Source organism: Gordonia sp. NPDC003422, from assembly GCF_053588675.1.
This window is the reverse complement of record NZ_JBSFQL010000008.1, coordinates 1-56,452: the sequence shown is the minus strand read 5'-3', so window position 1 is coordinate 56,452 and position 56,452 is coordinate 1. Positions and strand designations below refer to the sequence as shown.

The 56,452-nt window shown below is 65.6% G+C and carries 51 protein-coding genes, 1 tRNA gene and 1 pseudogene; 29 read left to right on the top strand and 24 right to left on the bottom strand.

Annotation, left to right across the window (positions count from 1 at the left end):
- Positions 1-28 precede the first annotated feature (28 nt).
- Positions 29-1,096 (bottom strand): Rieske 2Fe-2S domain-containing protein, encoded by a 1,068-nt coding sequence (locus ACWDTF_RS08935; RefSeq protein ID WP_449754299.1) that lies wholly within the window; start codon positions 1,094-1,096, stop codon positions 29-31.
- A 128-nt stretch (positions 1,097-1,224) separates the two neighbouring features.
- Here ACWDTF_RS08935 and ACWDTF_RS08930 point away from each other — a divergent pair, with 128 nt between their 5' ends.
- The 3 genes from ACWDTF_RS08930 to ACWDTF_RS08920 all read left to right on the top strand — a co-directional run bounded on the left by ACWDTF_RS08930 (position 1,225) and on the right by ACWDTF_RS08920 (position 4,054).
- Positions 1,225-1,842: a TetR/AcrR family transcriptional regulator gene (locus ACWDTF_RS08930; protein ID WP_449754298.1), complete on the top strand. Its 618-nt coding sequence runs from the start codon at positions 1,225-1,227 to the stop codon at positions 1,840-1,842.
- A 24-nt stretch (positions 1,843-1,866) separates the two neighbouring features.
- Complete coding sequence (locus ACWDTF_RS08925; protein ID WP_240856233.1) at positions 1,867-3,294, top strand: hypothetical protein; 1,428 nt, start codon at positions 1,867-1,869, stop codon at positions 3,292-3,294.
- 97 nt (positions 3,295-3,391) lie between these two features.
- Complete coding sequence (locus ACWDTF_RS08920) at positions 3,392-4,054, top strand: hypothetical protein (protein ID WP_449754297.1); 663 nt, start codon at positions 3,392-3,394, stop codon at positions 4,052-4,054.
- Between the two features lie 142 nt (positions 4,055-4,196).
- On the opposite strand, the gene ACWDTF_RS08915 is transcribed toward ACWDTF_RS08920, so the two are convergent.
- Positions 4,197-5,492, bottom strand: coding sequence for an amidohydrolase family protein (locus ACWDTF_RS08915; RefSeq protein ID WP_449754296.1), 1,296 nt, complete (start codon positions 5,490-5,492; stop codon positions 4,197-4,199).
- A 1-nt stretch (position 5,493) separates the two neighbouring features.
- Complete coding sequence (locus tag ACWDTF_RS08910; protein ID WP_449754295.1) at positions 5,494-6,501, bottom strand: isopenicillin N synthase family dioxygenase; 1,008 nt, start codon at positions 6,499-6,501, stop codon at positions 5,494-5,496.
- Positions 6,502-6,741: 240 nt separating this feature from the next.
- Here ACWDTF_RS08910 and ACWDTF_RS08905 point away from each other — a divergent pair, with 240 nt between their 5' ends.
- From ACWDTF_RS08905 to ACWDTF_RS08890, 4 genes are all read left to right on the top strand, one after another.
- A complete protein-coding gene (locus ACWDTF_RS08905; protein ID WP_355278250.1) occupies positions 6,742-7,161 on the top strand; it encodes a Fur family transcriptional regulator in 420 nt (139 codons plus the stop codon).
- 86 nt (positions 7,162-7,247) lie between these two features.
- Entirely contained in the window at positions 7,248-8,699 is a 1,452-nt protein-coding gene (locus ACWDTF_RS08900) for a catalase (RefSeq protein ID WP_240856230.1), read from the top strand.
- 114 nt (positions 8,700-8,813) lie between these two features.
- Entirely contained in the window at positions 8,814-9,245 is a 432-nt protein-coding gene (locus ACWDTF_RS08895) for an organic hydroperoxide resistance protein (protein WP_240856229.1), read from the top strand.
- 46 nt (positions 9,246-9,291) lie between these two features.
- Positions 9,292-9,771 carry a Dps family protein gene (locus ACWDTF_RS08890; RefSeq protein WP_240856228.1) on the top strand — a complete coding sequence of 160 codons (480 nt, stop codon included), beginning with the start codon at positions 9,292-9,294 and terminating at the stop codon, positions 9,769-9,771.
- Positions 9,772-9,972: 201 nt separating this feature from the next.
- Here ACWDTF_RS08890 and ACWDTF_RS08885 read toward each other — a convergent pair whose 3' ends face one another.
- A complete protein-coding gene (locus ACWDTF_RS08885) occupies positions 9,973-10,554 on the bottom strand; it encodes a hypothetical protein (RefSeq protein ID WP_449754294.1) in 582 nt (193 codons plus the stop codon).
- Positions 10,555-10,733: 179 nt separating this feature from the next.
- On the opposite strand from ACWDTF_RS08885, the gene ACWDTF_RS08880 reads away from it, so the two are divergent.
- Positions 10,734-12,173: a hypothetical protein gene (locus ACWDTF_RS08880; protein ID WP_449754293.1), complete on the top strand. Its 1,440-nt coding sequence runs from the start codon at positions 10,734-10,736 to the stop codon at positions 12,171-12,173.
- Positions 12,174-12,214: 41 nt separating this feature from the next.
- The gene (locus ACWDTF_RS08875) at positions 12,215-13,588 is read left to right on the top strand and encodes a DUF2252 domain-containing protein (RefSeq protein ID WP_449754292.1); all 1,374 of its coding nucleotides are present in this window, start codon (positions 12,215-12,217) and stop codon (positions 13,586-13,588) included.
- On the opposite strand, the gene ACWDTF_RS08870 is transcribed toward ACWDTF_RS08875, so the two are convergent.
- A complete protein-coding gene (locus tag ACWDTF_RS08870) occupies positions 13,578-14,579 on the bottom strand; it encodes an FUSC family protein (RefSeq protein ID WP_449754312.1) in 1,002 nt (333 codons plus the stop codon). The genes ACWDTF_RS08875 and ACWDTF_RS08870 overlap by 11 nt on opposite strands.
- 129 nt (positions 14,580-14,708) lie before the next feature.
- Between ACWDTF_RS08870 and ACWDTF_RS08865 the strand changes: the two genes are divergently transcribed.
- Positions 14,709-16,067: a dipeptidase gene (locus ACWDTF_RS08865; RefSeq protein ID WP_355278261.1), complete on the top strand. Its 1,359-nt coding sequence runs from the start codon at positions 14,709-14,711 to the stop codon at positions 16,065-16,067.
- On the opposite strand, the gene ACWDTF_RS08860 is transcribed toward ACWDTF_RS08865, so the two are convergent.
- Positions 16,054-17,118 (bottom strand): acyl-CoA dehydrogenase family protein, encoded by a 1,065-nt coding sequence (locus ACWDTF_RS08860; protein ID WP_449754291.1) that lies wholly within the window; start codon positions 17,116-17,118, stop codon positions 16,054-16,056. The two genes, ACWDTF_RS08865 and ACWDTF_RS08860, sit on opposite strands and share 14 nt — an antisense overlap.
- Before the next feature lie 373 nt (positions 17,119-17,491).
- Between ACWDTF_RS08860 and ACWDTF_RS08855 the strand changes: the two are divergent.
- From ACWDTF_RS08855 to ACWDTF_RS08830, 6 genes and pseudogenes are all read left to right on the top strand, one after another.
- A pseudogene (locus tag ACWDTF_RS08855) lies at positions 17,492-18,777 on the top strand (amidohydrolase family protein).
- Between the two features lie 80 nt (positions 18,778-18,857).
- On the top strand, positions 18,858-19,616 hold the full coding sequence (locus ACWDTF_RS08850) for an ATP-binding cassette domain-containing protein (RefSeq protein WP_449754311.1): 759 nt from the start codon (positions 18,858-18,860) through the stop codon (positions 19,614-19,616).
- Between the two features lies 1 nt (position 19,617).
- Positions 19,618-21,582, top strand: coding sequence for a YhgE/Pip family protein (locus ACWDTF_RS08845; RefSeq protein WP_449754290.1), 1,965 nt, complete (start codon positions 19,618-19,620; stop codon positions 21,580-21,582).
- An 87-nt stretch (positions 21,583-21,669) separates the two neighbouring features.
- Positions 21,670-23,079, top strand: a complete 1,410-nt coding sequence (locus ACWDTF_RS08840) for a glutamate decarboxylase (protein WP_240856220.1) — start codon at positions 21,670-21,672, stop codon at positions 23,077-23,079.
- A gap of 109 nt (positions 23,080-23,188) precedes the next feature.
- Positions 23,189-23,872 (top strand): hypothetical protein, encoded by a 684-nt coding sequence (locus ACWDTF_RS08835; RefSeq protein ID WP_240856219.1) that lies wholly within the window; start codon positions 23,189-23,191, stop codon positions 23,870-23,872.
- Between the two features lie 104 nt (positions 23,873-23,976).
- Entirely contained in the window at positions 23,977-24,909 is a 933-nt protein-coding gene (locus ACWDTF_RS08830) for a helix-turn-helix domain-containing protein (RefSeq protein ID WP_449754289.1), read from the top strand.
- Between the two features lie 304 nt (positions 24,910-25,213).
- Here the strand turns inward: ACWDTF_RS08830 and ACWDTF_RS08825 are convergent, their stop codons facing one another.
- Positions 25,214-26,335 (bottom strand): linear amide C-N hydrolase, encoded by a 1,122-nt coding sequence (locus tag ACWDTF_RS08825; RefSeq protein ID WP_449754288.1) that lies wholly within the window; start codon positions 26,333-26,335, stop codon positions 25,214-25,216.
- 525 nt (positions 26,336-26,860) lie between these two features.
- Here ACWDTF_RS08825 and ACWDTF_RS08820 point away from each other — a divergent pair.
- Positions 26,861-27,751 (top strand): AraC family transcriptional regulator, encoded by an 891-nt coding sequence (locus ACWDTF_RS08820; protein ID WP_355277372.1) that lies wholly within the window; start codon positions 26,861-26,863, stop codon positions 27,749-27,751.
- Positions 27,748-28,902: a helix-turn-helix domain-containing protein gene (locus ACWDTF_RS08815; protein ID WP_240856214.1), complete on the top strand. Its 1,155-nt coding sequence runs from the start codon at positions 27,748-27,750 to the stop codon at positions 28,900-28,902. Before ACWDTF_RS08820 ends, ACWDTF_RS08815 begins: the two co-directional genes overlap by 4 nt.
- Here ACWDTF_RS08815 and ACWDTF_RS08810 read toward each other — a convergent pair.
- Both ACWDTF_RS08810 and ACWDTF_RS08805 read right to left on the bottom strand, forming a co-directional pair.
- Positions 28,878-29,504, bottom strand: a complete 627-nt coding sequence (locus ACWDTF_RS08810; RefSeq protein WP_449754287.1) for a lipocalin family protein — start codon at positions 29,502-29,504, stop codon at positions 28,878-28,880. The genes ACWDTF_RS08815 and ACWDTF_RS08810 overlap by 25 nt on opposite strands.
- A gap of 131 nt (positions 29,505-29,635) precedes the next feature.
- The gene (locus ACWDTF_RS08805) at positions 29,636-30,058 is read right to left on the bottom strand and encodes a DUF7144 family membrane protein (protein WP_240856212.1); all 423 of its coding nucleotides are present in this window, start codon (positions 30,056-30,058) and stop codon (positions 29,636-29,638) included.
- A gap of 203 nt (positions 30,059-30,261) precedes the next feature.
- Between ACWDTF_RS08805 and ACWDTF_RS08800 the strand changes: the two genes are divergently transcribed.
- A tRNA-Pro gene (locus tag ACWDTF_RS08800) sits at positions 30,262-30,335 on the top strand.
- Positions 30,336-30,489: 154 nt separating this feature from the next.
- Here the strand turns inward: ACWDTF_RS08800 and ACWDTF_RS08795 are convergent.
- From ACWDTF_RS08795 to ACWDTF_RS08780, 4 genes are read right to left on the bottom strand one after another with little or no spacing between them, the layout of a single operon-like run.
- Entirely contained in the window at positions 30,490-32,325 is a 1,836-nt protein-coding gene (locus tag ACWDTF_RS08795; RefSeq protein ID WP_449754286.1) for a putative nucleotidyltransferase substrate binding domain-containing protein, read from the bottom strand.
- Positions 32,318-33,895 carry a GMC family oxidoreductase gene (locus tag ACWDTF_RS08790; protein ID WP_449754285.1) on the bottom strand — a complete coding sequence of 526 codons (1,578 nt, stop codon included), beginning with the start codon at positions 33,893-33,895 and terminating at the stop codon, positions 32,318-32,320. Before ACWDTF_RS08790 ends, ACWDTF_RS08795 begins: the two co-directional genes overlap by 8 nt.
- Positions 33,896-33,928: 33 nt before the next feature.
- Positions 33,929-35,479, bottom strand: coding sequence for an APC family permease (locus tag ACWDTF_RS08785; protein ID WP_449754310.1), 1,551 nt, complete (start codon positions 35,477-35,479; stop codon positions 33,929-33,931).
- A 20-nt stretch (positions 35,480-35,499) separates the two neighbouring features.
- Positions 35,500-37,014: an aldehyde dehydrogenase family protein gene (locus ACWDTF_RS08780; protein ID WP_449754309.1), complete on the bottom strand. Its 1,515-nt coding sequence runs from the start codon at positions 37,012-37,014 to the stop codon at positions 35,500-35,502.
- A gap of 203 nt (positions 37,015-37,217) precedes the next feature.
- Between ACWDTF_RS08780 and ACWDTF_RS08775 the strand changes: the two genes are divergently transcribed.
- Both ACWDTF_RS08775 and ACWDTF_RS08770 read left to right on the top strand, forming a co-directional pair.
- On the top strand, positions 37,218-37,496 hold the full coding sequence (locus ACWDTF_RS08775) for a hypothetical protein (protein ID WP_240856209.1): 279 nt from the start codon (positions 37,218-37,220) through the stop codon (positions 37,494-37,496).
- Complete coding sequence (locus tag ACWDTF_RS08770; protein WP_355277360.1) at positions 37,483-38,259, top strand: crotonase/enoyl-CoA hydratase family protein; 777 nt, start codon at positions 37,483-37,485, stop codon at positions 38,257-38,259. Before ACWDTF_RS08775 ends, ACWDTF_RS08770 begins: the two co-directional genes overlap by 14 nt.
- Before the next feature lie 36 nt (positions 38,260-38,295).
- Here the strand turns inward: ACWDTF_RS08770 and ACWDTF_RS08765 are convergent, their stop codons facing one another.
- From ACWDTF_RS08765 to ACWDTF_RS08755, 3 genes are read right to left on the bottom strand one after another with little or no spacing between them, the layout of a single operon-like run.
- On the bottom strand, positions 38,296-38,991 hold the full coding sequence (locus tag ACWDTF_RS08765) for a haloacid dehalogenase type II (protein WP_240856207.1): 696 nt from the start codon (positions 38,989-38,991) through the stop codon (positions 38,296-38,298).
- 18 nt (positions 38,992-39,009) lie between these two features.
- Entirely contained in the window at positions 39,010-40,005 is a 996-nt protein-coding gene (locus tag ACWDTF_RS08760) for a metallophosphoesterase (protein WP_355277357.1), read from the bottom strand.
- A 54-nt stretch (positions 40,006-40,059) separates the two neighbouring features.
- Positions 40,060-42,504: a penicillin-binding protein gene (locus ACWDTF_RS08755; RefSeq protein WP_355277391.1), complete on the bottom strand. Its 2,445-nt coding sequence runs from the start codon at positions 42,502-42,504 to the stop codon at positions 40,060-40,062.
- 279 nt (positions 42,505-42,783) lie between these two features.
- Between ACWDTF_RS08755 and ACWDTF_RS08750 the strand changes: the two genes are divergently transcribed.
- Positions 42,784-43,095, top strand: coding sequence for a WhiB family transcriptional regulator (locus ACWDTF_RS08750; RefSeq protein WP_240856205.1), 312 nt, complete (start codon positions 42,784-42,786; stop codon positions 43,093-43,095).
- 13 nt (positions 43,096-43,108) lie between these two features.
- Here ACWDTF_RS08750 and ACWDTF_RS08745 read toward each other — a convergent pair whose 3' ends face one another.
- Together ACWDTF_RS08745 and ACWDTF_RS08740 are read right to left on the bottom strand one after the other, a co-directional pair.
- Positions 43,109-44,206 (bottom strand): ArsA family ATPase, encoded by a 1,098-nt coding sequence (locus ACWDTF_RS08745; RefSeq protein ID WP_240856204.1) that lies wholly within the window; start codon positions 44,204-44,206, stop codon positions 43,109-43,111.
- A complete protein-coding gene (locus tag ACWDTF_RS08740; RefSeq protein WP_240856203.1) occupies positions 44,206-45,315 on the bottom strand; it encodes an ArsA family ATPase in 1,110 nt (369 codons plus the stop codon). The genes ACWDTF_RS08745 and ACWDTF_RS08740 overlap by 1 nt, the downstream gene beginning before the upstream one ends.
- Before the next feature lie 43 nt (positions 45,316-45,358).
- Between ACWDTF_RS08740 and ACWDTF_RS08735 the strand changes: the two genes are divergently transcribed.
- Both ACWDTF_RS08735 and ACWDTF_RS08730 read left to right on the top strand, forming a co-directional pair.
- Positions 45,359-45,523 (top strand): DUF4177 domain-containing protein, encoded by a 165-nt coding sequence (locus tag ACWDTF_RS08735; RefSeq protein WP_007619014.1) that lies wholly within the window; start codon positions 45,359-45,361, stop codon positions 45,521-45,523.
- A 3-nt stretch (positions 45,524-45,526) separates the two neighbouring features.
- Positions 45,527-45,997, top strand: coding sequence for a RidA family protein (locus tag ACWDTF_RS08730; protein ID WP_240856202.1), 471 nt, complete (start codon positions 45,527-45,529; stop codon positions 45,995-45,997).
- A 36-nt stretch (positions 45,998-46,033) separates the two neighbouring features.
- Here ACWDTF_RS08730 and ACWDTF_RS08725 read toward each other — a convergent pair whose 3' ends face one another.
- The gene (locus ACWDTF_RS08725; RefSeq protein ID WP_240856201.1) at positions 46,034-47,032 is read right to left on the bottom strand and encodes a GlxA family transcriptional regulator; all 999 of its coding nucleotides are present in this window, start codon (positions 47,030-47,032) and stop codon (positions 46,034-46,036) included.
- 95 nt (positions 47,033-47,127) lie between these two features.
- Here ACWDTF_RS08725 and ACWDTF_RS08720 point away from each other — a divergent pair, with 95 nt between their 5' ends.
- The 4 genes from ACWDTF_RS08720 to ACWDTF_RS08705 all read left to right on the top strand — a co-directional run bounded on the left by ACWDTF_RS08720 (position 47,128) and on the right by ACWDTF_RS08705 (position 50,513).
- Positions 47,128-48,384 carry an MFS transporter gene (locus ACWDTF_RS08720; RefSeq protein ID WP_240856316.1) on the top strand — a complete coding sequence of 419 codons (1,257 nt, stop codon included), beginning with the start codon at positions 47,128-47,130 and terminating at the stop codon, positions 48,382-48,384.
- 28 nt (positions 48,385-48,412) lie between these two features.
- A complete protein-coding gene (locus ACWDTF_RS08715) occupies positions 48,413-48,628 on the top strand; it encodes a hypothetical protein (protein WP_240856200.1) in 216 nt (71 codons plus the stop codon).
- Positions 48,629-48,717: 89 nt separating this feature from the next.
- On the top strand, positions 48,718-49,824 hold the full coding sequence (locus ACWDTF_RS08710) for a flotillin family protein (protein ID WP_240856199.1): 1,107 nt from the start codon (positions 48,718-48,720) through the stop codon (positions 49,822-49,824).
- A 14-nt stretch (positions 49,825-49,838) separates the two neighbouring features.
- The gene (locus tag ACWDTF_RS08705) at positions 49,839-50,513 is read left to right on the top strand and encodes a GntR family transcriptional regulator (RefSeq protein WP_240856198.1); all 675 of its coding nucleotides are present in this window, start codon (positions 49,839-49,841) and stop codon (positions 50,511-50,513) included.
- 11 nt (positions 50,514-50,524) lie between these two features.
- Here ACWDTF_RS08705 and ACWDTF_RS08700 read toward each other — a convergent pair whose 3' ends face one another.
- The 5 genes from ACWDTF_RS08700 to ACWDTF_RS08680 are packed head-to-tail and all read right to left on the bottom strand — an operon-like array spanning position 50,525 to position 55,387.
- On the bottom strand, positions 50,525-51,328 hold the full coding sequence (locus tag ACWDTF_RS08700) for an alpha/beta fold hydrolase (RefSeq protein WP_355277351.1): 804 nt from the start codon (positions 51,326-51,328) through the stop codon (positions 50,525-50,527).
- Positions 51,329-51,332: 4 nt separating this feature from the next.
- Complete coding sequence (locus tag ACWDTF_RS08695) at positions 51,333-52,142, bottom strand: HpcH/HpaI aldolase/citrate lyase family protein (protein WP_240856196.1); 810 nt, start codon at positions 52,140-52,142, stop codon at positions 51,333-51,335.
- Positions 52,139-53,017, bottom strand: coding sequence for a hypothetical protein (locus ACWDTF_RS08690; protein ID WP_433257652.1), 879 nt, complete (start codon positions 53,015-53,017; stop codon positions 52,139-52,141). Before ACWDTF_RS08690 ends, ACWDTF_RS08695 begins: the two co-directional genes overlap by 4 nt.
- 2 nt (positions 53,018-53,019) lie before the next feature.
- Positions 53,020-54,228 carry a CaiB/BaiF CoA transferase family protein gene (locus ACWDTF_RS08685; protein ID WP_240856194.1) on the bottom strand — a complete coding sequence of 403 codons (1,209 nt, stop codon included), beginning with the start codon at positions 54,226-54,228 and terminating at the stop codon, positions 53,020-53,022.
- Position 54,229: 1 nt separating this feature from the next.
- Complete coding sequence (locus ACWDTF_RS08680) at positions 54,230-55,387, bottom strand: acyl-CoA dehydrogenase family protein (RefSeq protein ID WP_240856193.1); 1,158 nt, start codon at positions 55,385-55,387, stop codon at positions 54,230-54,232.
- A gap of 113 nt (positions 55,388-55,500) precedes the next feature.
- On the opposite strand from ACWDTF_RS08680, the gene ACWDTF_RS08675 reads away from it, so the two are divergent.
- Positions 55,501-56,325 (top strand): MBL fold metallo-hydrolase, encoded by an 825-nt coding sequence (locus ACWDTF_RS08675; protein WP_240856192.1) that lies wholly within the window; start codon positions 55,501-55,503, stop codon positions 56,323-56,325.
- Positions 56,326-56,452 lie beyond the last annotated feature (127 nt).

The following is a 56,452-nucleotide window of genomic DNA, read 5'->3' as shown; positions in this document are numbered from 1 at the left end:
CCCTTCTGAGTTGTGAAAATGTCTGGTGTCAGGCGGTTCTGGCGACAGCGGACGGGTGCCGGGGGATGATGGCGCCACTCTCCGGCCGAGTCGGGTCGACGCCGGCGGGTCCGCCGTCGGGATAGAACTGAACCGCCCATTCTCGTAATGCCTTGAACCCTTTGAGCTCTCGGCGAGACAGTGCGGGCGGGTCGGAGTAGCGCTGATGCGACCAGATCTCGACGTCCCGGTCGAACTGCTCGATGACGAGGTCGGCCATGGTCTTTCCGTAGCGGCTCATCTCGGGACTGTCGTCGCCCGGCTTGCGTCCGATCCACACCGTGAATCGGACGTCGCAGGTGGCGTCGTCGACCGGGGTGACCGCGGGCATGGTGCGATTCTCGATCATCCCCCAGGACTTGGTGATCGAGCAGCCCAGACCTGCATTGATCGAATAGACTCCGCTGGTTGCGGTTTCGAGCGTGACACCCTCCTCGAATGCGATCGTGAAGTCCACGTAGGAGACGGGGCCCTCGAAGTCATGGCGGGTGAACTCGGGCATGAACGGTGTCTCGTGCACGAACTTGAAGTGCGCGAAGTCGACGCCGTTCTCCATGACGTACTGGGGATGCAACTCGAGTCCCTGCCGGAACAAGGTGGCCGCCGGTACAGGAGGGTAGTAGTTGTCGGCGTCGGCTGGGTCGTCGCCGAAACCGGTGAACATGTCCGGCACCTCGAAGTACGGTTCGCGCTGGTTGACGTCGTACCAGATCCACACGGCCTCATTGCGTTCGACGACCGGATAACTGCGGATGCGTCGCACTTTGTTCGGATGGTTCTCGTACGGGACACACACATTGCGTCCCTGGGCATTCCACTCCCAGCCATGAAACGGGCAGACCAGGTTCTCGCCCTCGACATGGCCGCCGTAGCCGAGGTGTGCGCCGAGGTGTTCGCAGTAGGCGTCGAACACCGACAGGTTCCCCGACGCCGACCGCCAGGCAACCATTTCCCGTCCGAAGTACTTCATCTTGTGGACATCGCGCGAGGTGATCTCGGATGACCAGGCGACCTGGAACCATCCGGTCGGGTGCATCGACAGTGGGGTCTGTGCCATCGGTCCTCTGTCAGTGAAGGGGCAGTTGAGGGCTGTTCTACACGAACCATAGAACCCTCTGTGAAATAGTGCAAGATCCCTCTGTGAAAACTGGCGTCCCGCCTGGTTGTCGGGCTAGCATCGAGGCCATGAGCCAGGCCACCACCAACACGCGTCGGGCCAACAAACGTGGGCTCGCGACGCGCGAGAGCATGATCAAGGCGGCGATCGCCTCGTTGGCGACGGGTGACCCGGCGGCGGTGTCGGGGAATCGCATTGCTCGCGACATCGGCGCCACCTGGGGCGTCGTCAAGTATCAGTTCGGCGACATCGATGGTCTGTGGGCCGCGGTGTTGCGACACACGGCCGAGCAGCGTGGTGACCTGCCCGCCAATCTTGCGCCCGGCGGCACGCTCGCCGAGCGGGTGGAAGCCCTGATCGACGGCATGTACGTGGGTCTGACGACTCCAGAGGCCCTGGCAATCGAGACCCTGCGTGCGGCGCTACCTCGTGACCACGCCGAGCTGGAACGCGAATTCCCCTTGACCGCTACGGAACTGGCCTCGTGGAAGCCGGATTGGGAACAGGCGTGCCACCGCGCGTTCGCCGACCTCAACATCGAAAGGGTCCGGATCCGCCGGATGGCTGCGCTCATTCCGGCCGCCATGCGCGGAATCTCGTCGGAGCGATTTCTGGGTACATATGGCGACCTCGACGACGCGAAGCGGGGCCTCATCGACGCGATGGTCGCCTACCTCACCGACTGAGTCGACGCCGCACGGTGTAGAAAGATGCGCATGGTGAGGGGCGCGGGTCGGACAGTCGTCGTGGTCATCGGAATTCTGGCGCTCTGGCTTTCCGGAGGATCGCCCGCACACGCGGTTCCGGTCGCGCCAGTACCGCTGACCGGTCTCGGTCCCACTGGTACCTCGTTGATGCACGGCGATCTGTGGTCCACGGATTCGACGCCGTGGCGCGGTCCGGGTCGGACCGGGCATGTGGTGGGGTCGTCGGTGCCGGCCGGTGCCTGTGCGGCGACGTTCATCGGCTCTGACGGCCTGCCGGTGTCGCTGTGCACCCGGTTCGTCGGGACGAAGCCGGTCGGATTCGCCGTCCCGTCGGTCACGCTGTTCGATCCGCACACCGCCGCACCGCTCGCGCACCTCGAACTCGCCAAGGGTGGACTTCTCGGGGGTGTGTACGGATATCTCGACGACCGGAATCGCGTGGTCGTCGCCGACGGCTCCAATTCGATTCTGCGCGTGGCCCATCGACGGACCGCGCAGGGGTGGCAGGTCTATGTCGATGATCGGATCGACGTGTCGTCGACTATCCCCGCGGGTGACGCGATCACCGGACTGGCGCCAGACCTGCAGGGGCGCATCTGGTTTGCGACGACGCGTGGCGTGGTCGGCACGGTCGGTCGGTCGGGACGCGTCGCGGCCACCGCCCTGCCGCGCGGTGAGCAACTGGGCAACGGGCTTTCGATCCGGGCCGGTGGTGCCTCGATCCTCACCACCCATGCCCTCTACGAGATGACCGCCGGCGCCGACGGGCGACCACGTGTGGTGTGGCGTCGCGCCTACGACCGCGGAACCGCGCGCAAGCCCGGCCAGCTGACCTGGGGTTCGGGAACCACCCCCACCTATTTCGGTCCCGACGGTGACCGCTGGGTGGCGATCGTCGACAACGCCGACGGAAGACCGAATCTCCTTGTGTATCAGAGCGATACCGGGAATCTGGTGTGCCGGATGCCGGCGTTCGGGTCGTCGGGGCAGGGCACCGAGAACTCGATCATCGCCTGGGGTGACTCGCTGGTGATCCCGAGTACCTACGGCTACCAATACCCGCCGATGGCGGTCGACGGTCCCAGCAGGCCCGGATCGGCCGACTTTGTCGGGGGCGCCACCAGGGTCGACGTCACTGCAGGCGGGTGTCATCGGGTGTGGGAGAACCGCGACCGCATTGCGACATTGCCGCGGCTCTCCCGCGCCGACGGGCTGATCTACGCGCTCGGCTACGGGCCCTATCGGCCGGGTATCCAGCAAGTGGGACCGATCTACCTCGTCGCGACCGACTTCGCGACGGGTCGGCGAGTGGTGACGCGCAAGGTCGGCGACGGGCCGATCGACGAGCCGCTGGAACTGACCGGCACCATCAGCCGCGACGGCGCGCTGTGGCAGGCCACGATCGGACGGATGCTCAAGATCGCGCGGTGAATCCCATCGCTCCCTGAGCTCTGCCTGCAGAGGGGTTCCTCGCGCTCAGCCAGCGGTAGGCGTGACCCTCGTCGGACGCAGTGGCAGGATCAACTGCATGGCAGAAGCACGCGACCCCGACGACGACGTCGACCGCACGCCCACACAGGCCGAACTCGACGCGGAGGATCTCGCCGCGCTCGCGCGGTCGTCGAAGGACCGTGACCAGGCGAATCTGTACCCGACCCGGCAGTCGGATCCCGGCGTGGCCCCGCGGGCACTCCTCGTGCATGCGCGCGTCGCCTGGTGGGGTGCGGCGGCCTGCGGGGTGGTCGCCGTGGTGTACGGGTTCCTCAACCTCGGCTTGATCACCGACCTGCTCCGGCAGCGACTCCTCGACGGCGTTGCGTCCGACCCGAACAATGCGGCACCCGAGGAGCGGGTGGATTCCCTGGCGGGATTCTTCCCACCGTTCATGCTGCTGATGATCCTGGTGCTGCTCGCCATCGAATACCCGCTCCTGGTTGCCGCCGCGAACCATCACAGCCGCAACTGCCGCAACTTCTTCCTCGCCGCGGTGATCGTCAACATGCTGTGCATTCCCATCGGTTCCGACCTGCTGTTCCGGTACGACGAGATCTCCTCGACGATGGTTGTCGTGTCGTGGCTGCAGTTCGCACTGTTGGGGCTGGCCGGGGTGATCTCGCTGCGGCGCGTTGTGGATCGATGGCTGCCCGAGTCGAGCCGGATGCGACCGTCGAAGATGCTGCGGGGGCAGTAGGGCACCGAGCATCCGTCGGGAAGCGCTCCCACCCGATGGCTGAGGTGCGAGCCTGCGAGCCTCGAAGCCCCCTGGCGAGATGACCTTGTTGTCTCGCCAGGGGGCTCGACACGGTGCCTCGCTGCACTCGGTACCGGCTCGATCAGCGGGAGGACAACGCCAGCAGTTCCTTGGTGACCTCCGCTTCGTCGACGCGGGTGCTGCGACCGTCGGCGACCACGATCTCGCCGCCGACCATGACGGTGTCGACGATGGATCGTGAGCCGGTGGTCAGTAGGGACGCACCAGGGTCGCGGACGGGCAGCGTTGCATAGTCGCGGTCGAAGCGGATCACGGTGAGGTCCGCCGGAGCACCGACCTGCACGCCGCCGGACACAGCGGGCAAACCGAGCACCGCGTTGGCCCCGCCGCACGCGATGTCGAGCATCTCGTCGAACCCGAGTAGATCCGCCCGTTTGTGGACGGCCCGCTGCAGGTAGGCGGCGACCCGGAAGGTTTCGAGCATGTCCTGGGTGTCGTTCGACGCCGCGCCGTCAACGCCCAGCCCGACCCGTAGTCCGTTCTGGATCATGTCCGGGATCGGCGCGACCCCGCTGCCCAAACGCATGTTGGACAGTGGGTTGTGTGAGATCGCGACGCCCCGATCGGCGAGGATGCGTTGACCCACGTCGTCGAGTTCGACGCAGTGCACCGCGAGGACGCGGTCCCACAGAAAGCCGCTGCGGTCGAGATACTCGACGGCGCCGGTTCCGGCGTGCTCCAGACACATCCGGTCGTCGGTCGGGGTCTCGAGCAGATGGATCGAGACCGGTAGCTCTCGCGCATCGGCGAACTCGCGGAGCGTGACCATGCCCCTCTCGGTCAGCGACCGCGGATTCGGCACTGCGAGAGCAACTCTGATGCGAGTCCCGTCGACCCGATCGCGCAGCAGATCGACGTGGTCGAGCACCTCATCGAGCGGCTGCATGAGCCGCGGCTCGAAGCCCCATTTGCGGGAGGCGTCCGGCCGGTCGGCGACACCCCGACCGAGCACCGCACGAATTCCGGTGTCGTGAAACGCTTGAATGACGGCGGCATGCACGTCGTCGGACGGGTGCGGCCACATGTGCTCGACGACGGTCGTCGTGCCCGACCGAAGCGCCTCCAGGCATGCCGCCGTCGCGGCGAGGTAGGCGCGCTCGGGCGTGATCGCCACCGATTCCTCGCCCACCGCGAGAAGCCACTCCAGCAACGGCGTGCATTCGGCGATACCGCGCATCAGCGACTGCTGCAGATGGGTGTGTGTGTTCACGAAACCCGGTATGACATGGCCATTTCCGCGCTCGCTCGGCTCTGCGGTGCCAACGATGCCGACCACCGAGCCATCCTGGATTCGAATGTCCTGATGGGGCAACCACCGTCCACCGGTGTAGACGGCGACATCGATGAGGTCGGCCATCTCACTTCCCGAAGTTCGCGGCGATGCGCTGCGCGATGTAGTCGCCGCCGGTGATCTGCGGGTACTTGCCGGCAGCCGACTCGATCACTGCGTCGGTGTTGGCCTGTGCGAAATAGGCGATCGTGTAGCGGGGGCCGGTGTACTCGCCGCGACGGGGCGCGCGCACGCGATGGAAGTTCGACGGCAGCCGATCGTCGGACCAGCGCATCAGCATGTCGCCGATGTTGCAGGTGATCGCCTCGTCGGACGGCTCGACGGGGGTCCACGCCTCCGATGCGGCCTCGGCGCCCGGCAGCACCTGAAGGCCGCCCTGGCCGGTGCGCTGGAACAGCAGGGTCAACGCGTCGAAGTCGGTGTGGGCGCCGGCTCGCCAGACATTCGGCTCGTCGATGAGGGCGTCAGGGAAGGCGTAGTAGTGCAGCAGGCGCAGCGTGCTCTGGTAGGTGTCGACACTGGGATCGTGTGCGCGAGTGAAGAAGTCGCGGTCGAATCCGAGCTTCTCGGCGAAGCAGCCGAGGATGTCCATGGCCAGGCGCCAGCACCGGCGCTCGAAGTCGAGCAGCGTGGCCCGGAAACCGGCGAGTTCGTCGTCGGTCGGCCACAGTCCGTCCATGCGGGGAAGGGTGAGTTGGTAGGACCCCTTCTGATCCGGTGTGCCGACCGACGGTCGGACCTGGCTGGAGTACTCCCACCCGGCATTCTGCCCCTTCTTGAGGGGGAGCTGTTCCTTGACCTCGCGCGGCAGTTCGAAGAACTTCGCCGACATGGCGAACGCATGGTTGACCGCGTCCATGTCGATCCCGTGGTCAATGACCTGGAAGAAGCCGATATCGGTTGCCGCGGCCCAGAGTTCGTCGGCGATCTGGTCGCGTCGTGTCTCGAAGTCGGCGAGGCTGATGCGCCGGATCTCGCGGTCGGTGGTCTCGGTGCCGAGGCCGCCCATCGATGCCTCGCGATTGAGCTCGGTCATCTCAAAGCGGTCGTTCGGGGTGGTCGTGATGTCTGACATGGGTTATCTCTCGCTGGAATGAGTCCGCATGCGCTTTTCGACGCGACACGTGAGAGAAGAGTGTCGCGGACGCGAACAGCGGAACTCTTCTCCGCTGCTACACGAGGCCTCGTGCCGACGAGATTACACCGCCGGTCGAGAAGGGCGCGAGTCGAACGGGGGCAAGGTTAGCCAACACTCATTTTCTGGATGTAATCCACTTTCTGGATTCATTCCATTTATTGCTGTACGGTGGCAACCATGAGTGAGCAGATGACACCGGCGCGGCAGCTTCGAGCTGCCGGTCTGCGCGTCACTGCGCCCCGGCTCTCCGCACTGGAAATCATTGCGGAGCATCCACATTCGACGGCAGACTTCGTTGCCTCGGCCGTCCGCGAGAAGCTCGGCGGCGTTTCGACGCAAACCGTCTACGACGTCTTGCGGGTCTGTGCCGAGCGGGGTCTGCTTCGCAAGATCGAGCCGGCGCAGTCGCCGGTGCGCTACGAAACGCGGACCGGCGACAACCACCACCACCTGGTGTGCCGGTCGTGCGGAACGATCGTCGACGTGGACTGCGTGATCGGAACTGCGCCATGTCTGTCACCCGACGACGATCATGGCTTCCTCGTCGACGAAGCCGAGGTCACGTTCTGGGGACTGTGCAAATCCTGCCGTTCGTGAGGCACAACAAGAGACTTGTCAGCGTCGTCCAGCCCAGTGGCGCCGCGGCAGAAGAAACGTAAGACACCAATGAGAGGGAGATGGCGATGACTCCTCGCACCACCACCAATGCCGGGATTCCCGTGGCGAGCGACAACGAATCGCTCACCGCCGGCACCCAGGGACCGATCCTGCTGCACGACCACTACCTGATCGAGAAGCTCGCGCAGTTCAACCGTGAACGCGTCCCGGAGCGCGTCGTGCACGCGAAGGGCGGCGGCGCATTCGGCGAACTCGTCATCACCGGTGACGTGTCGCGCTACACCAAGGCGTCGTTCTTGCAACCGGGCAAGCGCACCGAGTCGCTGGTCCGGTTCTCCACCGTTGCGGGCGAGCAGGGCAGCCCGGATACCTGGCGTGACCCAAGGGGTTTCGCGATGAAGTTCTACACCGAGGATGGCAACTACGACCTCGTCGGCAACAACACGCCGATCTTCTTCATCAAGGATCCGATCAAGTTCCCCGACTTCATCCGCTCACAGAAGCGACTGCCCGGTTCCGGACTGCGCGACCACAACATGCAGTGGGATTTCTGGACGCTGCGCCCCGAGTCGGCACACCAGGTCACCTGGCTGATGGGAGACCGCGGTATCCCGAAGTCCTGGCGGAACATGGACGGATTCGGTTCGCACACTTACCAGTGGGTCAACGCCGAGGGCGAGCGATTCTGGGTCAAGTATCACTTCAAGACCGACCAGGGCATCGAGTACCTCACCCAGGAGGAAGCCGATAAACTCGCCGGCAGCGACCCCGACCTGCACCGCAAGGATCTCTACGACGCCATCGAGGGCGGCGAGTTCCCGAGTTGGACGATGAAGGTCCAGATCATGCCCGTCGGCGAGGCCGAGAGCTACCGCTTCAACCCGTTCGATCTCACCAAAGTCTGGTCGCAGCAAGACTATCCGCTGATCGAGGTCGGTAAGTGGACGCTCAATCGCAATCCGCAGAACTTCTTCTCCGAGATCGAATTAGCGACGTTCGAACCGTCGAACCTGGTGCCCGGCATCGGGTTCTCCCCCGACAAGATGCTGCTCGGCCGGGTGTTCTCCTACGCCGACGCGCACCGCTACCGGGTAGGCACCAATTACGCTCAGCTGCCGGTGAATTCGGCGAAGAATGCAGAGGTCAACACGTACTCCAAGGAGGGTGCGATGGCCTACGACTTCTCCGGACCACAGGTGCCGGTGTACGCGCCCAACTCCTACGGCGGGCCGCACGCCGACGCCGAGGCTGCCGGTGACGAGGGACTGTGGAACTTCGACGGCGAGGCCATCCGCGCCGGCTACGTCGAACATCCGGAGGACAGCGACTGGGCGCAGGCGGGCACCATGGTTCGCGAGGTGCTCGACGATGCCGCTCGGGAACGGTTGGTGTCCAACATCGTCGGACACGTCCTCGACGGCGTCGAAGAGCCCGTGTTGTCGCGAGTATTCGAGTACTGGCGCAACGTCGACGAGGATCTCGGCAAGAAGGTGGAAGAAGGCGTCCGTAACGGGTGATCGAGGACATTTGATGTCCGATCACGGAATCGACCCGACGGTCCGGCCGTTGGACTTCAATGAGGCACGTCAGTGTTTGCGCCCGACCGGGCCACTTCATCGAGGAGGAACTTCATGACAGTAGAAGCGATCTACCACGTCTCGTCCACGTCGGCAGGCGGGGGGCGTGACGGCGAAGTCGTCTCGGACTCCGGGCGCATCGACCTCGATTTGCGCCCGCCGAAGGAACTCGGCGGCAGTGGTGAGGGCAGCAACCCCGAGGAACTCTTCTCGGCCGGATACGCCGCCTGCTTCATGGGTGCGCTGCGCGCGACGTCGAAGCAGGCCGGCTCGCCCGTACCCGACGAGTCCACGGTCAAGGTCACCATTGGCCTCGGCAAGGACTCGGCCGACGGCGGGTTCGGGCTCACCGCAGCCATCGAGGTCTACATCCCCGGCGTCGAGGAAGCGAAGGCACAGGAGCTCGCCGACGGCGCGCACGCCTTCTGCCCGTACTCGAAGGCCACCCGCGGCAACATCGAGCAGACGGTCACCGTCCGCGTATGAGTCGTTGCCGCACATACGAACTCAAGAGAAAGGAGTGGTATCACACATGACCACTGCAACACCCATCACCAGCACCCTGACCGATGAACAGAAGACGGTCACCGGTAACGCTCTGCAAGAGACGCTGGTCGACCTGATCGATCTGAGCCTCATCGCCAAGCAGGCCCACTGGAACGTGGTCGGCCCGCAGTTCCGTTCGGTTCACCTCGAATTGGACGAACTGGTCACCGTCGCCCGCGAGTTCACCGACGCCGCGGCCGAGCGTGCCACCGCCATCGGTGTGAGCCCCGACGGCCGGGCCGAGACCGTCGCGAAGACAGCTCACACCACGGGCTTCGGCGAGGGCTGGACAAAGGACTCCGACGTGGTGACTGCAGTCGTGTCCAACCTCAAGGCGGTCATCGCGGGTCTCCGCGAGCGCATCGCCACCACCGAGGACACCGACCCGGTCACCCAGGATCTGCTGATCGGCTTCGCATCGAGGCTCGAGCAGCTCCACTGGATGTGGCAGGCGCAGGCGGTCTGACCGACAGCCCCGGTCACCGGAGCGCCTGACCAGATGACGAACCCCGCCGGAATCCGGCGGGGTTCGTCGCGTTCTGGTTCTCGTCCGCTCAGAGCGGCTGACCTTCCGATGGCTGAGGTGCGAGCCTGCGAGCCTCGAAGCCGCTGGTGAGATGATGTTGTTGTCTCACCGGCGCCCTTCGAGGCTCGCTTCGCTCGCACCTCAGGGAGCTGTGGTGTCGGGCTTCGACTCGGACTCGGGCTCGGAGGTGTCGTTGTCGTCGGAGTCGGTGTCGTCGGGTTCCGGTTCCGGCTCGGATTCGACCGCCGGCTTTGCGACGGGAGGAGTCTCGACCGGCTCGTCGTCGGCGTAGGAGTCCCGGAACGACACGCGCGGAGTCGTCGCGGTGTGGAACAGTGCGATCCCGACAAACGCGAGAGTTGCGACGCCGAAGACGAGCACCAGGCCGATCGCCGCGATGTAGAGCGCCGTGGCGACGGCGCCGTCGAGCGGGCCGATGGTGAGTGCGGCGGCCCCGGCCAGGACGGTGCCCAGCAGCGCCCACGCTGCGCTGCGCACCCATGGCCCCACCACCGAGGTGTAGAAGAGTCGCTGATAGATCGTCTGCTCGAACTCGTCGACCGCGGCGAGCCGCACCTCGTCGTCGGCTGCCAGCGCGCGCAGCTCGCGCGCGAGTCCGGCGCTGCGCGTCAACGACGCATTCTCACGTTCTCGGTAGCGGACAAAGGCGACCACAGCGATCGCTGCCGCGAGGAGTCCCAACCCCACACCCCACACAGTCATGCCCGCAACGCTACCGGCCTCCCGTCGTGGTCGGTGAAGCAGGTCACACACATACGTGCGTGGTGCGAGGTGCGCCGACGCCGCCGCTGGTAGGTTTGCCCCCGACAGCGGCTCGCCAGGTGCCGCACACGAAGGTCGGGCACGAGGGGTGAACTAGGGGTCTGATGACACGCGCGCGAATGGCCACGGTTGTCGTTCTCGGGCTCGTCGTCGCTCTGTTGGCCGCCGCGTCGGCGTCGATGGTGCGGACCGGACCCGCGGTTCGGCTGACCGGGCTGGCATCAGGGGTGTCGGTTCTCGACGGCGACGCACCGCCGGCCGTCTTGCTCAGTCGCGCACTGTTCGGTTCGTCGCCGAGCGCCGTGGTCGTGGGTTCCGACGCCGACGAGAGCGACTGGCAGCGGGCAGGCGATGCGGCGATCGGCGCACACGTTCCGATCTTCGGCATCACCCCGGAGAGCGGCGACGCCGTCGCGTCCGAGCTGGGACGCCTGGGTGTCGGGTCGATCCACACCGTCGGTACTGTCCCCGAAACCATCAGCGCGGTGGCACCCAACCGCGATCTCGACTCGCTGAGCGGCAACAACCCTGCTGCCGGGCCCGCTCCGCTCGTGTTCGTCACGAGGCCGGTGGCGCGCGACGCCGTCCTGACGGCACGCGCGGGACACGGTCAGGTCGTCGAACTGCCTGCCGCCGATCCGCGGTCGAGCGGGGCGGCGGTCGCTGCAGTGAAGGCCGCAGGGTCGGCACCCATCCTGGCTGTGGGGCGCGGTTTCGGCGATGACGACGTCTTCGGGCAGCGCGTCGCCGCGGCGCGCACCGTGCCCGAACTGCCCGGCGGCGGTCAGATCATCTTCCCGTCCCGCCGCATGGTCGCGCTGTACGGATCGCCCGACGCGCCGGCACTCGGACCGCTGGGTCGGCAGAACATTCCCGCGTCGATCGCTCGCGCCAAACGTCTGGCCGCCGATTACCAGCGGGTGAGTCGCGTGCCGGTGATCCCGGCGTTCGAGATCATCGTGACCGTCGCGTCGGCCGCGCCCGGCGACGGTGGCGCCTACACCAACATGATCGACCCCGCGGTGATCCGGCCCTGGGTCGACGCCGCACGCGCGGCCGGTGTGTACGTGACGCTCGATCTGCAGCCGGGTCGGATGGACTTCCTGACCCAGGCGAAGAGGTACGCGGATCTCCTTCGGCAGCCGCACGTTGGCCTCGCTCTCGACCCCGAATGGCGCCTGAAACCGAACCAGGTGCACCTCACCCAGATCGGCTCGGTCGCGGCGGCCGAGGTGAATCGGACGTCGCAGTGGCTGTCCGCACTCGTCCGGGACAACAACCTGCCGCAGAAATTGTTGGTGCTCCACCAATTCGATTCCGACATGCTCGCCAACCGTCGTCAGATCGCCACCAATCACCCGGAATTGCAGGTGCTGATCCACGCGGACGGTCACGGTGTCCCGCCCGTCAAGATGGACACGTGGCGTCGACTGATCACCGATCTCCCTGCGGGAGTGTGGATGGGCTGGAAGAATTTCTACACAGAGGACAAACCCACATTCACGCCCGCGCAGACCATGGCGGTTCGCCCGGCACCGTGGTTCGTCTCCTACCAGTGATCGTTCGTCGGCCGCCGCTGGCCGTGTTGTAAGGAGACATCGTGACGACAGTTTCAGCAGTTGATCTCGCCGCCTGCCCGACGCCGGGGGAGCGGCCCGATTCGTTGGAGATCCTCGCCGCGCAGGCCACCTCTCGCGTGCAGGACCTGGTTCCCGTCCGCCATGCGCGGATGGCCGCGACACCATTCACGTTCTATCGTGGCGCGGCGGCGGTGATGGCGTCGGACCTGTCGCGCACACCGAATTCGGGTGTGATGACGCAACTCTGCGGCGACGCCCACCTCAGCAACCTGGGTCTGTTCTACACGCCTGAGCGTCGAATGACCTTCGACCTCAACGACTTCGACGAGACGTTCACCGGCCCCTTCGAATGGGACGTCAAGCGTCTGGCCGCCAGTTTTGTGGTCGCCGGACGCAACAACGGCTTCGACGACAAGACCAATCGCCGCTTTGCCCGCTCGGTGGCCAAGGCCTACCGCAAGTCGATCGAACATGCCGTGAAGAAGTCGACGCTCGACTGCTGGTATGCGCGGATGGATGTCGAGGAACTGACGGCGCTGATCGGCAACCGACTGGACACGTCGATGAATGAACGAACCCAGAAGGCACTGAAGAAGGCCCGGCACCGCAACAGTGAGCAGGCGTTGGGGAAACTGTGTGTCATCGATGCCGAGGGCAAGGCGCACATTCGCAGCGAGCCGCCGCTGCTGGTGCCGATCCACGAACTGTTCCCCGACAACCTCGCCGACTATGTCGCCGACGGGATCGCGGTGCGGATGCGCAACTACCGGGATGCGCTTCCCAGCCATGTACGGGCCTTGCTCGACCAGTTCACCATCGTCGACGTGGCACGCAAGGTCGTTGGGGTGGGCAGTGTGGGGACGCGCGCATGGATCGCATTGATGGTCGGCCAGAATCTGGAGGACCCACTGTTCCTGCAGATGAAGGAGGCTCAGCGTTCGGTTCTCGCCGACTTTGTGCCCGCGGCCGGATTCGACAACGAAGGACAGCGCGTGGTGGAAGGTCAGCGGCTGCTTCAGGCGTCGAGCGACATCTTCCTCGGGTGGAGCAGCGGTGCCGACGAGAACGGTGAGCGACGCGACTTCTATCTCCGGCAGCTGCGTGATGGCAAGGGGTCGGTGGTCGTCGAGGCGCTCGAACCCGAGGCCATGAAACTCTACGCGCAGCTGTGCGGCCGCACTCTCGCCCAAGCCCACGCGCGCACCGCCAGCCGTCCCGAGATCGCGAGGTATCTGGCCGGTGATCCCGATTTCGGGGAGGCGATCGCCGACTTCTCGGTCGCCTATGCCGACCTCAACGACGGCGATCATGCGGCGATGCTGCGGGGCATCAAGGCGGGACAGATCGAGGTCCACGACCTCGATGCGGTCCCCGCGCCGACGATCAGTCGCTGAGTCGCGATGCGTCGGCCGGCCGGTGGCGGACGCGTCGAGTGATGGCCGGGATGCCGAGACCGACCACCGCCGCGACGGCCAACCCGAACAGGGTCTCGCCGATCCGCTCGGCGACGCGCGACCCCGCGGTGTCCGTCGAATAGCTCAGCATCGTGATCACCAGGAACGTGGTGAACGCGGGCAGGATGTACCAGCGACTGCCGCGTGTCCCGGCGGCGGCAATGATCGCCAGCGCGATCGCAGCCGTGAAAAGCCATACCTGCGCGCCCAATTCGATCATCACCGCCGCCACGCACGCACCGACCGTGACGGACACGAATCGTCCCGCGGTGCGCCACTTCTGCAGATCGGCGTCCGGGCGCATCACGAGAAGGGCGGCGGCGCAAGCCCATCCGACGTGATCGAAGTCAAGTGCGAACCCGACCCCAGCGGTGATCGCGCCGACCACGCCTACCAGGAGTCCGTACCCGAGGCCGGGCGTGCTGACCGGTTCCGCCGGACCGGCCGCGGCCTCGTCGATCCACGTCGGCGGAATCACGATGGCGACGACGAAGGTCGCGATGGACCCGGCGACGAACAATGCGGTGAGAGTCAGCCCGGCCGAGAAGCCGTCCTCACTGAATCCGACACCCACCAACGGTGGTGCGAGAACCACCAGGAGCATCGCTAGTCGAGGGCGATTGGTGTGGCCGGCCAGCCACGTGGCGAGGATCGGAAGGAGGAAGATCGTCGTCACCGCGACCACCGGCCACGGTGACACCGTCGCCCCGACCAGGATGGGCAGTCCCAGGATGATTCCGGCGATCAGGATGACGACGCGGCGCTTGCGTTCCCGTGCGACGCCGACCGCGACGGCCGGGATGATGCCGACGGCCAGCGCGGCGCCCTTCTGTATGTCACCGGTCGCCGCGACGGCCGTCGCCGGTATCACCGCCACCGCAGCCACTGCTGCCGGCAACCACTTCCAGGCGACCAACGGGGCCGACGACATGCTCACCAATCGAACGATAATGCACAGCCGTGGTCGACTTCGGCATGCGTGTGCGAGGGTCACCTCGGCAGCGCATGATGGACACGACGTACGAGGGATCGCAACGTGCAACAGGGATCGAGGGTCGAGATGAGCGATGACGTGCTGGCCGAACGTGTTCGGGATCTGATGGGCAGGGCCAAGGAGGATCTGGCCGCGATGGTCGGATTCCAGTCGGTGTACAACGTCGAGCAGGCGCCGCCCGAGGAATGCCAGAAGATGGTCGACTGGCTCGAGGAGACCTTCGTCGAGGCCGGATTTGCCGACGTGGCCGCCCACGAAACAGCGGACGGCAGCAAGGCCGTCACCGGTCATCTCGACGGACCGGACGACGCCCCGACCGTGCTGCTGTACTTCCATCACGACGTCCAGCCGCCACTCGGGGCCGACGAGTGGGACTCCCCGGTATGGGACCTGACCGAGCGCAACGGTCGGTGGTATGGGCGTGGTGCCGCGGATTGCAAGGGCAACATCGCGGTTCACCTGACCGCCCTGCGGGCGTTGGGCAACGACGTCCCGGTGAACATCAAGATCATCGGCGAAGGTTCGGAGGAACAGGGGACGGGCGGTATCGAGGATTTTGTCCCGAAGAATCCGGAGCTGTTGCGCGCGGACACGATCCTCGTGGTCGATTCCGGAAACTTCGCGGTCGGCAAACCCAGTCTCACCACGACGCTCCGTGGCATCGCGAACGTGACCGTCACCGTCGAAACACTCGGTTCGGCAATGCATTCCGGTGTCTTCGGGGGTGCTGCACCGGATGCGCTGGCGGCGTTGATCGCGATGCTTGCCACGCTGCGTGACGCGGATGGCAATACGACGGTCAACGGACTGGACAACACGCAGGTGTGGGATGGTGTTCAGTACCCGGGCGATCAGTTCCGCTCCGATGCAACGGTTCTCGACGGCGTGAGTCTGGTCGGCTCGGGCACCGTGTCGGAAATGATCTGGGCCCGACCGGCATTGACCGTGCTGGGTATCGACTGCCCGTCGGTGGCGGGGTCGTCGGCCGCCGTGCAGGGCCGAGCGCGGGCCAGGCTCAACCTTCGGGTGCCACCGGGGATGGACGCGCAGGTGGCGCAGGATGCGCTGGTCGATCATCTGACCTCGGTGACGCCATGGAACGCTCGTCTGTCGATCGAACGCGACGCCATCGGATCACCCTTCGTGGGTTCGACGGGCGGCGTCGGCTTCGACACCCTCGTCGACTCCATGCGCACCGCGTACGGCACCGATGTCTTGGTGCAGGGGCAGGGCGGAGCCATCCCGTTGTGCAACGTCCTCCAACAGACCTACCCCGACGCGGAGATCATGCTGATGGGGGTGGAAGAACCGCAGTGCCTCATCCACGCGCCCAACGAGAGTGTCGATCCGTCCGAGATCGAGCACATGGCGTTGGTCGAGGCGCTGTTCCTCCGGGACTACGCGAAGCGGTTCAGAGACCGCTGAAGCGCTGCAGCAGCGCATCTTTCAGCTGTGGTCGGCTTGCGGCCACCAGAATGAAAGCTGTCTCGCGGAAGATCCGCTCGGCGTCGCTGCCCCCGATCAGCGCCTTACCGCCCTCGGCGGCGACGAGCGCGGCCGCCGCGTCGAGCGCGAGTTGCGCGGCGTCGGCGCGAGCGACGAGAAGGCCGTCGGCGTCACCGAGTGCGGCGTCGAGCCCGGTGCGGATCCCGTCGCCGCGTTCACGTAGCCGACGCGCCTGCGGCGAATGCCCGGCGATGTCGAGCAGTGCGGTCGCGCGGCGCAACGTGCCGAATGGCAGTGTCCCGTTGAGCCGCACGCCGATGTTCTGATTCGCAAAGAAGTCCTCGAGTGTGACCCGACTGACCACCTGATCGTCGGCGATCGACAGCGAGGTCACCTTCAGGGCCACGGTGGCTGCGGCGTCGACGGCGGCGAGTCGCAGGGGGTGGAACTCGATGGCCGACGGGAGGTCGTCGGTGCGAATGATCGCCGCGATCACGTCGTCGGTCTCGACGTCACGTGCGCTGATCTGCAGCAGGTCGATGACGCCCCATCCGCTCACGAACGGCGCGTACCCGTCGAAGCGCCAACCGGTGCCGGTGCGGGTGGCGGTCATCCTCGGCGGGGTGGGGACGGCGCCTGCGTAGGCCACGCCTGCACGCAGACGACCGTTCACGGTGTCGCCGAGGAGCGTGTCGCGCAACGAGGTGTTGGGGCTGCCCGCCAGCGAGATCACCACGCCGTGGTGCTGAATCCACGTGAAGGCCGTCGACAGACAGCCGCTCGCCAGTATCTCGAGGATCTCGGTGACCCCACCGAATTCCAGGCCCGGTCCGCCTGCGTCGACCGGTGCGGCGATACCGTACAGCCCGGCCTCCGCGAGAGCGGCCCAATGAGAATCCGGGACGTGCCCCGTACGGTCGACGTCGGCGGCGGCCGGGTACAGGACATCGTCGGCGACGCGGTAGGCGGCGGCCTTGAGCGTGGAGCGGCGGTCGGAGGCTGACGTGTCATCGCGGGTGAGCGGCGGCATGATGTCAGCGTAGTGCCGAGCGAAGTGCAATCCTGTGCCAGTTTCGGGCGGTTGGCGCGAAGCCTTCTCGATCGCAGCGAAGCGATCTGTGCCGTGTTGCCCACAGATCGGTGATGGCGACGTCAGGGCGGTGGCTCGAACCACGTTCTCCTGCTAGGAAAAAGGGTTGAAGGTCGAGCGATGCCGCGTGAGGCTGTGCCGTCGGGCATCTCGCCCCATAGTGCGTAATTGTGCTCCTGACCTGCGTTTGGTCTCCGATTCACGGCGGCTTTGCCGAGTATTCGCCGGCCCTGACGGTGGCCCGGGCCGGCGATATGCGACGTCGTGAATCTGCGGTTGAGCGCCGGAGTTCGGATGTCCTAGCTTTCAAGCCATGTCGCAGGGAGACAGTACAAGTCGACGTCTGGTGATTCGCAACGTGCGGGTCTTCGACGGGCTGACCGACAACGTCGTGGACGCACACGACGTTCTCATCGAAGGCGAACGGATTGCCGCAGTGGCCGACTCGCCGATCGGCGACGCTCCTGGAATCGAGACCACCGAGATCGACGGCGGCGGCCGGTTCCTCATGCCGGGACTCAGTGACGCCCACGTCCACCTGATGGGGAACGCGAACAGCTACCTCGACTTCGTGATGGGCGCGACCGGTCTGCTGGTTGCCAACACGCTGTCGGAGGCCAAGCGCATGCTGCACCGAGGCTTCACCTCCGTGCGCGACATGGGTGGCGACACCGCACCACTGAAGGTGGTGATCGATCGCGGCGACTTCGAGGGACCACGGATCTTTCCCAGCCAGGCGATGATCTCCCAGACCTCGGGCCATGGCGACTTCGCCTTCGTGTACGAGACCCCATATGCCTTCGGCGGCGGTCCGAGTCGTACCGACTCGATCGGGTTCACGAGGACCGTCGACGGCGTCGAGCGTGTCCTCACAGCGGTGCGCGAGCAACTGCGCAAAGGGCATCGCAGATCAAACTCACCATCGGTGGTGGCGCGGCCTCGATGTACGACCCGCTGTACACGCTGCAGTTCACACCCGACGAGATGCGCGCGGCCGTCAACGCGGCCGAGGACTACGGCACGTACGTGGCGACCCACGTCTACACCGTGCCGGGGATCAAGCGAGCCATCGAGGCGGGAGTGCGGTCCATCGAGCACGGTCACCCTGCCGACGAATCAACCGTCGCGCTGATCGGTGAGAAGGGGATCTGGCTGTCGATGCAGCCCTTCGCCGAAGACGACCACCACTATCCCGACCCCGATCGCGCCGAGAAGAACCGGCAGATCTGTCATGGGACCGAGAATGTGTACACCTGGGCCAAGAAGTATGGCGTCAAGGTGGCCTTCGGCACGGACCTCCTGCTGGAACCACAGTCCGCGGCGCGTCAAAGCGTCATGGCGGCTCGAATGGGCGAATTCTATTCCAATGCAGAGTCGTTGAAGATGCTCACCTCGGGCAACGCGGAGCTCTTCGAAATGGCCGGTGACCGCAATCCGTACGGATCGGCGCGACTCGGCGTCGTCGCGCCCGATGCGTGGGCCGATCTGCTCTTGGTCGACGGCGACCCGCTGGCCGACATCTCGGTGCTGTCGGATCCGGACCAGAACCTGAAGCTGATCATCAAGGGCGGCAAGGTTTTCAAGAACACTCTGCACTAGGCCACAACCGCATCCCGCCGTGCCGGATCGCGCCGATGATGCTCGGCGCGTACTGCGTTTCTCAGAAAGCGACAATGACTATGACCGACGACTGGTCGACCAACGAGGTCACCGCACCGGTGCCGCGCGTACTCGACGACGGGGAAGCACTCCTCGTCGCCGAGGACATCGGGGTGCGGGCATCGTGGGGCCACATCTACGGTCCAACCAGTTTGCGTGTCGCCGAGGGCGGTGTGACGGTGCTGGTCGGGTCCGGCGGACGGGGTCGGACGGCGTTGCTGCTCACCCTCGCCGGTCGGATGAAGCCGACCTCGGGAAGCCTCACCGCATTCGGGCGGCGAAACGATGCGCGTCATCTGTTCGCGCGTGCCGCGATCGCCGACATCGACGAAGTGGACGGAATCGAGCAGGCCATCCGGGTGCGCGATGTGGTGACCGAGCAGATCCGGTGGCATGCGAAGTGGTACAAGTGGGTTCGGCAAGCCCGTCAGGAAGACCTCGAACGCATCTGCGCGCCGGTCTTCGGAGATCTGTCGCTTCCCTCGATGGACGCCTTCGTCGAGGAACTGCCGGAACTCACGGCGAGCCTGTTTCGCATCGCGGTCGCGAATGTGGCGCGGCCACCCCTGCTCGTGGTCGGTGGAGTGGATCGCCTCGCTCGGATCGAGAGCACCCGGATACTCACCGAGCGGCTCGTCGACCTGGGACGGAATCAGACCGTCGTCACTGCCGACGTCAACGGCGTGCACGCCGGAATCGGTGTGCGCGAGGCGATTCTCGTCGACAACCTGACCGACCAAGAATTCGTGAAGCTCGAACAACAGGAACGGACCCTCTGACATGCTTGCTGCGTTCTCGCCCGGCAGCGACTTCAAACGCTATTACCGAGGGCAGATGCCACGACTGGCACTCATCGTCATCGTGTTGATGCCGTTGATGTATGGCGCGCTCTATCTGTGGGCGTTCTGGAATCCGTTCGACGCGGTCAACAAGATCCCGGTGGCGATCGTCAACGCTGACCAGGGTGCAACAGTGCAAGGAAAGCCACTCAACGCGGGCAAACAGGTCACCGACGGACTCATCGCCTCCGACCAGCTCGATCTGCACGTGGTGTCCGCGCAAGAGGCCAAAGACGGTGTGGAACATGGGAAGTACTACTTCTCCATCACGCTGCCCGAGGATTTCAGTGCTGACATCGCGTCGCCTGCGAGCGGTGACGCACGATCGGCGCAACTGATCTTCACCTACAACGACGCCAACAACTACCTCGCGACGGTGATGGGGCAGGACGCCGCCGAACAGGTGGTGAACAAGGTCGGCGCGCAGGTCGGCGCGACCACCTTCGACATCGTCATCAATGATGTCACCGGACTCATGCCCAAGCTGACGCAGGCTCAGCAGGGAGTCAACAAGCTGAACAACGGTATGCAGCAGGCCAATACCGGTGCCGGTGAGCTGGCGACCAATCTGGTCACCGCCAAGAACGGTGCGGCCGAGCTCGCCGGGGGCCTCAACACGCTCGACGGTGCTGTGCAGCGCGCCACCGACCCCGTCCTCGCGGCGCTCAACAACTCCGGCAACGGTGGTCTGACTCCCGCCGAACTGAACGCGCTCGTCACACGATTGAGTACGGGGACAACGGCAGTGGCGAATCAGTTGGGTACGGCTGCGACCGCACAGTCGCAGGCATCGCGGGCGGTGACGGGTGTCATGGCGCAACTGCGGGCCAACCCCGACCCTTCAGTACAGCGACTCGCCGATCTGCTCGCGCCCGCGCAGAGTGTGCTGAGGACCCAGGGCCTTGGACCCAATGCCAACAATCAGCTCACCGCGGTGCGCACCGACGCCGCGACCCTCTCGCAGCAACTGGGGAGCCCGCAGAGTCCGGTACGAATTGCCATGGGGCTGCTGCAGAACGGGACCCTTCGCAACGATGTGGTCGCGGCGCGGAGCGCGGCGAACGAACTCAGCTCGGGAGCAGGACAACTCAGTACCGGTCTCGTCGAGCTGAGCAATGGTGCCAACCAGTTGCGGGCCGGGACCGTGCAACTCGCCGCGGGAACCAACGAGCTCGCCGGACAAGTGGACGCAGGAGTCAAGGCGGTCCCGCAGTGGTCGCAGGAGCAGAAGAACGCGCTGGCAAACACCCTGTCGCAACCGGTGACGCTCGAGGAGAACACTCTCAACGAGGCCAAGACATTCGGAACCGGATTCGCCCCCTTCTTCCTCGGTCTGGCGTTGTTCGTCGGCAGCATCATCGCCTGGATGCTGTTCACCCCGTTGCAATCTCGTCCGATAGCGCAGGGTCTGGCGTCACTGCGAGCGGTGCTGGCGTCGTTCGCACCCACCTTCTTCGTCGGATTCCTGCAGGCCGCGATCCTCTATCTCGTAGTCGTGTTCGCGGTGGGCCTGCGACCGGTGTATCCCGTGGCGACCTTTGGCTTCATGCTGCTGATGGTCGCGGTGTTCTTGGCGATGATCCAGATGCTCAATGCCGTCTTCGGGCCGGCCGTCGGGCGCGTGGTGACGCTGGCGTTCCTCATGGTGATGCTCACCTCGGCGGGCGGGATCTATCCAGTGCCGACGACCACCAAACCCTTCCAGTACATCCACTGGGTAGACCCGATGACATATACGGTCAACGGTTTACGCCAGCTGACGGTCGGCGGCGTCGACCATCGCCTGTGGATCGCGATCGGTGTGCTGTCGTGCCTCACCGTGGTGTTCCTGGCCATCTCGACGTGGGCCGCTCGTCGAAACCGCCAATACAACATGGACCGCCTCTACCCGCCGGTCGAGGTCTAGCCGACATGTAACCGAATTCCGAATACATCCATCAGCACTGCACTTTCGATCGCACCGAACCCACCCGTATGTCCCGAGGAGGAACCCATGACCGATCTGTCCCACACCAACGCCCGCACGACCACCAACATCGGTGACACGCTGACGCTCAACCCGGTGTTCGTGCGCCCAGGCGAGGCAACCGAACTGCCGAAGTTCACCATTCCTGACGGAATGAGCCTGCCCGAGACGGCGTATCAGATCGTGCACGACGAGGCGATGCTCGACGGCAACGCACGCCTGAACCTGGCAACCTTCGTGTCGACCTGGATGGACGACGAGGCGCGCAAGCTGTACGCGGAAACCTACGACAAGAACATGATCGACAAGGACGAGTACCCACAGACCGCGGCCATCGAGGACCGGTGCTGGCGCATCATCGCCGACCTGTGGAACAACCCCGATGTCGACAACGCGATCGGGACGTCGACGATCGGTTCGTCGGAGGCCGCGATGCTGGGTGGTCTTGCACTGAAACGGCATTGGCAGGCCCGCCGCAAGGCCGAGGGCAAGTCGATCGAGAAGCCGAACCTGGTGTTGTCCACCGCGGTTCAGGTCTGCTGGGAGAAGTTCCTCAACTACTTCGAGGTCGAGCCCCGCTGGGTGCCGGTGAGCGAAGAGCACTTCGTCTTCGACGGCCATGAGCTGGAGAAGTACGTCGACGAGAACACCATCGGCGTGATCGCCATCCTCGGCGTCACCTACAACGGCCTCTATGAGCCGGTGAAGGAGATCTCCGCGAAGCTCGATGAGATCCAGGCATCGACCGGCCTCGACATCAAGATCCATGTCGACGGCGCATCGGGTGCGATGATCGCACCGTTCTGCCAGCCCGATCTGGAATGGGACTTCCGGGTGGACCGGGTGGTGTCCATCAACACCTCCGGCCACAAGTACGGCCTGGTGTATCCGGGTCTGGGGTGGATCATCTGGCGCGACACCGCCGCGCTGCCCGACAGCATGGTCTTCCACTGCAGCTACCTCGGCGGTGACATGCCTACGCTCGCACTGAATTTCTCGCGTCCTGGCGCGCAGGTCCTTTTGCAGTACTACAACTTCCTGCGCTTGGGCCGGGAAGGCTATCGCCAGGTTCAGCAGGGGTCGCTCGATGTCGCGCAATACCTTTCGTCGGCGATCGCCGAGATCGGTCCGTTCGAACTCGTCAGCAAGGGCGACACGATCCCGGTCTTCGCGTGGAAACTGAAGAAGGGGTACACCGAGAAGTGGACCCTCTTCGATCTGTCCGACCGGCTGCGCATGAAGGGCTGGCTGGTCCCGGCATACCCGATGGCCGACGACCTGGCCGATATGACGTTGCAGCGCATCGTTGTTCGCGCCGGACTGAGTCGTGATCTGGCCGACGCCCTGCTGCGCGACATCGAGGGTGAGGTCGTCTTCCTCGACAACCTCGAAGCGCCACTGCCGCGTGAGAAGGCCGGTTCACACTTCCATCACTGAGCACCGCGTGGTCGCGCTCGAGTCCGTTGGGCTCGAGCGCGAACAGCGGTGTCCGACGAGGAGATCGAATGCGTACGCACAACGACGGTGACCGGATCGGCGGGCCGCGATGACGGATACCACCGCGGATCTGGTCTTCGATCCACCACCGTCGTGGACACAGCGAATTCTCACTCCGACCCTCACCAAGCAGTGCAGCAGCTTCATGGTCGGGTCTGCGTTGTTTGCCGTGGGTTCGGCGCCCGGACTAGGGTCGCTGATGGGGGCGGCCAACGCCAATCTGTGCTTCTTCGTCGGTGCGTGGTTCTTCACCACCGCCGCCTTCATCCAGTTGATCACCGCCGGCCCGGTGACCGTTCCGGTCTCCTATGCGCCGGGAACGATGGTGCGGGCCGAATGGCTCGCGGCCGCAACGCAATTCTTCGGCACCCTGCTGTTCAATGTGAGTACCGGCGCGGCGTTGCAGGCCCACACGATCGCCGCGCAGAAGCACCTCGTGTGGACACCGAACGCCGAAGGGTCAGTTGCCTTCCTCTTCAGCGGGTTCTTCGTGCTGGTGGCCTACGCGCGCACCGACCGCATGTGGGCACCGGGAAGTCGGGACTGGTGGTCGGGCCAGATCAACATGATCGGCTGCCTCGCCTTCGGTGTGTCGGCGGTTGGCGCATACATCACCACCGACGGAGTGACCGTCGATGCGGTACTGGCCACCCTCGGCACCTTCATCGGGGCGATCTGCTTCTTCGTCGCGTCTCTCATCGTGTTGCCTGCTTTGCGTGCACCGACGTCGTGACGCCGGGAGACCAGTCTGGGTCGGGTTTGGACCCAACAGTTCTCGACCGGTGGCAGCGCGACAACGGGCGTGAAGGGGAACTCGGTGAGCATCGTTCGCGCCGTGTGCGCACTCGAGGTCGCAGCGGCATCGAGCAATACGCGGTTCTTGTCGAACTCGATGCAGCCGAACCAGACGACTTCGAGCAGTTGGTGTACTGGCGGCCGTTGTCCAAGCTGTTCGCGTTCTGCCTGTTGCAAACGCCGGTGCGTACTCGTCGAACCGCGAGCCGCATTCGCGACTATCCCTCGGACTTTTTCATCTGCGGCGTACAGACCCTGGGGTCGACAACCGGAACTGCCAACGGCCGCGAGTTCGCCGCGGGCGCTGGGCAAATCACCGTCATCGACAGCCGTCTGCCGTACGACCTGACCACACGCGGCACCACCGACGCGATCGGACTCTGGGTACCCACCGAACTGTTGGGGAGTGACATCGCTGCCGGCGCAACAACGGAACCACTCACACCCGACACCGTCCTCACCCGAGCCTGCGCGAGCCTCGTCGTCCGGTTGGCTCGCGACGCGGTCATCGGAGGAGCTGATGTGGACCTCGACACCGAGTTCGCTGCGATCGAGGTGATCCGGGCAATGATCGAACAAACCAAGTCGGCCGATGATGCTGTGTCCGGCGACCCGCTTCTCGTTCGTGCGGCTGTCAGCGATCTCATCGAACGCAACTTCCGCGACCCCACCTTCAACGCGGCGTCCGTGGCCGCGCTTCTGCACATGAGTCGGCGGCAGTTGTACCGAAGTCTTCAGGGCGAAGATTTCTCGCCCGCCGAGATGATCGTCACCCGGCGCCTGGAGTGGGCACACAACCTACTTACCCAACCGGGACATGTGCGGCTGGAAGGGATAGCTCGCTCAGCCGGATTCCCGTCGGCGGCGACCTTTCGCAACCGTTTCCGCGCACGGTATGGTCTGACTCCCGACGAGTTTCGTCGGGCTCTACGGATGTCTGGCGTGACGGACCCGCACGAACCGGAAAGCAGATGACCGGCACGCAACGGCGACGCGGGGGCACCGAAACAGCTCAGAGGCAATCCAGATGTCTTCGCGATCGCCTCCACCAAAGGGCACTCATCAATGAGCGGCAAATACATCACCAGAACGCTGGGGCGTCCTTTGCCGTGTGCATTCACCGCCCACGCCACGCGATGAGCACCGCCATGTCGTTGCCGTCGTCGACAGTCGCCGAGTCTTCCGACAATCGTCCACATCCTTCTTCGTGAACGCGTAGAAAGCGCGGGTCCGAGTCCCATACGGGACTCGGACCCGGTGAATCTCGGCTCGGCCGAACCTATTCGGCGTTCACGAACGAGGCAAGCTTCTCCTGGACGAGTTCCTGGACCTTGTTCTCGTGCTCCTCGAGTGATCCCTTCACGTGTGCGAGCTCCGGGGCGGCCTTCGCAACCAACTCGCCGATGAGCTTGGCCTGCTCGATGGAGACGATGTGGAACTTGTGGTGCTTGGTGAAATGCTTGTGCACCTCACCGGCGATGCCGCCCTCGAGTGCGAGCTTGCTGAGCAGATCCAGCTTGGCCTCGCCGGAGCCTTCGGAGAAGTCGAGGTCGGCGAGGTTCACCCACACAGTATTGGGTCGGGTGGTGGATTCGAAGGCGTAGCGCAGGTTGGTCAGGTCGATGACAACCTGCCACAGCGTCTGCGAGGCGTCGGGCTTGCCGGGCTCGGGGTTGCGGAAGGGCTGAGCGCAGTTGCGGATGATGCTCAGCATCGCCGCGATGGCCTGTAACTGCGACGCCGGTTTCGGTTGGACGCCGACGTAGTAGAGGGCGCGCGCGAAGCGGTCGGAGGCCAGGCACGTTCCCGGTAGCGGATCATCGCCGCCCAGTCCTTCGTACTTCTTGACCAGTTCGAGTTGCTGATCGTAGGTCGGCGAATTGGTCATCACCAGGTAGTCGCGGCTGTGGTGGATCTCGATCTTGCCATCGATGTATTCGAAGATCGCCGAATCGCCGCTGGCGTCATCGAGCGCCAGATGTAGTGCGGGCTTGCTGTGCCCGGTTGGATCGGCCATGGGAACGATCTGCGGCTGGTTCTTCTCGGTCCACGCCACGGCCTCGGCGACGGTCTCGAAGTTGTCCAGGTAGAACTGCAGCCAGACCGACATGGCCAGTTGTGGCTTCGAGTCGTCGGGGGTGCCGTACTCCGACTCGGCCAGCCACAGAATGTGCCCCGCCAGACCCCGTTCGTTGAGACCATCCGTGGACAGGACGTCGTAGACGCCTGCGATGACGCTTCCGTACTTCGCGGTCCATTTGAGCTTGCCCGAGACCCGGTCGTCGCGCTTGATCCCGCGCGGAAGCTTCCAGAGGTTGGTGTGGAGGTCCTGATGGAAGTCCATGTTCCGGCCGACGATCACCGAACCGTTGGCGTCGGGCCACATGACACGGGTGCACATTTCTTTCAGCGTCACTTTCCTTGAGGCGAACGGAGGTCGACGGCCGGGACGACGCCCCGACCGAGGTCAAGAGATCCTCCACAGCCAAGCTAAACGGCACGAGCGACCGCTGCGTCCCGCCTGCACCGGAATACCCGGTACATGGCACAAATGACGACTCGAATTGTCACAACACGCGCCACGCACGTGACAGTTCGGGCCGATCTGGATTTGTGTCGCAGGTGTGGCTTCTTCAGTGTGTGATTTCGCTTTTGGTCGTGACCGCTTGCGGGCATCGGGTGGTGAAATCGAATTTTCGGGACCAAAGTCCCTGTGCTGGATCGAGCGCAACAATGAAATGATGGGCCTATGGGGGCCGCTTAGCCACACGAAGGGATGGACGTGAACGCGCCGCGTTACGGGCTTGACCCCGCTGTCATCGAGCATTGGCACCGAGTGAACGGACCCGACGGTGGCTTGGGCCCGAATCGTTCTCGTCTTGCGCGTTCCGGTGGTCGCGGAGGCACCGCCCCTTATGCGGAGTTCGTGATACTCGAAGCCGAGAATCCAGATGATTTCGAACAGCTCCTGTATTGGCGGCCACTTTCGAAGATCGTCGCTTACAGCTTGTTGCAGACAGCAGTACGGACGCGCCGCACGAGTGATCAAATCCGCGACCATCCCTCCGATTTCCTCATCGTCGCCGTGCAGACGCTCGGCGGAACGACGGGACGAGCCAATGGGCATGAGTTCCGATCGGGTCCGGGCCGGCTCACGATCACCGACAGCCGACTGCCCTACGACCTGACGACCCACGGAGTGTCCGACTCCGCAGGTATCTGGGTGCCCACCGAGGTGCTGGGTGGAGACATCGCTGCCGGCGCGACGGTTCCCCCGACGGTGCCCGACACCCCGCTGACACGGTCGTGCGCCAGTCTCGTGTCGTGCCTGGCCCGTGACGTCGCGGTCGGAGGCGCCGACGTCGATCTCGACACCGAACTCGCCGCGATCGAGGTGGTTCGTGCAGTACTGGACCAGAGTGAGGAGCCCGATCGCCGCCCGGGAGATGATCCGGACGTCTTGCGCGCAGTCATCGTCGACCTCGTCGACCGCAACTTCCGCGACCCGGCTTTCGGTGCGACAACACTCGCCCGGCACCTTCACGTCAGCAAGCGGCAGCTCTACCGGAACCTCGAGGAATTGGACATGTCCTTGTCGGAGATGCTCAACGAGCGGCGACTGGAACTGGCGCGGACACTGCTGGCCGGACCGGAGCGGGTGCGCCTCGAAGGTATTGCGCGATCGGCCGGGTTCCCGTCCGTGGCCACCCTGCGCAACCGATTCCGGGCGCGGTACGGAGTCACGCCCGACGACTATCGGCGCGTCGCCGAAGAGGACGACGTGCCGGAGGACCGACATGTGGGGAGTGAGGCATGACCGAGGTCTATGGTGGTCCGCGCGCGCAAACGGTCGCATCCCACGTTGTTCCGCCGTACCTCTCGAACCGGCCGCAGGTTTCCCCGTCCGTGCTCGACCGCGATCGCGTGGATCGATGGATCGCCCGATTCGCCGGCGATTCGGATGCCGTGCAACGGTATCGCGGGCGGCGCGGTATGAACGAGCTACACGGACCGCTTCGCATCAGTTCAACCGATCCGGATGGCTTTGAAGCACTGATGTACGCGGAGCGGATCGGCGCGATCGAAGTGATCAACGGACTGTCGACAGCATGTTCGGTGCGTCGCATCGCGCCGGCCCCGGCGGACGAGGCGGCACTGGTTCTGCTCATCAATTCGGCGTCGGGCAGTGTCACCTCCCCGTCGGGACGTGACCGGATGGATTTCCGGGCAGGCCAATTGGTGGTTCTGAGCAGTCTCATGCTCGGCACCGTCACCCTCGATGACGTGTGTGAGACGATCCAGCTCCGCATACCGATGGTGGAGCTCGGAGAGGAGGTGGCTGCCAATCTCTCACGCTTCCAGCATGTCTCGCCCGACACGGCATTGGTGCGTGCGGTCACAACCTTCTTGCGTCGGCTCGCGCAGGCGGATTCGACCGGCAACGCCGGCGCCGCGGCCACGTCGGCCGCCCAGGGTGCCGCCGTCAATCTGGTGAAGGCCGTTCTCGCACAAGAGCTCTACCAAACCCACCGCTTGGACGACACGAACCGTACCGTTCGTGCCCGCGCCCAGGCGCTGATCGAGCAGCGTTTCCGCGACCCCGAGTTCGCGGCGCCACAGCTATCCCGTGAGCTGCACGTCAGTCGTCGTCAGATGTACCGACATTTCTCGGCTGCCGGCGAATCGCTCGCGGATCTGATCGCGAATCGTCGGCTCCAAGAGGTCCGTTCGGTGCTCCTCGCGCAGCCGCGGAAGCGGCTCGACGAGGTAGCGCGGGCCGCCGGCTTCGCCTCGACGTCGGCGATGCGCAATCGGTTCCGGCTCGCCTTCGGGATGACACCGGCCGAGTTCCGGTCGCGACGGCCGGATCGCGAGTCACCTACGGGTCGCGCGGTTTTCGGAGATGTATTCGACACGGATTCGTCTGCTTCCGAACCCGACGATCAGACGGTGCAAAGCGGCGAATAGTCGCTGCGCCCACCGGTCGTCGGGGAGATGAGGAACGTGCACGAGTTGAAGCCGGCATTCTCCACCCGCCCCCGGAGCATCCGCAGGGTCGACGTGGAGACCACCTTGTCACGCGAGAGGACAAATCCGGACAGGCGCGTCGGATCGCCGACCAAGGCAAAGCGATAGGGGTCGGTCGCCTTTGCGCCGTCGGAAATCCAGGCGACGATGTAGTTGGGCGCGTTGCCGGGATCGACGCTGACCGGGACCTGGGGGAACTTGACCGACAGCTGCGCTTTGGTCACCGGATCGACCACTGTTGCCCGTCCTTGGACGCCATTGGTCTGACCGGTGAAGGTCGTACAGGTGTTCTTCACGCCGATGGTCGTCGCGTTGATGGGGGTGTAGATCGCCTTGGTGTCTCGCGCGCAAACGAGGTTGAAGAAAGCCGGGATCGCGGCCAGCTGCCACCAGGACCCGAGGTAGCGCGTCGTGTCGAGTTTGGCGATCGGCTTCAGCGGGGCCGCCGAGGCGGTGGCCGACGTCAGCAACAGCCCGGCCGAAACAAGGACACAGGTGACGAGCGCGGTGACTGCTCGACTCGTGTTGCGCATTGCTCGCATCGGTGAAGTTCCCTTCTCGTGGTTGATGTGCGAGCGATTCGGTGCGGGCCGGGGTGTGGATGGGTGGTGCTCAGATGCAAACGGCGGGCGAGGCATGTGCCTCGCCCGTCGTCGGCGGTGTTCAGCTGCGTTCAGCCGTTGTAGACGTCGTTCGGCTTCCAGGTGGAGACCGCCCAGATGACGATGATGTCGAGGACGATGATCAGGATCGCCCAGGCCGGGTAGTAGGGCAGCCACAGGAACTGGGCGATGATCGACAGCGACGCGATGATGATCGCCGAGACTCGGGCCCAGTCCGCGCCCACCGCGAGACCACCCGCGATGAGGACGGCGAGGATGCCGAGGATCAGGTGGATCCAGCCCCACGAGGTGAGGTCGAACTGGAAGACGTAGTTGGGTGTCCGGACGAAGATGTCGTCGTTGGCGAGGGCCGAGATGCCCTGGAATACGGCAACAAGCCCGGCGACGAACAGCAGAGCGGCGGCCACGATGGAGATGCCGAATGCAAAGCCTTGCTTGGCACCGCCTTGCGCCTGCTGATCCACGTTGCTCATGGTGATGGGTCCTTTCCCGAAGGGTGCGAACACGGAAGGTTCGGTCGAGATGATCCTGCATGTTCGACGGGTCTGTATCGCCCAAAATGGATGATTCCAACCCGGCTGAACTCAATGCCCGGGCGTCGACCTGCGAAATTGACGCTCTGAACTGCGGATTTAGTTGTCGCGACGGGTCGGGGTAAGCTATCGCAGGCTACACACGGGGTGTGGCGCAGCTTGGTAGCGCGCTTCGTTCGGGACGAAGAGGTCGTGGGTTCGAATCCCGCCACCCCGACGCAAGGTTGAGATTGCAGAAGAGGCCCTGGCCTGGAGAAATCCGGTCAGGGCTTCCTCGTTTCCGCACCACACACTGTGTCGAGTCGGACAAGCCGGGTGCTGCAGCACACAGGTTGTCACAGAGGACACAGAGTGTCGGCGGCGACGCGCCGTCACGATCCCGTGAGCGCAGCCCGGTTGCGCACCCGGCGCTGGATGTCGGCGATCTCGCGGACGCCCTCGGCGAGCATGCTGCGTTCCAGCGGCGTGAGTTCACTCATCACGACCAGGTCGCCTGGGGTGTGGCCCGCCCGGATCTGTTCGATCTGGCGTCGCATGCGGATGCGCTGAGTCAGGGAAAACACCTCGTGCAGGACCGACGCGTCGGCGCCGGCGAGTGACCCGGCATCGACGGCGCTGTGGAGCCGTGCGGGTGTGGGAGCGCACGTGACGCCGGCGGTGAGACCGGCCCAGCGTGCCGGGTTCACGACGGGGGAGACCACGTGGGTCTTGAGGTCCACGGTGTCGCTGCGACGCAACAGCGAGGGCCGGCCGGCGCGGACTCTCGGCTTGAGGGACAACGCGTCGAGAAGCTGTAGGCGCAGGGCTTCCGGGTGGTCGGTCGGCATCGACGCGTAGGCCGACGGTGCGGTGTGCAGGGCGGCCGGGCCGACGATGACCCGCCCGTCGATCAGCAGTGACGACATGATGAGTCCGCGATCGGACAGCGGCTCGTCGAGCCACCCTCGTGCGGCCTCGGTCCAGGCGGTGGCAGATCTCGAGAACCGCGGAAGGTAGGCCACGGCGCCGTTGGAGTCCTCGGGCAGATCGCCGACGGCCAGGATCTCGTGTGTGCGACGCGCCATGTCGCGGAATTGGTGTGCACGACCGTCGTTCTCGTCCGACCAGCTCAGCGCGGAGTCGATGTCCGAGGACGGCATCGCCTCGCGACGGGCGATGCTCCCGAGCGTGATCCAGGCGAAGCCGTTCACTTCGGGACGATCGGCGAGCGACAACTCAACGGCGCGTCGTGCTGCGATGTCGATGACCAAAGACAAGACACCGCTGGTGGATTCGGCATCCAGTCCGGAGTCGAACAGTTCGTCGGCAAGTCGGCGGATGGACTGGGTTTGCCGGGCGAGACCCTTCGCGTCGCGGGCCTCGGCGATCGTTCGCTGCAAGGACCCGCCACGGCTGGCGGCGACCAGCAGGTCGGTCTCGTCGAGCACCCCCACCGCCTTGCCACGCGGGTCGCAGACCGGCATGTGCCGAACCTGCGCTTCGAGCATCTCCAGCCAGGTGGTGATGGCGTAGCGGTCGGCGTCGACGGTGCGCGCCGGATGAGTCATGATCTGCGACACCGGAACCGACGAGGGCAATCCGGCCCCGACAACTCGGTGGGTGACATCGCTCTCGGTGACGATGCCGAGACTGCCGTCCGGGTGTGGGATCAGCACAGCGGATTCGCCCGCCGAACCCATGGCGCGCACGGCGTCGGCAACCGGCGTGTCCGCGTCCACCACGATCGGTGGGCGCTTGACCAATTCCGCGACGCGGGTCGACGACGTCCAGCTGTTCGACGCGGGCTGGCGTGCCTCGATCGAGCGCCAGGCGTTGCTGGCGACGAAGGTCAGGCCGCAGCGACGGCCGAAGAGTTCGCGCATCGTGTCGGCCGGCAGTGCGATCACGACGGAGGGTTCGATCGCCCAGGCCGAGAATCGCGCGGCCGCATCGATGATCAACGGCAGGTATCCGAAGAGCTCACCGGGACCGATCATCTCGAACGCATCCGTGATGTCGTCGCCGGGTGCGGTCAGGGCAACCCGGCCGCTGTACAGCATGGACACGGCATCCGGTGCGCCGTCACCGTACTCGGCGACAACCCCGCCTGCCGGTATTCGCCGTACCTCAGATTGGTCTGCGACGCTTGCCAGTTCGTCGTCGCCGAGTTCTTGGAACGGCATCCGGGCGCCGAGGAACTCGGCAAGAGCGACGCCGGGTTCACTCACCGCTGCGGTGCGCCGATCCGATCAGGTCGGCACACTTCTCGGCCATGGTCATGACGGTGATGTTGGGGTTCACCACCGGGAGTTTGGGCATCGCCGACGCATCGACAACCCGTAAACCGCGGACTCCCTTGACTTTCAGGGTAGGGTCGAGGACCGCGAGGGGGTCGTCGGCCGAACCCATTCTGGCGGTACCGGCCGGGTGGTAGACGGTGTTGTGGGTCTTGTGGATGTAGTCGATCAGGTCCGCGTCGGTGACCGCGTCGGGTCCGGGTGCGAGTTCGCGGCCGATCCACTCCCGCAGGGGGCTCTGCTCGGCGATGGTCCGGGCCATCCGGACGCCGGCCAGCATCACCTTCTCGTCGTGGCCGTCGGGGTCGGTGAAGTAGCGCGGATCGACCTTCGGGCGATCCCGGAAGTCGCGGGAGCGCAGCCGCACGGTGCCGCGTGAGCGGCCCTGAGTTACGTTGGGGGTCAGGCAGAAACCGTTGTCGGTGGTCGGGTATCCCCACCGCAGCGTGTTCATGTCGAACGGGACGCTGCCGTAGTGCATCATCAGGTCCGAGTGGTCGAGACCCTCCTCGGTGGTCGCGAACAGGCCGATCTCCCACCACTGGGTCGAATCGGTGACCATGGGTTGGGCGGCTTCCCAGAACACCAGACCCTCGACGTGGTCGTCGAGGTTCTCGCCGACTCCGGGCGCGTCGACGCGGACATCGATACCCATGTCGCGCAGATGATCTGCCGGTCCGATCCCGCTGAGCATCAGCAGCTTCGGTGTGTCGATGGCCCCGGCGGTGACGATGATCTCGCGGCGTGCGGTCACCTCGTCGTAACCGGTGAGGTCTGGCCGCTGGAATCGAACACCGGTGGCACGCAACGCGTCGTCGATCAGGATGTTGCTGATCCAACTGTCCGTGAGGACGGTCAGGTTGGGCCGCTTCCCGAGGATCGGGTGCAGGTAGGCGTGCGACGAGGACATCCGTTCGCCCGCCTCATTCGCATTGATCTGCAACCAGCCCGCGCCGTTGAGATGCCAGTCGTCGCGATTGAACTGCACGGTCGGCAGGCCGACCAGTGCTGCGGCGTCGAGGACGGCCTGACCGCACGGGTCATTCGGTGGCACGTCGCGCAGCCGCACCGGACCGTCGTGGCCGTGCGGAAAGCCTTGGTAGTCACCGTCTGCGACGTTGTTCTCCACTCGGGACACAAACGGGAGCACCCCGTCGGGACCCCAACCGGTGGCACCTGCCGCCTCCCAGTCACGCAGGCCTTGAGCCAACGGCCAGAAGGCGATACACGAGTTGTGCGATGAGCAGCCGCCGAGCACCTTTGCCCGTGCGTGCCGCATGAAGCTGTTGCCCTTCTCCTGTGGCTCGACGGGATAGTCCCAGTCATATCCGGAGTCGAGCAGGTGCATCCACTCCTTGAGCACCAGGATGTTCGGGTCGTCGACGTCGCTGGGGCCGGCTTCGATCAGACACACCGTCGTGTCCGGATCTTCCGAAAGTCGGGCGGCGAGAAGGCAACCCGCCGTTCCGCCGCCGGCGATCACGTAGTCGTAGGTGGTCATGGACAATTCACCCTTTCTCGACGCTGGTGCAGATCATCGACGGATCCACAGTCCGCCGCCGATCCGATCGGCCACCGACGCGCTGGAATGTGAGGCGAGAACGCCGATGTGGCGACGGCCCTTGACGAGGTACCAGATGAACCCGGCACCGAAGATGATGCCGATGTAGACGAAGGCGCCCCACGTGTTGTACCAGGGGGTGCCGTACACCGCCTCGCGCGGCCAGGCGAGGTTGAGGGACATCCCGACGCCCCACACCACGGCGGCGATGTTGATCACGATGCCCCAGCGGCCCATCGTGAAATACCCGCCCGGGGCCAGATCCTTCGGTGGCCACTCACCACGGAAACGCTTCACCAGCATCGGACCCGTCACCAGCAGGTAGGCCAGATAGATCATGATGATGGCGATCGAGGTGAGCACCGTGAAGATGTTGGGCTGGTTGATGTTGATGACCAGGATGAGCACGGCGACGATCCCGATGACGAGCGACGGGATGACCGGGGTCTGACGAATGGGATGCACCCTGGCGAGTTTCTCGCCGAAGGGCAGGGCGTTGTCGCGGGCCATGGCGAACATCAGCCGGATGGCGGCGGTGTGCACGGCGAGCGAACACACGGTCACCGCGACGACGATCGCCACCAGGAAGATGTCGCCCATCGGGCCCCACATCACGGACTCCACGATGTACTGCAAGCTACCGGAGGATTCGCCGAGTTGCGGATCGTCGAGGTTGGGGGCGGCCATGATCGCGAACACCAGGATCGCACCGCCGATCACGAAGGACGCAAGAATGGCCCGCAGGATGGCCTTGGGTGCGGTGCGTCGCGGTTCCACGGTCTCCTCGCCCAGCGAACTGGCCGTGTCGAATCCGTACATGACATAGCCCGACGCAAGGGAGGCAACGAGGAAGGCGCCCAGGTAGCCGCCGCTCTCGCCCGCGCCGTAACCGTTGGTGGAGAAGAAGACCTGCGGACCGCGGGTGATGTTGCAGGCCAAGATGATGGCGATGAGGACGGCGGCGATGAGTTCGACGAACACTCCCACCGAGTTGATCAGGGCCATCAGTTTGACACTCCACGCATTGATGGTGGTGGTGAAGGCGATCATGATGGCGCCGAGGATCACCGCGTTGACCGCGGCGTCGGTGGTGTTGTCCGCACTCCCGTAGAACTGGAAGCCGCTCCAGAGTCGGGGCAGGTTGAGTTGCAGGGCAAGGACGACGGCGGAGAGCGTGACGACCGACGCGGTGAACATCAGCCAACCGGCCGACCAGCCCACGATCTGGCTGCCGAGGCGTTTGGCCCAGTTGTACACCGACCCGGCCACCGGGTACTTGGCGGCGAGTTCCATGAAACACAGTGCGACACAGAGCTGTCCGACGAACACCATCGGCCACGACCACAGATACGCGGGCCCGGCAGTCCCGAAACCGAACCAGAAGAGCTGGAACGTCCCGGTCAGAATAGAGATGTAGCTGACTCCGGCGGCGAAGCTGGCGAACTTCCCGATGCTCCGGTCGAGGGACTCCTTGTAGCCGAAGTCGGAGAGGCCGTGGGATTCGTCCGCGTCGCCGGCGGACAGTGGTGCGGGATCTGTGCTTATCAGTCGTCCTTCTCGGGGGTGAACCACTGCGACGCCGACGGCGCGGTGTTGTGCCAGATATGTTTGGTTTCTTGATATTCGGCCAGCCCGGTGGGTCCGAGCTCCCGTCCGTTGCCGGACTTGCCGAATCCTCCCCATTCGGCGGCAGGGGTGTAATAGCCGAAGTCGTTGAGCCACACGGTGCCGTGTCGAAGGCCGCGGACCATGTGTTCGCCGACCGCGTCGTCGGATGTCCGAACTCCCGCGGCGAGACCGTAGTCGGTGTCGTTGCCGAGCGCGAGGGCCTCCGCTGCGGTGTCGAAGCGCTCGACGGTGAGGATGGGACCGAAGGTCTCGTCGCGCACGATCGCCATCGACCGGTCGCAGCGGTCGAAGATGGTGGGCGCGAACCAGTATCCGCCGGGGTCGAGGTCATCGCGCTCGGGAGGTCCACCGCCACAACGTAAGACAGCGCCCTCCTCGGTTGCGGTTGCGACGTAGCTGTTCATCTTGTCCAGTTGCGCCTGCGACACGAGCGGACCGGTCTTCGATGCGGGGTCCAGGCCGTCGCCCATGCGGATCTGCCCGGCCCGCTCCACCAGGGCGTCGACGAAGCGGTCGGCGATCGCACTGTCCACGATCAGCCGTGTGCCCGACGAGCAGACCTGGCCGGAGTGCAGGAAGACGCCGGCCAGGACCTGTTCGACGGAGGAGTCCCAGTCGGCGTCGGCGAACACGATGTGCGGATTCTTGCCGCCGAGTTCCACCGCGACCTTGGTGACATGCTTGGCCGCGGTCTCCGAGATGATCCGGCCGGTCGACAATCCGCCGGTGAACGAGATGAAGTCGACGTCGTCGGTGTCGGTCAGTGCGGTGCCGAGACGCGAGCCGGCTCCCTGGACGAGATTGAGTACGCCGGGTGGCACGCCCGCCTCCTCGCACAACCTGACGAAGGCGATGGTGCTCAGCGGCGTGACCTCGCTGGGCTTGGCGATCATGGTGCATCCGGCGACCAGTGCCGGCGCGATCTTCCAGGAGATCTGAAGCAGCGGGTAGTTCCAGGGGGCGATCAGGACGCAGACGCCGATCGGCTCGTGGACCACCCGGCTGATGACGCCCGCGACCCCGACGTCGACGAGCCGATCGGGTTCCGTTTCGGCCAGACTCGCGTAGTAGCGGAACACGGAGATCACGTCGTCGATGTCGATCTCGCTCTCCGCCAGGGTCTTTCCTGTGTCGAGGGTCTCGATGCGTGCGAGTTCGGCCTTGTCCCGGGCGAGCAGGTCGGCGATGCGGCGGAGGAGATCGGCGCGTTCGGCGACCGGGGTGGCCGGCCATTCGCCGGCGTCGAAGGCCGCGCGGGCGGCGGCGATTGCGTCCGTGGCGTCGGCGGGTGTGGCTTCGTCGACGACGGCGAACACCGATCCGGTCGCGGGGTTGATGATGTCCCGGGTGCCGCCATCTCCGGCTGCGCGCCAGCGGCCGTCGATATAGAGATGGTGGTCGCCGACGTAGAGATGGTGGTCTCCGACCAACGGCGAATCGAGTGGGTCGACAGAACTGCTGGATGTCACGGGAATTTGGCCTCTCCGCGGCGGTGATCAGGACCGTTGGCGTTCGGATGTGGGTGTGGATATGCCGGGCAGAGCCGCGACGTCGCGATACCCGGAAACGTAGCGGTGCGTCGGGTCCCATCATCTTGCGTATTGCCCGCGCGCGGGTGTGTGACGATGGCCACATGGCAACTCTACTCACATCAGACGAGCTCGAGATCCAGATTTTGTTCACCGAATCGCTGCCGGAGGTGGTGGCGTTCGTTCGGGAGGTGATCTCTGACCGCAGTCCGCTCACGCTGCTGACCGGCGGAGACAGCAAGGCCTACGTGGTGAACCTGGCAAATCTCAGGCAGTTCGCGCTCGACGACCACGACGCCGACACCGACGAGCTCGACCAGAGTCGGGTCACGGTGCTCCTGACGATGGCCGAGGTGAAGGCGGCCGGCTGTGGCGGCGAGTAGCGGGCGTTCGCCGGTCGTCGTCCGCACCGACGGCGAGGTGACCATCGTCGGGATCAATCGCCCAGAGGTCCGCAACGCCGTCGATCGTCGGACCGCGCACGATCTCGCCGACGCGTTCCGTGCGTTCGACGCTGACCCCGGCCAATCTGTCGCGGTGCTCTACGGCGAGGGCGGGACGTTCTGCGCGGGAGCCGATCTGAAAGCGATCGCGGCGGGTGATCCGAACCGCGTCGACCCGGAAGGCGACGCGCCGATGGGGGTCTCGCGAATGCGATTGTCCAAGCCGGTGATTGCCGCGATCTCCGGCCATGCCGTGGCCGGTGGACTGGAACTCGCCTGCTGGGCCGACTTGCGCGTCGCCGACGACGACGCCGTACTGGGCGTCTTCTGTCGACGCTGGGGCGTGCCACTGATCGACGGTGGGACGGTGCGGTTGCCGCGACTCATCGGTCACAGCCGCGCCATGGATCTGGTCCTCACCGGGCGTGCGGTGTCGGCCGGCGAGGCGATGAGCTTTGGTCTGGTGAATCGTGTTGTTCCACACGGAGAATCGCTGGATCGGGCGGTGCAATTGGCGCATGAGCTGGCCACCCTGCCGCAGACCTGCCTCCGGCACGACCGGATGTCGATGCTGGAGCAGGGTGGCTTCGACACGGCCGACGCCATGCGCAACGAATTCGCCCACGGCCTGGAATCCCTTGCCGCCGGGGCGGTATCGGGTGCGACACGCTTTGCGGACGGGGCCGGCCGCCACGGTGAATGATCCGCGGATTTTTTCGATAGATGAGCGTAGAGAGCTTCACACACCGAGCTGATCGGCGAGATCGAGCAGGCTCGAGGCGTGAAAGTCGTTGTGCGGTGAGCCGGAATCGTCCTTGGGTGCGCCACCCCATTCGTCGGGTCGTTCGATGAATGCGGAGCGGAGGCCGTGGGAGCGGGCGGCGTCGAGGTCGTGCTGATGGGTGGCCACCATCATCACTTCGGCCGGCGAGCACTCCATGAGTTCGACCAGCCCGCAATAGACTTCGCGGGCCGGTTTGTAGTGATGCCAGAGGTCGGAGCCGCCGATGAAGTCCCATCCGAAGCCGTTGTGTTTGGCCATGGCCGTCAACAGCGCGACACTGCCGTTGCTGAGTGCGCAAACGGTGTATCCACTCTTGAGCCGCTGGAGTCCGGGGGCGGAGTCGGGCCAGCCGGGAATGGTGCGCCAGGCGCCGAGGAGGTACTCGGCCCCTGTGTCGTCGAGGCTGATGCCGAAGGCGCGCGTGACGTCGGCGAGGGTCTCCCGCTGCAGGTCGTCGAGGCCGCGCCACGGTAGCTCGCCGGATTCGACGCGAGCCAGGATCGGGGCGTAGCGCCGACGCCATTCGCGGGCGAACTCGGCGGCGTCGACGTCAGGCACGGCGTTGCGGACCGCGTCGGAGATACCGCTGAACCAGTCGGTGACGGTGCCGAAGGTGTCGAAGGCCAGGACGCGGACGTCGGCGGCGCTCACTTGGGAGACATGCCGGGATCAGGTGGTCTCGGTGGCCAGCTGCGGAAGGGAATGGTCGGCGTCGTACTCGGCGTCGCCGTGGGACACCGGGGTCAGCGTGAGCAGGCTCGCCTCGGGCCGGCAGCAGAACCGCGCCGGCGCGTACGGCGACGTGCCCAGACCCGCGCTGACGTGCAGCTTCATGCCGGCACCCCAGTTCGACGGCCCCTTCACCCGCGACCGGTCGAGGTTGCAGTTGGTGACCAGCGCACCGAAGAACGGCAGGCACAGCTGTCCACCATGCGTGTGACCCGCCATCACCAGGTCGTACCCGTCGGCGGCGAACCGGTCGAGCACGCGGGGTTCGGGTGAGTGGGTGAGGCCGAGTCGCAGGTGGGCGAGCGGGTTGGGGCGCCCTTCGATGGTCTCGTAGCGGTCGCGTTCGATGTGCGGGTCGTCGACACCGGCCGCCACGACGCGCACGCCGCCGACCTCGAGCTCGCGCACGGTGTGGGTGGCATCGAGCCATCCGCGCTCGGTGAACGCGGCGCGCAGATCCTGCCAGGGCAGTGGATCGCCGTGGGTGCGCTGATGATCCTTCTTGAAGTACTTGAACGGGTTCTTCGCGCGCGGCCCGAAGTAGTCGTTGGAGCCGAACACGAACAGACCCGGCCGGGACAGCAGACCGCCGAGCGACTGGATCACCGCGGGGACGGCCTGCGGGTGGGCGAGGTTGTCGCCGGTGTTGACCACCAGGTCGGGTTCAAGAGACTCCAGCTCCGACACCCACGCCTGCTTGAGGCGCTGGTTGGGCATCATGTGCAGGTCACTGATGTGCAGCACACGCAGCGGTGTGGCGCCCGGTTCCAGGACGGAGAGCGTGGTGTGACGCAGCGTGAACGCGTTGCGCTCGATCACCGTCGAGTAGAACAGGCCCGCCGCCGCGAGACCCGCACCCGCGGCCAGAACACGGCCGGAGGCTTTCGGATGGAGCGCGGACCGGAGTGCGTCCACGCGGCTGTCGAGTTGGGCCATCTGCTCAGGATACGCAGCCGCTCTTGATGACGCCGCCAGGTTATGGCTGTGAGATCAGCCGGGGAGCTGGATCACCACGGGTCCGACGCCGGGCACCTGAACGGTGGTCTCGGTGGGGCCGTTGTTGTCGCCGGCTCCGCGTCGTCCGTTGCTCACATAGATGGTGATCACGCTTCCGGGCATCGCCGAGTCCGACGGTGCGGTGAACACCACGGTGCCCTGCGGACGGGAGCTGTCGACGTCGAGCTGGTTGACCTTGAACCCGGCCGCCTGCAGTCGCGAGGTCGCCGCGCTCGCGGTGAGCCCGCTGACCTGCGGGATGCGGCCTCGACTCGTGCCGTTGACATAGGCGGAATCATTCGGTGGCAGCCGGACGGGACCGAACTTGGTCGCGACCGGGAGCATCGCCTGATACCAGGTGCGTGCGGGTTCGTAACCGCCGTAGACGTTGCCGTCGTAGCAGGAGCGCAGCGGGCTGGTGCACACCCCCTGCGGGTTGGGGCCGTCGCTGTAGACGTAGGCGGCACCGGCGATCTGGTTGGTGAACCCGACGAACGCCGAACTGCGGTGCGCTTCGGTGGTGCCGGTCTTACCGGAACTCGGCAGTGTCCAGCCGATGGTGCCGGCGGCCGCGGCCGACGTGCCGCCGCGGTCGTCCTGGCTCATCGCGTTGGCGAGGGTGTTGGCCAGACCCGGCTCCACCACCTGCTCGCAAGCAGGCGTGGTGAACGGGACCGCGGTGAGCGCCGGCTGGCCGTTGGGGCCCATCACCGGGTTGCCGTACTGGTCGCGTTTGATCTTGCTGATCGACTTGATCGGATTAGGCGGGCACCAGGTGCCGCCCGACGCCAGCGTCGCGGCGACGTTGGACAGTTCGAGCGCGTTCAGCGGCAGCGGTCCGAGCGTGAAGGAACCGAAGTTCCCATCCTTGACGTACTGCGCCATGCTCTTCTCGCCGAAGCCCGACGACCCCGGAATGGTGTACGAACGCAGACCCAGGCGCACCGCCATGTCGACGGCGGGCTTGACCCCGACCTCCTGCAGCAGCTTCACGAACGCGGTGTTCGGCGACTGTGCGAGAGCCTGCGTGACCGACATCGACGCCGGGTACTTGCCGTCGTTCTTCACGCAGTAGGCGTTGACCGGGCAGCCATAGCTGCCGCCGCTGTTGCCCATGCCGTAGACGGCGATCGACCCCGGAACCTGGATGTTGGAGCCGGCACCGAGCCCCTTCTCCATCGCCGCGGCGACGGTGAAGATCTTGAAGACCGAGCCGGCGCCGTCGCCGACCATCGAGAAGGGTTGTGGCTGGACTGTCTGACCGGCCCGGAGATTGAGTCCGTAGTCGCGGCTCGACGCCATCGACAGCACGTCGTGGGAACGCTTACCCGGCCGTATCGTGCTCATCACGTCGGCGACGCCGTCTGCGTCGGGGCTGGCCTGCGTCTTCACCGCGCGGGTGGTGGATCGCTGGATCTCCGGATCGAGGGTGGTCCGGATGATGTAACCCCCGCGCATCACCGAATCCCGGGACAGCCCGTTCTCGGCGAGGAACTGCATGGCGTAATCGCAGAAGAAGCCGTTGTTGCCCGCCGCGATGCACCCTTGCGACGGAGTCCGGGGGCGTCGCAGGACTCCCAGCGGGGACGCCTTGGCCGCGGCGAGTTCCGCGGAGCGTTCCGGGAAGTTCTGGATCATGGTGTCCAGCACGGTGTTTCGACGTTCCATTGCGGCGTCGGGATTGGTGTAGGGGTTCAGTGCCGAACTCGACTGCACCATGCCGGCGAGCAACGCGGCCTGCTGCAGGTTGAGGTCCTTGGCGGGGATGCCGAAGTACGTCTGCGCGGCGGCCTCGATGCCGTAGGCGTTGTTGCCGAACGGGACGACGTTGAGGTAACGCGTGACGATCTGCTTCTTGGCCTCCTGCTTGGCCGCAGCGTCGTCGAGTCCTTTGTCGCGCTTGGCCTGATCGATCAGCGACTGCTCCATCGTGAGAGCCATGCGCACCTCGCGCAGCTTGCGCGCCGGTGTGGTCTCGATGGCCGTCTGACGTTCGGCCTCGGTGCGCGCGAGCACGAGTAGCTGGAAGTTCTTGATGTACTGCTGGTCGAGGGTCGACGCGCCCTGCTGCACCTCACCCGACGACGAGTTCTTCAGCGCGGCGCGGATGGTGCCCTTCCAGTCGACGCCGTCGTGCTCGAGGAAGCGTCGGTCCTCGATGGAGATGATCGCGCGGATCATGTCGGGCGAGATGTCGTTGTAGCCGACCTGGTAGCGGTACTGGTCGTAGAGCACCGCGATCGGTTTGCCGGTGACGTCGGTCATGGTGGTCACCTCGGGCAGCGTCCCGTTGAGCAACTCCGACGAGACGTTCTCCACGGCGGCCGCGGCGCGGTTGGACATGACGCCGACACTGCTCGCCACGGGGTACAGAAGACCGGCGACGAGCACGCCGGAGAGAAGGCACGCCCATACGAGCGACCACAGCTTCTTCGAGATCACACACGACAGAGTACGTGTGATTTCTGAGACATTGCCGCAGCACGCCCATCGATCGCCTTAGAGAGGTGAGCTCACGGCGCGACCTGCGAAAACAATCGTGGCTTGCACGTATGTGCCATTTTCTTTCGCCCAGGGGTTGCGCACCCATGCACAGATCCCTAGATTGAGTGCAGAATGTGACTCACCTAACAATCGCATCGAATAGTGGTCTGAGCAGCGCGATTGACGGTCTGCATTCTCTGAGTGTTCTGGACAACGACAGACAGGGGTCGGCGGATGGCGACAGCGGCAGTTTCCACCGGAGAAGAACGCTTGACCTGGGTGGCGCAAGCCCGCTGCAGAGGGGGAGACCCCGATGAACTTTTCGTTCGGGGAGCCGCGCAACGCAAGGCCGCAACGATCTGCCGTCACTGTCCGGTCCAGCTCGAATGCGGCGCCGACGCCCTCGACAATCGCGTCGAATTCGGCGTCTGGGGTGGCATGACCGAACGTCAGCGCCGTGCGCTGCTGCGCCAGCATCCCGAGGTGACCTCGTGGTCGGCGTTCTTCGCCGCACAGAAACGACGCCAGACCGCCGACGCGGTCTGAACTGCTGTCGGGTTCAGCCGCGTCCGGTGATCTGCTCGGCGACTGCGCGCAGGGCCACGGCGTCGGCGACCTCGAACGGCAGCGATGGCACCCCGACGAGTGGCACCCGCGGGTGCGACGCCGTGAAGCGTTGGAGCAGATGCAGTTCGCGCTTGCCGGTCGCGGCGCGATCGGCGTGGATCTGCAGCACTCCGCGAGTCAGTTCGTCGGTGACGGAATCCAGCGCGACGTGGGCCGACTCCTCCGAGATGGACGTCAGGTTCGGATGCGTGCGGTTGAGGATCAGGCCGGCCAACGGCATCTTCTCCTCAGACAACCGGTCGACGAAGAAGGCGGCCTCGCGCAGGGCGTCGGCCTCGGCGGCCGCGACCACCGCGAACTGGGTGCCGGGCTGCTTGAGCAGTGCATAGGTCTTGGCGGCCCGGTCCTGGAAGCCGCCGAACATCGAGTCGAGTGACTGAACAAACGTGGCCACGTCGCGCAGCATGTCGCCGCCGATGATCGTGGACACGCCGCGCATCGCCAGGCTCATCGCGCCGGTGACCATGCGTCCGACTCCGCGTCCGCCGCCGACCAGCACCTTCATCAGACGCCCGGAGAGGAACGAACTCATCCGCTGCGGGGCGTCGAGGAAGTCCAGCGCGTTTCGCGACGGCGGGGTGTCGACGACGATGAGGTCCCAGTGATCCTGCTCGATCAACTTGCCGAGCTTCTCCATCGCCATGTACTCCTGCGTCCCGGAGAACGACGACGCCATCGTCTGATAGAAGGAGTTCTCCATGATCGCCGCGGCGCGGTCGGGCGTGGAGTACTCGAGGACCATCTCGTCGAAGGTGCGGCGCATGTCGAGCATCATCGCGTCGAGGGTGCCCTTGGCGCCGTCTATGTCGACGGGCTGCGGATCGTTGGTCAGCTCCGACATCCCGAGCGACTGGGCGAGCCTGCGTGCCGGGTCGATGGTCAGCACCGCGACCGTCCGGCCCTGCTCGGCCGCGTACATCGCCATGGCCGCGGCGGTGGTGGTCTTGCCGACACCACCGGCGCCGCAGCAGATCACGACCCGGGTCTCCGGGTCGGTGAGGATCGCGCCCATCTTGAGGTCGAGTGGCATCACGCACCCGCTTTCTGCAGAAGGTTGGCCAACTCGTAGATCGAACCGAGGTCGATGCCGCGGTCCCCGAGACTCGGCAATTCGAGGGTCGGCAACTCCACCTCGTCGAGCTGCGCCTTGGCCACCTGCTGGGCCTGCAGCCGGATGGCGTGCTCGATGGTCTCGGTGAGCAGACCCGAGAAGTCGGCGTCGGACACCGGGAGTCCGGCGTCGGCGAGACCCTGACGGATGCGTTCGGAGTCCACCTCGCCCTCGGCGATCTGGTCGACCTCGGAGATCGGCAGATGCGCCGGGCTCACCCGGTTGATGATCAGGCTGCCGATGTTGAGGTTCTTGCCGCGCAACTCCTCGACCGCCTCGACGGTCTCCTGGATCGGCATCGCCTCCAGCAGGGTGACGAGGTGAACGATGGTCTCTTCCGAATGCAGGAGCCGCACCACACCGTCGCTCTGATTGCGGATCGGTCCGGTCTTGGCGAGATCGGCCATCGCCTTGGTCACGTCGAGGAAGTTCCCGATCCGACCCGTGGGCGGCGCGTCGACGACCACGGCGTCGTACACCCGATTGCCCTTCTTGTCGGTGTGGATGATCCGTTCCTTGATCTTGCCGGTGAGCAGGACGTCTCGTAGGCCCGGAGCAACGGTGGTGACGAAGTCGATGGCGCCGATCCGCTTCATCGCGCGGCCGGCGAATCCGAGGTTGTAGAACATGTCGAGGTATTCCAACAGCGCGTGCTCGATGTCGATGGCCAGTGCCGACACCTCGCCGCCACCCTCGGCAGTCGCGATCCGGGTGTCGGTGGGAGGCAGCGGCGGGAGGTCGAAGAGCTGCGCGATCCCCTGGCGCCCCTCGCATTCGACCAGCAGAACCCGCTTGCCGTCGGCGGCGAGAGCCAGCGCAAGTGCGGCCGCGACGGTCGTCTTGCCGGTGCCACCCTTGCCCGACACGAAGTGCAGCCGGGCGCGGTTGGCGGCCGACGGCCACTCGTTGCCGGCGAAGGAACTGTCGGCGGCGAGGCTGTCGAGCTCAGCGTCGTTCTTCGGGGGAGGGGACACGACGGAGTCGGACGCCTGGCCCGCCCCGGATGCTGCACCTTTTCCAATGGCCACGGCAACACCTTAACCACACGTGTGGACCGGTTAGGGTGGGTCCATGAGTGAAGTGACCGCCTGGGAGTACGTGACCGTGCCGCTGCTGACCCACGCCACCAAGCAAATCCTCGACCAGTGGGGCTCCGACGGTTGGGAATTGGTGTCGGTGCTGCCCGGCCCGACCGGCGAGCAGCACGTCGCATATCTGAAGCGCCCGAAGGGCTGATCCGTGGCGACCTGGACCGAACGACTCGCCGAACTCGGCCTCACCCTGCCTGCGGCTGTGGCCCCGCTGGCGAGCTACACGCCGGCCGTTCGCACCGGCAATCTCGTCTATACCTCGGGACAGCTGCCGATGGTCGACGGTGAGCTGAGTGTGCGCGGCAAGGTGTCGCACGGCGCTGAAGGTGTCGTGAAGCCCGAGCAGGCGCGCGCCGCCGCCCGGATCTGTGCGATCAACGCGCTGGCCGCGGTCAACGCCCTGGTCGGCATCGACTCGGTGGTGCGCGTCGTCAAGGTCGTCGGCTTCGTGGCCTCCTCGCCCGGGTTCTGCGATCAGCCGCAGGTGATCAACGGCGCGTCGGACGTGCTCGGCGAGATCTTCGGCGAGGCCGGTGTGCACGCGCGCTCGGCGGTCGGGGTGACGGAACTGCCGCTCGGCGCCTCGGTCGAGGTGGAACTGATCGTCGAGGTTGCCTGAGAGCGCGGTGCTCCCGAGGAACGCGCCTGGGACCCCTCACGGCGTGGTGACCCGGAAGTTGCTCCGATAAGCGCTGGGCGACAACGACATTCGATTGCGGAACTGGACGCGCAGGCTCTCGGTGCCCAGCCCGACCGCGCTCGCGACCTGGTCGACGGACAGGTCGGTGCGTTCGAGAAGCTGTGCGGCAACCCGGATTCGCTGTCCGGTGAGCCACTGGCCGGGGCTCATGCCGTAGGTGTCGGTGAAGCGACGGTTGAACGTGCGCAACGACATTCCGGCGTGGGTCGCGAGTTCGGCGTTACCGAGCGAACGTCCGAGGTTGCCCACCGCCCAGCGGGTGGTCTCGGTGAGCGGATCTGCGGTGGAAAACGTTGCCTGATGCTCGATTTCGGCGACCGCGGCGTCGTGCATGCTGTCCGCGGGCGGCATGAACTGCGCCTGACCGCCGGGGCGATGGAAGGCCACGACGGTGCGTCGGGCGAAGTCGCGCGCGACGTCGGCGCCGTGGTCGAGTTCCACGAGGTGCAGGCACAGGTCGATGCCGGCGGCGAGGCCCGCGCTGGTGAGGATGTCACCGTCGTCGACGTAGAGAACCGCGGGGTCGACGCTGATCGTCGGGTATCGGGCGGCCAGTGCCGCGGCGTCGAGCCAGTGGGTGGTGGCGGGCCGGCCGTCGAGCAGTCCCGCTTCGGCGAGAGTGAAGGCGCCGACGCAGATCGACGCGATCCGCACCCCACGTCGATGTGCCGAGCGCAAGGCGTCGGTCACCGCGCGCGACGGTGTTCGACGCGCGGCGTCGTGGTAGCCGGGGATGACGATGGTGTCGGCGTTCTCGAGGGCCTCGAGTCCGTGTTCGGTGTGCACGGAGACGCCGGCGCAGGTGGGCACGAGGCCGGGATGCTCGGTGCAGGTGCTCAATTCGTAGCGGGGCGGGCCGACGTGGCCGAACAACTGCACGGGCGCGGCCATGTCCATGAGGACGAGTCCCTCGGTGATCAGGACGACGACGCGGTGCGGTACAGGCGCTGGCATGAATCAAGGGTATATGGGCATGAATGCCACTGGCCCCGTCGTGTGCAACATCCGATTCTGGGTGGGTGACCGATGAGACCATTGTTGATGCACACATGAAGCAGCCGGCCGTTTACGACGACATTCGGGCCATCGCCCGACGAACCGTCGTACTCCTCTGTGCCGCACAGATCCTGGGTGGCCTGTCGATGGGTGCGTCGCTGGCGCTCGGCGCGATCCTGGGCGAGGAGTTGTCGGGGTCGGAATCGCTGGCCGGCCTGCCGACGACCGTGCTCACGCTCGGCGCGGCGGCGGCCGGATTGCCGCTGGCGGCCTTCGCCTCGCGTCGTGGCCGGCGGCCTGCCCTGAGCACCGGACTCCTGATTGCGGCTCTCGGTGCGGCGGTGGTGGCCACCGCGGTGGACCTCGGATGGTTTGCGTTGATGCTGGTCGGCATGGTCGGCGTCGGAGCAGGTACCGCGGTGGGCTTGCAGGCGCGGTTCGCGGCGACCGATCTGTCGTCGCCGCAGACCCGTGGTCGTGACCTCTCGCTGGTGGTGTGGATGACGATGGTCGGTGCGGTGGCCGGTCCTGCGTTGGTTCCCGCGGGTGAGCGGCTGGCGGGCTGGTTGGGTCTGGCCGATCTGGCGGGTCCGTTCGTCCTCGGTGCGATCGGCAGCGCAGCAGCGGCGACCGTGCTGTGGGCGGGTCTGCGGCCCGACCCCCTGCACGTGCTCGGCGGGTCGTCGGCGATGCCGGTGCGCCCGTCGCTGGGCGAGGGATTCGCGGTGATCCGCCGTACGCCCGCGGCCCGGGCCGCGGTCGGGGCGGTGGTGTCGGCCCACGCGGTGATGGTGGCGGTGATGGCGCTGACGCCGGTGCACATGCACCACGGCGGAGCAAGCCTGACCATCGTCGGATTCTCGATCTCTGCCCACGTCGCAGGCATGTACGTGCTCGCGCCGGTGATGGGAATGCTCGCCGACCGGGTGGGGCGGGTGCCGATCATCCTGCTGGGGCAAGGACTGCTGGTCGCCAGTTGTGTCCTCGGGTTCGTGTTCGCGCATTCGCAGACCGGTCTGGTTGTGGCGCTGGTCATTCTGGGCCTGGGATGGTCGGCGTCGACCGTCGCCGCCTCGACGCTGCTGACCGACAGCGTCGACGTCGCGGTTCGTCCGCCGGCACAAGGCGTTGCCGACACCACCATGAGTCTGGGCGGTGCGGTGGCCGGCGCGCTGGCGGGTGTCGTGGTCGGCGCGTTCGGTTACCCCACGCTCGTGTTGGGCGCGGGTGTGATCGCGGTGGTGACTGCGATCTACGTCGTCGTGGATGCGGCGGGTGCTCGGGTTAAGGTCGTCTCATCACACGAGTGAGCCGACCGATGGATGGGGGTCTGGGCAGGTGGCATCCGAGCTGATCGGCCGAACCGGTGTCGTCACGCTGGCCATCGGGGGTCCGGACGTGCTCGGCGAGGTCGAACTCACGATGGCAGCCGGCACCGAGCGATTCCTCGCTCGCGCATCGGAATCCATCACCGAGGACGTCCCGGTGCTCGTGGTGGACGTGGAGGCCGGACGGATCGTCGTGGTCGAGCCGTGGGTGAGCCTGCCCCACTGACCGAATGACACCGCGACGCTGCAGCGTTCACCGTGGAATAGAGTGATCCCGATTGGCCGCAGTGGGCTGTTGGACGTGGGGAGAAGTACATGCTGGGTTATAACGTTCCCGAGCCCGACGAGGCGATGGTGATCTCGGGCAAGAAGTCCAAGGACGGCGGCATTCCATTCGATGTCGTTGTGGGCCATGGCAAGTGGGTGATGCCGTTCTTCCGCAAGGTGCGGTATCTGTCGATGGCGATGCACGAGGCGCAGATCCGCGAGGTGTGCGTGACCACCCAGGGCATCCAACTCGACGTGCGTGCCGTGATCGCGCACAAGGTGGGCAGCGACGTGGCGTCCATCGTCAACGCCGGCCAGCGTTTCATCTCCGAGCAGGAGAACGAGATGAATCAGCTCACCGGACAGATCTTTTCGGGCCATCTCCGGTCGATCGTCGGGTCGATGACCGTCGAGCAGATCATCCGCGAACGTGACACCCTGGCCCGTCAGGTGCTCGAGGCGTCGAAGCGGGAGATGGGTTCGATCGGGCTCGTGGTGGACTCGTTCCAGATCCAGTCCATCGACGACATGGACTCCGGCTACATCAGCGCGCTCGCGGCGCCGAACATCGCCAAGGTGCAGCGTGAGGCGGCCGTCGAGCGTGCTCGCGCCGATCAGGAGGCGTCGAAGGCGCAGCAGGAATCCCTGCGCAACCAGGCCGACTACGAGCGCGAGACGGCGATCAAACGCGCGTCGATCAAGGGTGAGACCGACAAGGCCAATGCCGAGGCGTCGCAGGCGGGTCCGCTCGCCGAGGCGCGGGTGAACCAGGAGATCGTCCGCGAGCAGTCCCTGCTCGCCCAGGCGCAGGCGGATCTGCGTGAGCAGCAGCTGATCTCGGAGGTCGTGAAGCCGGCCGAAGCGGAGGCCAAGCGCACCCAGATCATCGCCGAGGCCGACGCGAAGGCTGTGGAGATCTCGTCGGCGGCGGCGGCCAAGAACAACCGCATCGCCCTCGACCAGCAACTCATCGAGCAGTTACCCGCACTGGTCGGTGAAGTGGCGAAGGGACTGTCCAGTTCGAATCTCACCGTGTACAACGGCGCGGAGGGTTACAACGAGGTCATGACCGGCGTCGTCACTCAAGGTGCCGCCCTGCTGAAGTCGCTGCAGAGCGAGCTCTCGGGAACTGTTATCGATCCAGAAGAAAAATAGACTATATTGTTTGTATGGCAGCACCCGAACCCCGTCGGTCTGTTCGACGCCGTCCGCGACTGAGTGACGAGGCGGCAGAACATGTCCGCGAACTCATCGTGTCGGGTGGACTGCGTTCCGGTGACTTCGTCCGGCCCGAGGTGGTCGCCGAGGACCTGGGGATCTCGGCGACACCGGCCCGCGAGGGCATGCTGACGCTGTTGTCCGAGGGATTTCTGCGTACGGAACCCCGCCGCGGATTTGTGGTCACGCCGCTGAGCAGCGACGACATTCGGGATGTCTTTGTGGCGCAATCGTTGCTGGCCGGTGAACTCGCCGCGCGTGCTGCGCGCTCGATGTCGTCGGCCGCGGTGGACGAGCTGGCAGATATTCAGCGAGACATCGAATCTGCGGCGGATGCAGAGGATTTCGACGGTGTGGAACGGCTGAACCACGATTTCCACCGACGAATCTATGCCGCGGCTGGATCACCGAAGCTGTCGTGGATGATCAAGGGATCGCTGGGCTATGCGCCGCGCAAGTTCTTCGCATCGGTGGAGGGCTGGCCGCAGGCGTCGGCGCACGATCACCGGGCGATACTCGACAGCCTGCGCGCGGGAGATGCGGACGGAGCTCGGGCAGCGATGGCCCGCCACATTCGCAACGCGGGTGATCTGCTCGCCGATTCTCGTGCGGCGGTGGAGGAGTAGCGGCCTCGGGCTCAGCGGGCCAGGAAGTCGAGAACGGCCGGTCCTGCTTCGGGATGGCATTCGTCGAAGTATGCGTGTCGCGCGCCGTCGAAGATCCGCGTGTTCGCCTTCGGGATGCGGCCGGCGAGAATCTCGGCATTGACCACGGGCGCGAAGCGATCGTCCGAGCCGTGCAGGATGAACGTCGGCGCAGCGATGTCGGGGAGGACGGCCCAGGCGTCGTGCCCGTTGCTGGCCGCCAGATGCCGACGCCGCGCCTCGGGCGTGATGCGTGGATCTCCCAGTGTGGCATACGGTCCGGGGTTGAGTTCCTGCCATTCCGGCGTGTACATGAGGTCGGTCATGAACGCGGTCGCATTGGCCGACGCGAGGGCTCGGCGCACTGCCTGATCGCGTTCCACCGCATGGGTTCCACCCGGTGTCGTGCAGCCGAGGACGAGACGTCCGACGCGGCGCTGGGCGCGGGCGGCGACCCACTGCGCGGTGCGGCCACCCATCGATGTGCCGTAGGCGTCGAATCGGTCGATGTCGAGTGAGTCGAGTACGGCGAGAGCGTCGTCGGCGAAGAGTTGGGTGGTGTACGGCGCGGCGCCGAGATCGCTTCCGCCCGTTCCACGGTAGTCGAAGGTGATGGTGGTGTGATGCTCGGCGAAGTCGGCACGAATGCGATCCCACCAGTGGTGATTGTTCGCCTGCCCGGGGAGCATCAACAGAGCGGGCCCGGTGCCCCGGACCTGAACCGCGAGCCGCGTGCGGTCGGCGGTCCGCGTGATCTGGTGGTACTCCATGGCACACATGCCGGCGAGCAATCCCATCGGTTCAGCCCCGGTCCGCGAGGGCCAGTATACGTCGGGCCCGCGTCAGCACGGGTGCATCGATCATGTGACCGTCCAGGGCAACAGCCGAGCCCGAACCGTCGTCGGCGTCGAGAACCGCACGGGCCCAGGCCACGTCGGCCTCGGGCGGCGCACACGCCCGATGGACGTCATTGATCTGCGCCGGATGAATGCACAGCTTGCCGGTGAGACCGATGCGGCGGGCGTAGGTCACGTCGTCGATGAGGACCGACGGATCACGCAGTGCGGTGGTGACGCCGTCGATCGGCGCGGCGATCCCGGCGGCGGCCGCTGCGAGGACGAGCGCAGAACGGGCGGCGAGCAGGGCCGCGCGGTCGTCGGGCGATACCGACAACTCGGCGGCGAGGTCGATCGCCCCGACGGCGACCCGGACCACTCTGTCCACCGCGCTGATCTCCTGCGCCGCAAGGACTCCGCGCGCCGTTTCGATCAACGGGATGACCGGCGCCTTCGATTGCGTGGCGATCGAGGCGAGCCGGGCGGGATCGGACGCCTTGGCGGGCATGACGGCAGCGCCCCGCTCGATGATCATGGCCACATCGTCTGTGTGCCAGTCGGTATCGGAAGCATTGATGCGCACCACTGCCTCGTTCCCGGCGGCCAGCCACGCTGCAGCATGCTCGCGGGCGGCTTCCTTGTCGGCCGGCGACACCGCGTCCTCGAGGTCGATGACGACGACGTCGGCTCCGGCAGCGGCCGCCTTGTCGAAGCGTTCGGGTCGGTTACCGGGCACGAACAGGAAGCTGCGTGCGTCGGCGATGGCCAAGGTCATGACAGCGTCACCGTGCCCTCGGCATGGACTGTTTCGGCTCCCGAGACAACCCGCACGGCAACGGTATTGCCGTCGGACGGATTGCCCTCGACGCGGAAACGATCACCAAGAAACAGAGGTCGCTTCAGACGGAAGTCGAAGGAGCTCATCGTCTTTCCATCGGCGTGTAGGCGAGCGAGATCGGCCATGTAGTTGGCAAGGAGCGGACCGTGGACGACGAGGTCGGGGTAGCCCTCGACGTCGGTGGTGTAGGGGAGGTCGTAGTGAATCCGATGGGCGTTCGAGGTCAGGGCGGAGTACCGGAACAGCAGCGGTGCAGTCGGAGTCGGCTCCGCGCTCCACACGGTCCCGCTGGGTGTCAGATCTTCGACGAGGCGTTCCACGGGGCGGGCCGTGGAGTTGTCGCTGCGGTAGACGAGATCTTGTTCCTCGATGAGCGCCGTCGCCCCGTCCTGCCGGTACTCGCTGCGCACGGTGACGAAAAGCATTGCACCCGAGCGGCCGTGCTTCTCCTTGACCGACGCGAGACTCGAGTGCTTCTCCGTCGGCACGTCGAGACGCAACGGCGTGGTCACGGACATGCGCGAGCCCGCGAACATCCGCCGGCGGTGGGGGATCGGCGGCAGAAAATGACCGTCTCGGGGGTGCCCATCTGCGCCGAGGGCATCGGTGGGCGGCCACTGCGAGAAGTAGATCCAGTGCCAGGGCATGGGAAGTTCGCTCCCCGAACCGAACGCGTCCTCGGTACCGAGTGTCGCCGCCAGTCGCTGTGCTTGCGCCGGGTCCAGGACGTCGTGCTCGACCACGGGTCCGGGGGTCCACTCGGTGATGTGGGAACTCAGGGTCGCCTCGTCGGCGGTCGTGGTATCGCTCATGGTCATTGGCCTTTCGCTGTCGGGTCGGGACTCTGAAGGACGCCATCGGCGAGAAGTCGCTGGATCGTCGCATCCTCGACGCCGAGTTCGTGGGCCAGCGCGACACTGTGTTCACCCAGTGCGGGAACGGGATCCATGCGAGCCTCGTCGGATCCGATGCTGATCGGGGGCAGGAGTGCGCGGACCTTTCCCGATTCGGTGCTGACGTTGCGCCACCGGTCGCGCCCTTCCAGAACCGGGTGGGCGATGAATTCTTCCACTGTGTTGACTCCGGCAAAGGCGATGCGTGCGGTGGTCAGCCGCTCGGCGAGGGTGTCGGTACTCAGATCCGAGAAGTGGTTAGCTACAACATGATTAAGTGCATCTCGGTTGGCGACGCGCAGCGAATTGGAGGTGAATCGCGGGTCTAGCGCCAGGTCGGCATCGTCGAAGACGATGGTGCACAGCCGCTGCCATTCCGGTTCGTTCTGGATGGCGAGGAGAACGACGTGATCGTCGGCCGCGGTAAACGGTCCGTACGGGGCGATGGTGGCGTGCTGGGCGCCGAAGCGGCCGGGCTGGCGCCCGGACCCGGCGGTGAAATGCATGGGCTGGCCGATCCATTCGGCGAGGGCTTCGAAGAGGGAGACCTCGAGTGTCGCGCCGTCGCCGGTGCGTTCACGGTGGAACAGGGCGGCGAGAACGCTGGAGAAGCCGTACATGCCGGCCGCGATGTCGGCGACCGAGACCCCGGCCTTGGCCACCTCGTCCGGGGTGCCGGTCAGGGAGACGAGACCGGTCTCGCACTGGACGAGCAGGTCGTAGGCCTTGCGGTCGGCCCACGGGCCGGTCGAACCCCAGCCGGTGATGGACAGGACGATCTTTCTCGGGTCCTGCGCTCGGATCTCCTCGGCACCGAGACCCAGCCGCTTGGCGGCGCCGGGACCGAGATTCTGCACGATGACATCGGCCTGGGCGGCGAGCTCGTGCAGAAGCGCTTGTCCGGCCTCGGACTTCACATCGAGCGCGATCGATTCCTTGGACCGGTTGAGCCACACGAAGTAGCTCGCGAGGCCGTTCACCGATTCGTCGTACTGGCGGGCGAAGTCGCCGGATCCGGTGCGTTCGACCTTGATCACGCGTGCGCCGAGATCGGCGAGCTGTCGGGTCGCGAATGGCGCGGCGACCGCGTGTTCCAGTGAGAGAACGGTGATTCCGTGTAGCGGAAGCACTTCAGAGGTCGATTCCGCCGCGCTTGACGAGTTGCTTGGCGATCACACCCTGCTGGATCTCGTTGGTGCCCTCGCCGACGATCATCAGCGGCGCATCCCGGAAGTACCGCTCGACGTCGTACTCGGTGGAGTATCCGTAGCCGCCGTGAATGCGGACCGCGTCGAGCGCGATCTCCATCGCCGTCTCCGACGCGAACAGCTTCGCCATGCCGGCTTCCATGTCGACGCGTGCGCCGGTGTCGAAACGCTCGGCCGCGTCGAGCAGAAGACTGCGTGCCGCATAGAGTTTGGTGCCCATGTTGGCGAGCATGTTGCCCACCGACTGGTGCTTCCAGATCGGGACGCCGAAGCTCTCACGGTCTTGGGCGTATTGCAGTGCGTCGTCGAAGGCGGCTCGTGCGACGCCGGTTGCGCGTGCGGCGACCTGCAGCCGGCCGACCTCGAGGCCCTTCATCATCTGCGCGAAGCCCTTGCCCTCGACCCCGCCGAGCAGGGCGTCGGCGGGCACCCGGGCGTCGACGAAGTTCAGCTCGCAACTTTCCACACCCTTGTAGCCGAGCTTCGGAAGATCCTTGGACACTTCGAATCCGGGCACCTTCTCCACGAGCAGGATGGAGACACCCGTGTGGGCGGGCTGCGCCGTCGGGTCGGTCTTGCACAGCAGCGCGACCAGTCCGGCCTTGCGCGCGTTGGAGATCCACGTCTTGGAGCCGTTGATGACGTACCCGTCGTCGTCGGCCACCGCGGAGGTGCGCATTGCCTGCAGGTCCGAACCGCCGCCGGGTTCGGTGAGTGCCATCGTCGCGCGCAGTTCGCCGGTGGCCATGCGCGGCAGATACTTCCCCTTCTGCTCTTCGGTGCCGAAGCGCAGGATCAGCTTGGACACCACGGTGTGACCACCCATCGCGCCGGCCAGACTCATCCACCCGCGCGCGAGTTCCTCGGTCACTTGCACGTAGCAGGGCATCGAGACCTCGGCGAACCCGTAGGGCTCCGGGATGGCCAGGCCGTAGATCCCCATCGCCTTCATCGTTTCGATGAGGTCTTCGGGGTAGGTGTTGGCATGCTCGAGATCGCGGGCGACGGGCCGGACCTGCTTGTCGACGAAGTCTCGGACGGTCTTGACGATGGCTTGTTCCTCGGCAGACAGGGTGATCATGGCGGTTCCTTAGGCGACTGGGCGGTCTATGGAAAATAGTCTATAGAGTTTGGGTGATTTTGTCACCCCTCCCGCCCGGCTGCCGTTTGATCGCCCCGAACTACTGTGGGGTGATGACGACCACTGACGGTTCGGAACAGCCCGCCCACCCCGCGTACGGGACATTGCGCGAGGTCACCCCGTTCGCGTCGGTGATCCTGTGCGACAACCCCGGGATGATGGAGCTCGACGGCACCAACACCTGGGTGTTGCGAGCGCCGGGAAGTGACGAATGCGTCGTCGTCGATCCGGGTCCGCCGAAGCACAAGGGGCACGCGAAGGATCTCGCGGAGCTGCCCGGGGTGGCGCTCACGCTGATCACGCACCGCCATTTCGACCACGTCGGCGGAATCGACCGCCTGCACAAGCGGACCGGTGCGCCGACACGGGCGTTGTCACGCAAGCACACCCGCGACGCCGATCCGCTGCGCGACCGCGAGGTGATCGAGGCCGCGGGCCTGAAGATCACCGTGCTGCACACGCCCGGCCACACCGGCGACTCGGTCAGCTTCCTCGTCGAGCACGACGATGAGCGTGCCGTGATCACCGGCGACACCATCCTGGGCAGCGGCACCACCGTTCTCGACCCCCGGGACGGCACGCTGCGGGATTACATGAACTCGCTCAACCGGCTCATCGTCGAAGGCGACGGTGCGACGCTGCTACCCGCACACGGACCCGATCACCCGGACCTCGGCCCGGTCGCCCGGTTCTACAAGGCGCATCGCGAGGAGCGGATCGATCAGATCGTCGCGGCCCTCGAGGACATGGACGTCTCGGCCAAGAAGGCGAAACCGATGAAGGTGGTCCGCAAGGTGTACCGCGACGTCGACAAGAAGCTGTGGCCGGCCGCACGGATGTCGGTCAAGGCGCAGTTGGAGTATCTGCGGGAGAGCTGACCGACAAAAGTAGGGGAAGAAGTTTCTTCCCCGGGCAGCCTCAATCGGTCGACGCAACAGGCCTCGTGTGAGAGGTAGCCGGTATGGGCAGGGCGGTAGCGCCGGAAGCGTTTTGGGTAGCGATCGA

Excerpts from the sequence above, each read along its gene's own strand:
- ACWDTF_RS08935 (WP_449754299.1), bottom strand. The coding sequence starts at position 1,096 with ATGGCACAGACCCCACTGTCGATGCACCCGACCGGATGGTTCCAGGTC.
- ACWDTF_RS08930 (WP_449754298.1), top strand. The coding sequence starts at position 1,225 with ATGAGCCAGGCCACCACCAACACGCGTCGGGCCAACAAACGTGGGCTC.
- ACWDTF_RS08925 (WP_240856233.1), top strand. The coding sequence starts at position 1,867 with ATGCGCATGGTGAGGGGCGCGGGTCGGACAGTCGTCGTGGTCATCGGA.
- ACWDTF_RS08920 (WP_449754297.1), top strand. The coding sequence starts at position 3,392 with ATGGCAGAAGCACGCGACCCCGACGACGACGTCGACCGCACGCCCACA.
- ACWDTF_RS08915 (WP_449754296.1), bottom strand. The coding sequence starts at position 5,492 with ATGGCCGACCTCATCGATGTCGCCGTCTACACCGGTGGACGGTGGTTG.
- ACWDTF_RS08910 (WP_449754295.1), bottom strand. The coding sequence starts at position 6,501 with ATGTCAGACATCACGACCACCCCGAACGACCGCTTTGAGATGACCGAG.
- ACWDTF_RS08905 (WP_355278250.1), top strand. The coding sequence starts at position 6,742 with ATGAGTGAGCAGATGACACCGGCGCGGCAGCTTCGAGCTGCCGGTCTG.
- ACWDTF_RS08900 (WP_240856230.1), top strand. The coding sequence starts at position 7,248 with ATGACTCCTCGCACCACCACCAATGCCGGGATTCCCGTGGCGAGCGAC.
- ACWDTF_RS08895 (WP_240856229.1), top strand. The coding sequence starts at position 8,814 with ATGACAGTAGAAGCGATCTACCACGTCTCGTCCACGTCGGCAGGCGGG.
- ACWDTF_RS08890 (WP_240856228.1), top strand. The coding sequence starts at position 9,292 with ATGACCACTGCAACACCCATCACCAGCACCCTGACCGATGAACAGAAG.
- ACWDTF_RS08885 (WP_449754294.1), bottom strand. The coding sequence starts at position 10,554 with ATGACTGTGTGGGGTGTGGGGTTGGGACTCCTCGCGGCAGCGATCGCT.
- ACWDTF_RS08880 (WP_449754293.1), top strand. The coding sequence starts at position 10,734 with ATGGCCACGGTTGTCGTTCTCGGGCTCGTCGTCGCTCTGTTGGCCGCC.
- ACWDTF_RS08870 (WP_449754312.1), bottom strand. The coding sequence starts at position 14,579 with ATGTCGTCGGCCCCGTTGGTCGCCTGGAAGTGGTTGCCGGCAGCAGTG.
- ACWDTF_RS08865 (WP_355278261.1), top strand. The coding sequence starts at position 14,709 with ATGAGCGATGACGTGCTGGCCGAACGTGTTCGGGATCTGATGGGCAGG.
- ACWDTF_RS08860 (WP_449754291.1), bottom strand. The coding sequence starts at position 17,118 with ATGCCGCCGCTCACCCGCGATGACACGTCAGCCTCCGACCGCCGCTCC.
- ACWDTF_RS08850 (WP_449754311.1), top strand. The coding sequence starts at position 18,858 with ATGACCGACGACTGGTCGACCAACGAGGTCACCGCACCGGTGCCGCGC.
- ACWDTF_RS08845 (WP_449754290.1), top strand. The coding sequence starts at position 19,618 with ATGCTTGCTGCGTTCTCGCCCGGCAGCGACTTCAAACGCTATTACCGA.
- ACWDTF_RS08840 (WP_240856220.1), top strand. The coding sequence starts at position 21,670 with ATGACCGATCTGTCCCACACCAACGCCCGCACGACCACCAACATCGGT.
- ACWDTF_RS08835 (WP_240856219.1), top strand. The coding sequence starts at position 23,189 with ATGACGGATACCACCGCGGATCTGGTCTTCGATCCACCACCGTCGTGG.
- ACWDTF_RS08825 (WP_449754288.1), bottom strand. The coding sequence starts at position 26,335 with ATGTGCACCCGTGTCATGTGGCCCGACGCCAACGGTTCGGTGATCGTC.
- ACWDTF_RS08815 (WP_240856214.1), top strand. The coding sequence starts at position 27,748 with ATGACCGAGGTCTATGGTGGTCCGCGCGCGCAAACGGTCGCATCCCAC.
- ACWDTF_RS08810 (WP_449754287.1), bottom strand. The coding sequence starts at position 29,504 with ATGCGAGCAATGCGCAACACGAGTCGAGCAGTCACCGCGCTCGTCACC.
- ACWDTF_RS08805 (WP_240856212.1), bottom strand. The coding sequence starts at position 30,058 with ATGAGCAACGTGGATCAGCAGGCGCAAGGCGGTGCCAAGCAAGGCTTT.
- ACWDTF_RS08790 (WP_449754285.1), bottom strand. The coding sequence starts at position 33,895 with ATGACCACCTACGACTACGTGATCGCCGGCGGCGGAACGGCGGGTTGC.
- ACWDTF_RS08775 (WP_240856209.1), top strand. The coding sequence starts at position 37,218 with ATGGCAACTCTACTCACATCAGACGAGCTCGAGATCCAGATTTTGTTC.
- ACWDTF_RS08760 (WP_355277357.1), bottom strand. The coding sequence starts at position 40,005 with ATGGCCCAACTCGACAGCCGCGTGGACGCACTCCGGTCCGCGCTCCAT.
- ACWDTF_RS08750 (WP_240856205.1), top strand. The coding sequence starts at position 42,784 with ATGGCGACAGCGGCAGTTTCCACCGGAGAAGAACGCTTGACCTGGGTG.
- ACWDTF_RS08745 (WP_240856204.1), bottom strand. The coding sequence starts at position 44,206 with ATGCCACTCGACCTCAAGATGGGCGCGATCCTCACCGACCCGGAGACC.
- ACWDTF_RS08735 (WP_007619014.1), top strand. The coding sequence starts at position 45,359 with ATGAGTGAAGTGACCGCCTGGGAGTACGTGACCGTGCCGCTGCTGACC.
- ACWDTF_RS08725 (WP_240856201.1), bottom strand. The coding sequence starts at position 47,032 with ATGCCAGCGCCTGTACCGCACCGCGTCGTCGTCCTGATCACCGAGGGA.
- ACWDTF_RS08720 (WP_240856316.1), top strand. The coding sequence starts at position 47,128 with ATGAAGCAGCCGGCCGTTTACGACGACATTCGGGCCATCGCCCGACGA.
- ACWDTF_RS08710 (WP_240856199.1), top strand. The coding sequence starts at position 48,718 with ATGCTGGGTTATAACGTTCCCGAGCCCGACGAGGCGATGGTGATCTCG.
- ACWDTF_RS08705 (WP_240856198.1), top strand. The coding sequence starts at position 49,839 with ATGGCAGCACCCGAACCCCGTCGGTCTGTTCGACGCCGTCCGCGACTG.
- ACWDTF_RS08700 (WP_355277351.1), bottom strand. The coding sequence starts at position 51,328 with ATGGGATTGCTCGCCGGCATGTGTGCCATGGAGTACCACCAGATCACG.
- ACWDTF_RS08695 (WP_240856196.1), bottom strand. The coding sequence starts at position 52,142 with ATGACCTTGGCCATCGCCGACGCACGCAGCTTCCTGTTCGTGCCCGGT.
- ACWDTF_RS08690 (WP_433257652.1), bottom strand. The coding sequence starts at position 53,017 with ATGAGCGATACCACGACCGCCGACGAGGCGACCCTGAGTTCCCACATC.
- ACWDTF_RS08680 (WP_240856193.1), bottom strand. The coding sequence starts at position 55,387 with ATGATCACCCTGTCTGCCGAGGAACAAGCCATCGTCAAGACCGTCCGA.
- ACWDTF_RS08675 (WP_240856192.1), top strand. The coding sequence starts at position 55,501 with ATGACGACCACTGACGGTTCGGAACAGCCCGCCCACCCCGCGTACGGG.